The 56,924-nt window shown below is 72.0% G+C and carries 52 protein-coding genes (1 of these 52 running past the window's edge); 23 read left to right on the top strand and 29 right to left on the bottom strand.

Going from position 1 to position 56,924, the window contains the following annotated elements; translation table 11 throughout:
• Positions 1-795: the 5' portion of an NAD(P)H-quinone dehydrogenase gene (locus ACGFH9_RS07715; RefSeq protein WP_393216702.1), read on the bottom strand. The gene continues 609 nt to the left of window position 1, outside the view; 795 of the gene's 1,404 nt are visible here — the first part of the coding sequence; it begins with the start codon at positions 793-795; the stop codon falls past the left edge of the window.
• Between the two features lie 165 nt (positions 796-960).
• Between ACGFH9_RS07715 and ACGFH9_RS07710 the strand changes: the two genes are divergently transcribed.
• On the top strand, positions 961-1,416 hold the full coding sequence (locus ACGFH9_RS07710; RefSeq protein WP_357175024.1) for a gamma-glutamylcyclotransferase: 456 nt from the start codon (positions 961-963) through the stop codon (positions 1,414-1,416).
• 72 nt (positions 1,417-1,488) lie between these two features.
• On the opposite strand, the gene ACGFH9_RS07705 is transcribed toward ACGFH9_RS07710, so the two are convergent.
• The 3 genes from ACGFH9_RS07705 to ACGFH9_RS07695 form a co-directional block, all read right to left on the bottom strand.
• Positions 1,489-1,812: a GNAT family N-acetyltransferase gene (locus tag ACGFH9_RS07705; RefSeq protein ID WP_393216700.1), complete on the bottom strand. Its 324-nt coding sequence runs from the start codon at positions 1,810-1,812 to the stop codon at positions 1,489-1,491.
• Between the two features lie 305 nt (positions 1,813-2,117).
• Positions 2,118-3,089, bottom strand: a complete 972-nt coding sequence (locus ACGFH9_RS07700) for a hypothetical protein (RefSeq protein ID WP_393216698.1) — start codon at positions 3,087-3,089, stop codon at positions 2,118-2,120.
• Between the two features lie 4 nt (positions 3,090-3,093).
• Positions 3,094-3,726, bottom strand: a complete 633-nt coding sequence (locus ACGFH9_RS07695) for an MBL fold metallo-hydrolase (RefSeq protein WP_393216696.1) — start codon at positions 3,724-3,726, stop codon at positions 3,094-3,096.
• A 93-nt stretch (positions 3,727-3,819) separates the two neighbouring features.
• On the opposite strand from ACGFH9_RS07695, the gene ACGFH9_RS07690 reads away from it, so the two are divergent.
• A complete protein-coding gene (locus ACGFH9_RS07690; protein WP_393217009.1) occupies positions 3,820-4,776 on the top strand; it encodes a DUF4349 domain-containing protein in 957 nt (318 codons plus the stop codon).
• Here the strand turns inward: ACGFH9_RS07690 and ACGFH9_RS07685 are convergent.
• Positions 4,733-5,992 (bottom strand): amidohydrolase, encoded by a 1,260-nt coding sequence (locus ACGFH9_RS07685; RefSeq protein WP_393216694.1) that lies wholly within the window; start codon positions 5,990-5,992, stop codon positions 4,733-4,735. The genes ACGFH9_RS07690 and ACGFH9_RS07685 overlap by 44 nt on opposite strands.
• Before the next feature lie 440 nt (positions 5,993-6,432).
• Complete coding sequence (locus ACGFH9_RS07680; RefSeq protein ID WP_393216692.1) at positions 6,433-8,016, bottom strand: methylmalonyl-CoA mutase; 1,584 nt, start codon at positions 8,014-8,016, stop codon at positions 6,433-6,435.
• Between the two features lie 206 nt (positions 8,017-8,222).
• Between ACGFH9_RS07680 and ACGFH9_RS07675 the strand changes: the two genes are divergently transcribed.
• Both ACGFH9_RS07675 and ACGFH9_RS07670 read left to right on the top strand, forming a co-directional pair.
• Complete coding sequence (locus ACGFH9_RS07675) at positions 8,223-10,286, top strand: protein kinase (protein WP_393216690.1); 2,064 nt, start codon at positions 8,223-8,225, stop codon at positions 10,284-10,286.
• Between the two features lie 48 nt (positions 10,287-10,334).
• Positions 10,335-12,002 (top strand): phospho-sugar mutase, encoded by a 1,668-nt coding sequence (locus tag ACGFH9_RS07670; RefSeq protein ID WP_393216688.1) that lies wholly within the window; start codon positions 10,335-10,337, stop codon positions 12,000-12,002.
• A gap of 162 nt (positions 12,003-12,164) precedes the next feature.
• On the opposite strand, the gene ACGFH9_RS07665 is transcribed toward ACGFH9_RS07670, so the two are convergent.
• The gene (locus ACGFH9_RS07665) at positions 12,165-12,842 is read right to left on the bottom strand and encodes a GPP34 family phosphoprotein (protein ID WP_393216686.1); all 678 of its coding nucleotides are present in this window, start codon (positions 12,840-12,842) and stop codon (positions 12,165-12,167) included.
• 74 nt (positions 12,843-12,916) lie between these two features.
• Positions 12,917-13,549, bottom strand: coding sequence for a uracil phosphoribosyltransferase (upp, locus tag ACGFH9_RS07660; protein ID WP_355246059.1), 633 nt, complete (start codon positions 13,547-13,549; stop codon positions 12,917-12,919).
• 124 nt (positions 13,550-13,673) lie between these two features.
• On the opposite strand from upp, the gene deoC reads away from it, so the two are divergent.
• From deoC to ACGFH9_RS07610, 10 genes are all read left to right on the top strand, one after another.
• A complete protein-coding gene (gene deoC, locus ACGFH9_RS07655; protein WP_393216684.1) occupies positions 13,674-14,633 on the top strand; it encodes a deoxyribose-phosphate aldolase in 960 nt (319 codons plus the stop codon).
• Positions 14,634-14,639: 6 nt separating this feature from the next.
• Entirely contained in the window at positions 14,640-16,070 is a 1,431-nt protein-coding gene (locus ACGFH9_RS07650) for an aldehyde dehydrogenase family protein (RefSeq protein ID WP_393216682.1), read from the top strand.
• Positions 16,063-16,887, top strand: a complete 825-nt coding sequence (locus ACGFH9_RS07645) for an aldehyde dehydrogenase family protein (protein WP_393216680.1) — start codon at positions 16,063-16,065, stop codon at positions 16,885-16,887. The genes ACGFH9_RS07650 and ACGFH9_RS07645 overlap by 8 nt, the downstream gene beginning before the upstream one ends.
• A gap of 312 nt (positions 16,888-17,199) precedes the next feature.
• Positions 17,200-17,649: a BlaI/MecI/CopY family transcriptional regulator gene (locus ACGFH9_RS07640; RefSeq protein ID WP_393216678.1), complete on the top strand. Its 450-nt coding sequence runs from the start codon at positions 17,200-17,202 to the stop codon at positions 17,647-17,649.
• A 7-nt stretch (positions 17,650-17,656) separates the two neighbouring features.
• Positions 17,657-18,562: a M56 family metallopeptidase gene (locus ACGFH9_RS07635; RefSeq protein ID WP_393216676.1), complete on the top strand. Its 906-nt coding sequence runs from the start codon at positions 17,657-17,659 to the stop codon at positions 18,560-18,562.
• Between the two features lie 161 nt (positions 18,563-18,723).
• Positions 18,724-19,977, top strand: coding sequence for a cytochrome ubiquinol oxidase subunit I (locus ACGFH9_RS07630; protein WP_393216674.1), 1,254 nt, complete (start codon positions 18,724-18,726; stop codon positions 19,975-19,977).
• A gap of 12 nt (positions 19,978-19,989) precedes the next feature.
• Positions 19,990-20,997, top strand: coding sequence for a cytochrome d ubiquinol oxidase subunit II (locus tag ACGFH9_RS07625; RefSeq protein WP_393216672.1), 1,008 nt, complete (start codon positions 19,990-19,992; stop codon positions 20,995-20,997).
• Positions 20,994-22,670: a thiol reductant ABC exporter subunit CydD gene (gene cydD, locus ACGFH9_RS07620; RefSeq protein ID WP_393216670.1), complete on the top strand. Its 1,677-nt coding sequence runs from the start codon at positions 20,994-20,996 to the stop codon at positions 22,668-22,670. The genes ACGFH9_RS07625 and cydD overlap by 4 nt, the downstream gene beginning before the upstream one ends.
• Positions 22,667-24,466, top strand: coding sequence for a thiol reductant ABC exporter subunit CydC (gene cydC / locus ACGFH9_RS07615; protein WP_393216668.1), 1,800 nt, complete (start codon positions 22,667-22,669; stop codon positions 24,464-24,466). The genes cydD and cydC overlap by 4 nt, the downstream gene beginning before the upstream one ends.
• A gap of 68 nt (positions 24,467-24,534) precedes the next feature.
• Positions 24,535-25,209: a permease prefix domain 1-containing protein gene (locus tag ACGFH9_RS07610; RefSeq protein ID WP_355625702.1), complete on the top strand. Its 675-nt coding sequence runs from the start codon at positions 24,535-24,537 to the stop codon at positions 25,207-25,209.
• A 12-nt stretch (positions 25,210-25,221) separates the two neighbouring features.
• Here ACGFH9_RS07610 and ACGFH9_RS07605 read toward each other — a convergent pair whose 3' ends face one another.
• On the bottom strand, positions 25,222-25,563 hold the full coding sequence (locus ACGFH9_RS07605; RefSeq protein WP_355246094.1) for a helix-turn-helix transcriptional regulator: 342 nt from the start codon (positions 25,561-25,563) through the stop codon (positions 25,222-25,224).
• A gap of 159 nt (positions 25,564-25,722) precedes the next feature.
• Here ACGFH9_RS07605 and ACGFH9_RS07600 point away from each other — a divergent pair, with 159 nt between their 5' ends.
• On the top strand, positions 25,723-26,682 hold the full coding sequence (locus ACGFH9_RS07600; RefSeq protein WP_393216666.1) for a DNA primase: 960 nt from the start codon (positions 25,723-25,725) through the stop codon (positions 26,680-26,682).
• 39 nt (positions 26,683-26,721) lie between these two features.
• Complete coding sequence (locus ACGFH9_RS07595; protein WP_393217008.1) at positions 26,722-29,121, top strand: transposase; 2,400 nt, start codon at positions 26,722-26,724, stop codon at positions 29,119-29,121.
• Between the two features lie 303 nt (positions 29,122-29,424).
• On the opposite strand, the gene ACGFH9_RS07590 is transcribed toward ACGFH9_RS07595, so the two are convergent.
• The 4 genes from ACGFH9_RS07590 to ACGFH9_RS07575 form a co-directional block, all read right to left on the bottom strand.
• Positions 29,425-30,018 carry an ATP/GTP-binding protein gene (locus tag ACGFH9_RS07590; RefSeq protein ID WP_007455465.1) on the bottom strand — a complete coding sequence of 198 codons (594 nt, stop codon included), beginning with the start codon at positions 30,016-30,018 and terminating at the stop codon, positions 29,425-29,427.
• 1 nt (position 30,019) lies between these two features.
• Entirely contained in the window at positions 30,020-30,394 is a 375-nt protein-coding gene (locus ACGFH9_RS07585) for a DUF742 domain-containing protein (protein ID WP_124820399.1), read from the bottom strand.
• A 98-nt stretch (positions 30,395-30,492) separates the two neighbouring features.
• Positions 30,493-30,897: a roadblock/LC7 domain-containing protein gene (locus ACGFH9_RS07580; RefSeq protein WP_007455462.1), complete on the bottom strand. Its 405-nt coding sequence runs from the start codon at positions 30,895-30,897 to the stop codon at positions 30,493-30,495.
• Entirely contained in the window at positions 30,894-34,454 is a 3,561-nt protein-coding gene (locus ACGFH9_RS07575; protein ID WP_393216663.1) for a nitrate- and nitrite sensing domain-containing protein, read from the bottom strand. Before ACGFH9_RS07575 ends, ACGFH9_RS07580 begins: the two co-directional genes overlap by 4 nt.
• Before the next feature lie 502 nt (positions 34,455-34,956).
• On the opposite strand from ACGFH9_RS07575, the gene ACGFH9_RS07570 reads away from it, so the two are divergent.
• Positions 34,957-35,295 carry a hypothetical protein gene (locus ACGFH9_RS07570; RefSeq protein ID WP_355246104.1) on the top strand — a complete coding sequence of 113 codons (339 nt, stop codon included), beginning with the start codon at positions 34,957-34,959 and terminating at the stop codon, positions 35,293-35,295.
• 6 nt (positions 35,296-35,301) lie between these two features.
• Here the strand turns inward: ACGFH9_RS07570 and ACGFH9_RS07565 are convergent, their stop codons facing one another.
• Positions 35,302-36,375 carry an adenosine deaminase gene (locus tag ACGFH9_RS07565; protein ID WP_393216661.1) on the bottom strand — a complete coding sequence of 358 codons (1,074 nt, stop codon included), beginning with the start codon at positions 36,373-36,375 and terminating at the stop codon, positions 35,302-35,304.
• A gap of 45 nt (positions 36,376-36,420) precedes the next feature.
• On the bottom strand, positions 36,421-36,864 hold the full coding sequence (locus tag ACGFH9_RS07560) for a PPOX class F420-dependent oxidoreductase (RefSeq protein ID WP_393217007.1): 444 nt from the start codon (positions 36,862-36,864) through the stop codon (positions 36,421-36,423).
• A gap of 32 nt (positions 36,865-36,896) precedes the next feature.
• On the opposite strand from ACGFH9_RS07560, the gene ACGFH9_RS07555 reads away from it, so the two are divergent.
• The gene (locus ACGFH9_RS07555; protein ID WP_355246113.1) at positions 36,897-37,388 is read left to right on the top strand and encodes a MarR family transcriptional regulator; all 492 of its coding nucleotides are present in this window, start codon (positions 36,897-36,899) and stop codon (positions 37,386-37,388) included.
• 1 nt (position 37,389) lies between these two features.
• Positions 37,390-38,430 (top strand): putative RNA methyltransferase, encoded by a 1,041-nt coding sequence (locus tag ACGFH9_RS07550; protein ID WP_393216659.1) that lies wholly within the window; start codon positions 37,390-37,392, stop codon positions 38,428-38,430.
• A 2-nt stretch (positions 38,431-38,432) separates the two neighbouring features.
• Here ACGFH9_RS07550 and ACGFH9_RS07545 read toward each other — a convergent pair whose 3' ends face one another.
• The 3 genes from ACGFH9_RS07545 to ACGFH9_RS07535 form a co-directional block, all read right to left on the bottom strand.
• Complete coding sequence (locus tag ACGFH9_RS07545; RefSeq protein WP_393216657.1) at positions 38,433-39,113, bottom strand: DUF4272 domain-containing protein; 681 nt, start codon at positions 39,111-39,113, stop codon at positions 38,433-38,435.
• Positions 39,114-39,193: 80 nt separating this feature from the next.
• A complete protein-coding gene (locus ACGFH9_RS07540; protein ID WP_393216655.1) occupies positions 39,194-40,474 on the bottom strand; it encodes a thymidine phosphorylase in 1,281 nt (426 codons plus the stop codon).
• A gap of 55 nt (positions 40,475-40,529) precedes the next feature.
• Positions 40,530-41,234 carry a cytidine deaminase gene (locus tag ACGFH9_RS07535; RefSeq protein ID WP_393216653.1) on the bottom strand — a complete coding sequence of 235 codons (705 nt, stop codon included), beginning with the start codon at positions 41,232-41,234 and terminating at the stop codon, positions 40,530-40,532.
• Between the two features lie 174 nt (positions 41,235-41,408).
• On the opposite strand from ACGFH9_RS07535, the gene ACGFH9_RS07530 reads away from it, so the two are divergent.
• Positions 41,409-41,837 (top strand): peptidase inhibitor family I36 protein, encoded by a 429-nt coding sequence (locus ACGFH9_RS07530; RefSeq protein ID WP_393216651.1) that lies wholly within the window; start codon positions 41,409-41,411, stop codon positions 41,835-41,837.
• A gap of 62 nt (positions 41,838-41,899) precedes the next feature.
• Here the strand turns inward: ACGFH9_RS07530 and ACGFH9_RS07525 are convergent, their stop codons facing one another.
• From ACGFH9_RS07525 to ACGFH9_RS07505, 5 genes are all read right to left on the bottom strand, one after another.
• Complete coding sequence (locus ACGFH9_RS07525) at positions 41,900-43,177, bottom strand: ABC transporter permease (RefSeq protein WP_355625507.1); 1,278 nt, start codon at positions 43,175-43,177, stop codon at positions 41,900-41,902.
• A 3-nt stretch (positions 43,178-43,180) separates the two neighbouring features.
• Entirely contained in the window at positions 43,181-44,536 is a 1,356-nt protein-coding gene (locus tag ACGFH9_RS07520) for an ABC transporter permease (protein WP_393216649.1), read from the bottom strand.
• Positions 44,533-46,044 (bottom strand): ABC transporter ATP-binding protein, encoded by a 1,512-nt coding sequence (locus ACGFH9_RS07515; RefSeq protein WP_393217006.1) that lies wholly within the window; start codon positions 46,042-46,044, stop codon positions 44,533-44,535. Before ACGFH9_RS07515 ends, ACGFH9_RS07520 begins: the two co-directional genes overlap by 4 nt.
• Positions 46,045-46,294: 250 nt before the next feature.
• On the bottom strand, positions 46,295-47,362 hold the full coding sequence (locus ACGFH9_RS07510) for a BMP family ABC transporter substrate-binding protein (RefSeq protein WP_355246199.1): 1,068 nt from the start codon (positions 47,360-47,362) through the stop codon (positions 46,295-46,297).
• Positions 47,363-47,640: 278 nt separating this feature from the next.
• The gene (locus ACGFH9_RS07505; RefSeq protein ID WP_355246136.1) at positions 47,641-47,988 is read right to left on the bottom strand and encodes a hypothetical protein; all 348 of its coding nucleotides are present in this window, start codon (positions 47,986-47,988) and stop codon (positions 47,641-47,643) included.
• 180 nt (positions 47,989-48,168) lie between these two features.
• On the opposite strand from ACGFH9_RS07505, the gene ACGFH9_RS07500 reads away from it, so the two are divergent.
• Complete coding sequence (locus ACGFH9_RS07500; RefSeq protein WP_393216647.1) at positions 48,169-49,215, top strand: LacI family DNA-binding transcriptional regulator; 1,047 nt, start codon at positions 48,169-48,171, stop codon at positions 49,213-49,215.
• 251 nt (positions 49,216-49,466) lie between these two features.
• On the opposite strand, the gene ACGFH9_RS07495 is transcribed toward ACGFH9_RS07500, so the two are convergent.
• The 6 genes from ACGFH9_RS07495 to ACGFH9_RS07470 form a co-directional block, all read right to left on the bottom strand.
• Positions 49,467-49,904, bottom strand: a complete 438-nt coding sequence (locus ACGFH9_RS07495) for a hypothetical protein (RefSeq protein ID WP_355246142.1) — start codon at positions 49,902-49,904, stop codon at positions 49,467-49,469.
• 107 nt (positions 49,905-50,011) lie between these two features.
• Complete coding sequence (locus ACGFH9_RS07490; RefSeq protein ID WP_393216645.1) at positions 50,012-50,401, bottom strand: GntR family transcriptional regulator; 390 nt, start codon at positions 50,399-50,401, stop codon at positions 50,012-50,014.
• Entirely contained in the window at positions 50,398-51,321 is a 924-nt protein-coding gene (locus tag ACGFH9_RS07485; protein WP_393216643.1) for a YhjD/YihY/BrkB family envelope integrity protein, read from the bottom strand. The genes ACGFH9_RS07490 and ACGFH9_RS07485 overlap by 4 nt, the downstream gene beginning before the upstream one ends.
• Before the next feature lie 79 nt (positions 51,322-51,400).
• The gene (locus ACGFH9_RS07480) at positions 51,401-51,982 is read right to left on the bottom strand and encodes a 2'-5' RNA ligase family protein (protein ID WP_393216641.1); all 582 of its coding nucleotides are present in this window, start codon (positions 51,980-51,982) and stop codon (positions 51,401-51,403) included.
• A 14-nt stretch (positions 51,983-51,996) separates the two neighbouring features.
• Entirely contained in the window at positions 51,997-53,022 is a 1,026-nt protein-coding gene (gene trpS, locus ACGFH9_RS07475) for a tryptophan--tRNA ligase (RefSeq protein ID WP_393216639.1), read from the bottom strand.
• A gap of 33 nt (positions 53,023-53,055) precedes the next feature.
• Positions 53,056-54,096: a hemolysin family protein gene (locus ACGFH9_RS07470; RefSeq protein WP_393217005.1), complete on the bottom strand. Its 1,041-nt coding sequence runs from the start codon at positions 54,094-54,096 to the stop codon at positions 53,056-53,058.
• Between the two features lie 335 nt (positions 54,097-54,431).
• Between ACGFH9_RS07470 and galE the strand changes: the two genes are divergently transcribed.
• Both galE and galK read left to right on the top strand, forming a co-directional pair.
• The gene (gene galE, locus ACGFH9_RS07465) at positions 54,432-55,361 is read left to right on the top strand and encodes a UDP-glucose 4-epimerase GalE (protein WP_393217004.1); all 930 of its coding nucleotides are present in this window, start codon (positions 54,432-54,434) and stop codon (positions 55,359-55,361) included.
• A gap of 55 nt (positions 55,362-55,416) precedes the next feature.
• Positions 55,417-56,586, top strand: coding sequence for a galactokinase (gene galK, locus ACGFH9_RS07460; RefSeq protein ID WP_393216637.1), 1,170 nt, complete (start codon positions 55,417-55,419; stop codon positions 56,584-56,586).
• Positions 56,587-56,924 lie beyond the last annotated feature (338 nt).

Raw genomic sequence — 56,924 nt, 5'->3', positions numbered from 1 at the left:
GCCGGTGACCTTGCGGCCGTCGGACAGCTCCACCTCGACCCCGTCCGCGGTACGCCGCACCGCGTCGGCCCGGGAGTTGTTGAGGATGTTCATGCCCCGGTTGCGGAACACCCGCTCGATGGCCGAGGCCGCGTCGGCGTCCTCGTGCGGCATCACCCGGTCGCGGCTGGAGACCAGGGTGACCTCCACCCCCATCGCGAGGTACGCGCTGGCGAACTCCGCGCCGGTCACACCCGAGCCGACCACGATCAGGTGCTCCGGCAGCTCCGGCAGGTCGTACACCTGACGCCAGGTCAGGATGCGCTCACCGTCAGGTACGGCGGTGGGCAACTGCCGGGGCGTCGAGCCGGTGGCCACCAGCACGGTGGACGCGGCGATCGAGTACTCCTCGCCGCCGTCGGCGGGCGTGATGACGACCAGGTGGGTGTGCCCGAGCGCGTCCTCGCCGAGCCGGGCGGTGCCGGCCACGAAGGTGACCCCCGCCTTGAGCAGCTTGGCGTGGATGTCGGCGGACTGCGCCAGCGCCAGCCGCTTCACCCGCGCGTGCACCGCCTGGGCGTCGACGGTCACCGCCTCCAGGCCGTCCGAGTGCACGCCGAACTCCTCGGTGTCCCGATAGCCGGTGACCACCTGAGAGCTGGCGATGAAGGTCTTCGACGGCACGCAGTCGGAGAGCACGCAGGCCCCGCCCGCGCCGTCGGCCTCGACCACGGTGACATCGGCGTCCAGTTGGGCGGCGACCAGTGCCGCCTCGTACCCGGCCGGCCCACCGCCGATGATCACGATCCGGCTCACAGTGCCATCCTTTCGCTCGCGACTGCGGGGCTCCGCTGCGCTGCACTCCTCGCGCTCACCACGTTCGCCCTTCGTTGGTGCTCACAGTGACTTTCTTCTCCCGAGCGCATCCGACACGCACAGTCGTATTCTCCCCCACCCATTCGTCGGGCTATCGTCATCGCCGTGGGTCATCACGCCGCCTACGGCTCAAACCTCGATCCGTCCCGAATGCGGGCCTACTGCCCGCACTCGCCGATGGTCGGCACCGGCTGGCTGGAGGGTTGGCGGCTGACCTTCGCCGGGGAGGACGTGATCGGCTGGGAGGGTGCGGTGAGCACCGTCGTCGAGTCCCCCGGCGACCGGGTGTTCGTGGCGATCTACGACATCCACCCGTACGACGCGGCCCAGCTCGACGAGATCGAGGGTGTGACCGCCGGCACGTACCGCAAGCTGCACGTGCGGGTCTCCACCCTCGACGGCGACGTCACCGCGTGGATCTACGTGTTCGACGGGTACGAGGGCGGCCTGCCGACGTCGTGGTACCTGTCCGAGATCGCGAACGCCGCCGAGAAGGCGGGCGCGCCGGACGACTACGTCACCGAGCTGCGGTCCCGCCCCACCGGCACCGCGTCCCCGTAGCGCGTATCGCACCCCCCCAGTCTGCAACCGTCTCCGGCTCCGACGCCCGCCGGGCCCGGCCGGGGTCGCCAATCACACACCGACGGCCGGGACGACCCGCTCGTACATGTCGCTCCACCAGGTCTCCCGCAGGCCCACCGACCGGTAGAGCGACAGCGGTGCGGTCGGGTTGGTGAGGTCCACGCCGAGGCCGGCGGACTGCCGACCCTTGTCGGCGTAGCGGGCGAACGCGCGGCGCAGCAGCGCCCCGCCCACCCCACGCCGGCGGTACGCGGGCAGCACCGACAAACTCTTCACCCAGCCCTGCTGCTGGTCGAGCGCCTGGTCCGAGGACTGCAACCCGCCGGCGAGCACCCCGTCCACCTCGGCGACGAACCACTCGTCCCAGGCGGTCACGTCGCCGATCCGGGCTCGCCACCGCTCGTACGACAGCGGCTCGTGGTCCGTCGCCGAGCGCGCCCGCCCGACCGCCGATGTAGAAGGCCCAGCCGGAAATGCCGAGCAGACGCGCCCGACGCAGCGTGCTCGGACACCTGCTGAACCCGTCGCCGAGGTCGAGGACGACGGGTTTGCTGGCGGCGGCGATCTGCTCCGGCGTCATCCGGCCGCCATCTGCGGGCCGCCCCACCGCACAGCGGTGGCACTCCGCCCGGGGACAGCCGGCCCCGAACGGCACACCCGCTCGTCGTCATCCATCGATGTCAGTCTGCCGCCCCACCGCCCGCGTCCGCATCCCCCTCTTCGGCCGCCAACGCCTCCACGGCGGCCTCGACCTCGCCCGCCCGCCGACGGGCCACGGTGACCGCCCGCTCGGCCGCGCGTCGGGCCAGCTTGGCCCGGCTCAGGTCCTGCTCCGCCACCGCGCGCCGGCGCTCCAGCTCGGCCAGCTCGGTCTCGATACCGTCGAGTACGCCGATGCCGTCGCGCTCCTGCCCGGCGGCCTCGGTCAACTCGTCCTCGGCCCGCTGCTGGTCGGCCCGGGCACGCTCCAGCTCGCGGTCGAGCGCGCGACGGCGGCGGGCACGCTCGGCTCGGGCCGCCCGCTGTGCCGCCCGTTCGGCCTGCACGGCACGCTCTCCGGCCCGGTCGGTACGGCGAGTCGGCTCCGGACTCTCCCGCTGGACGACCGGGCGACCGGCCGGTGGCTCCTCCTCGTCGCCGGTGACGAGCCGCAACTGTGGTCGGGGCACCTCACCGAAGCCGGCGTAGGTGGCCGAGCGGAGCAGACGCCCCGCCCGTACCTGCTCGGCGACATCGGCGTCGGAGAGCGCCGCGTTCAGGGTCGCCTCCACCTCGGCCAGTGGCAGCCGGCCGGCGGGCGGCGCCTCGGGCTCGGCCGCGGCGAGCGTGCGGATCTCGGCGACCAGGGCCGCGACCACCGCCCGGCGCTGGGCCGACAGTTCCCGCAGCCGCGAACCGCGCAGCTCCCGCTGGGCAGCCCGTAGCGCGTCGGCCAGACCGACCAGGTCGGCGACCAGCTCGGGACGTTCGATGGCGAGCAGGTTGACCAGCCAGGCGGCGACGGTGGGACGGCGCAGTCGGGCCAGTTGCCGGGCCGTGGTCGGATCACCGGCCCGCCGGGCCTCGGCCACCGCGGCGTCCCGGGCGGCCACGAACCGGTCCGGTGGCGTGCGGTAGAGCTGCCGCACCAGCTCCACGGAGGGGCCGGGCATCGCGTCAGACGTCCACCCGGGTACCGGGCTCCAGACGCTGGTACTCGGTGCCGGACATCGCCGCGTACTGGCGGTTCAGCACACCCAACCCGTTGGTGTTGAGCAGGGCGTCGTGCAGGGCGTACGCGCGGCGCGGGGCGACCGCCCGGATGAAGTCGAGCACCTCGGAGAACTTCGACCAGGGGGCGTGGATCGGCGCGAAGAGCGTGTCGACGGGCGTCTCCTCCGGTACGACGAGGGAGTCGCCGGGGTGGTAGACCACGTCGTTGATCAGGTAGCCGAGGTTGTCGATCACCGGGAGGTCCGGGTGGATGACCGCGTGCCGCCCGCCGTACGCGCGGACCGCGACACCGGCGGCGGTGAACGACTCGCCGGACTCGACGGGGCACAGCGCCTCCGCCGCGTCGCCCAGCGTGTCGGCGAGCGAAGCGGGCCCGTAGATCGGGAACGGCCGCCGGTCGAGTTGGAGACGCACCGCGGCCGGGTCGAGGTGGTCCGGGTGCTCGTGGGTGACGAGCACCGCGTCCGCACCGTCCAGCGCCGTTCCGGGATCGCTGAAGACTCCGGGATCGACCACGAGCACTCCCCCGTCGTGTTCCACCCGGAGACAGGAGTGGGCGTACTTGGTGAGCCGCATCGTGACTCCTCGACTATCGAATCGTGATGTCCTCAGCGCAGTCTGCCGGAACCAGGCGGCGGGCGCGTCACGTCCGAGCTATCGCCACTGAAGCTGACGACGATGGGAGCGGGGATGGACGGACGGAGAGGACGCCGCCGCGGCGGCGCGGTACTGGCGGCAGGCGCACTCGTGGCGGCGTTGGCCCTCGCGGGGTGCAGCGCCGGCGACAGCGGATCGGCGGACTCGGCGGGCACGGCGGCCGAGGCCCCTCAGGGCGCACTTGACAAGGGCAGCGGCGCGGAAGCGGCGGGGACGGCCGGGGCCGGTGCTCCGGATCTGCGGGTCGACCAGCGGGCGATCATCTACACCGGATCGATGCGGGTGCAGGTGACCGATGTGGACGCGGCGGCCCGTGAGGTCAGCGCGCTGGTCACCCGGGCCGGTGGTTTCGTCGGCGGCGACCAGCGACGCAGCGCCGAGGCCGACGCGGTGGCCGAGCTGCAGTTGCGGGTGCCGGCGGCCAGGTTCTCGGGCGTGGTGGAGGAGGTCGCGAAACTCGGTCGGCAGCAGAGCCGGGAGATCAACACTCGGGACGTCACGGAGGAGACCGTCGACCTGGAGGCCCGGATCATCACGCAGCGGGCGCGCGTGGACAGCGCACGACGGCTGCTCGCCCGCGCCAACTCGATCGCCGACCTCGTGTCGCTGGAGAACGAGTTGGGTCGCCGGGAGGCGGACCTGGCCTCGTTGGAAGCCAAGAAGCGGCGGCTGGCCGACCTGACCGCGCTGTCCACGATCACGGTGGCGCTGGCCGGGCCGGCCGCGAAGACCAGCGGGGAGAAGAACGAGACCGGTTTCCTGGTCGGGCTCAAGGGCGGATGGAAGGCGTTCGCCACCTCGATGACCGTCCTGCTCACCGTCCTGGGCGCGCTGCTGCCCTGGTTGGTGGCGGTCGGCGTACCGCTGGCGGTCGTGCTGCTGGTGCTGCGCCGGCGACGGAGGTCGCCGGCGCAGACCGCCGAGGTCAGCGCGCCGCAGCCAGTGCCCGCAGCGCGGTCTGCACCATGACGCGTACGCCGGCCGGGATGGCCCGCTCGTCCACGTCGAAGGACGCGCGGTGCAGGTCGACGTTGGGTCCGATACGTCCCACGCCGAGGCGGGCGAGGGCGCCGGGGACGTACTCCAGGTACCAGGAGAAGTCCTCGCCGCCCATGCTCTGCGGCGTCTCGGCGATCCCTTCCGGGCCGAGCGCGGCACCGGTGGCGGCGGTCAGCACCTGGATCGCCCGGGAGTCGTTGCTCACCGGCGGACGGCCACGCAGGTATTCGAGGTCGACCGTGGCGCCGGTCGGGGCGATCACGTCCCGCACCACCTGAGCCACGATCTTGGGCGCCTTCTCCCAGGTGTCGCGGTCCATGACGCGCAGCGTGCCCGAGGCGGACGCCTCGGAGGGGATGACGTTGTAACGGGTGCCGGCCGAGGCGTGGCCGAACACCAGCAGCAGCCCGCTGTTGGCCGGCACCCGCCGGCTGACCAGGGCCGGCACCTCGGTGACCAGCCGGCCGAGGGCGTCGACCAGGTCGACGGTCAGGTGCGGGCGGGCGGTGTGCCCGCCCGGCCCGGAGAGCCGGACGGTGACGTTGTCGGCGGCCGCCGTGATCGGGCCGACCCGCAGGCCGACCTGGCCCACCGGCAGGTTCGGGTCGCAGTGCAGCGCGAAGATCTGCACGACGTCGTCCAGGCCGCCGGCCTCGATGACCTCCAGCGAGCCGCAGGGCAGGATCTCCTCGGCCGGCTGGAAGATGAGCCGGACCCGGCCGTCCAACTCGCCGAGGTCGGCGAGCTGGGCGAGCAGCATGCCGACGCCGAGCAGGATCGTGGTGTGCACGTCGTGGCCGCAGGCGTGGCAGACGCCCTCGACGGTGGAGCGGTACGGCACGTCCTTGGGGTCGTCGAGCGGCAGGGCGTCGATGTCGGCGCGGAGCGCGACGATCGGGCCGTCCGGACGGCCGTTGACGTCACAGATGACGCCGTTGCCCTTGGGCAGCAGCCGCGGGTGCAGACCCGCCAGGGAGAGTTCCCGCGCGATCAGGGCCGCCGTCTCGAACTCCGTACCCGACAGCTCGGGGTGCGAGTGAAGGTGACGGCGCGTGGCGATGAGGCCGGGTACCCGAAGGGCGAGCAGGTGGTCCAGGTCGCGGGGCAGGGGCTGGGATCCGGGCGGGGCCTCCAGCCAGGACGACGCCAGCTGGCCGCCCGTGGGCAGCGTCAACGCACTCGTCACGTCGAATTCTCGATCACTAGAGATGGATGGATCATCGGGGACAGCAGACAGCCTAGACCTCGGACGGTGACGCTGCGCAACCTCGTTACGGTGATGATCGGCTCGCGTAGCGTCACGTATGCCCTGCTGAGGGCGCTCATCGAGGTGCGGGATCGCAGGTAGATCGCGTTCGAACGCCGTCATCCGCCCCCTCACCTCCTACAACGCGTAACCGGCCCGAGTGTCCATGAGTCGAAGGCGACGCATGGATCTTCACCGCGAATTGTCGCATTAGTCGGGGTGATGAACTGACACTCCGACAATAAGACGACCACGCTCCGCAGCGGGCCGGACAAGGACGCTCACATACGCGCGCGCAGCCCGACCGCACACCGTGTGCGTTGCGGCGCACCCGGTCGGCGTACCCCCGGAGCCGGGTCGGCACACCCGGGCGGTAGCGGTCAGAACCGGTCGGTGGGCCGGTACTGGCCCCACACCTCCCGCAGGGTCCCGCAGACCTCGCCCACCGTGGCCCGGGCCCGCAGCGCCTCCCGCATCGGGTACAGCACGTTGTCCGAGCCGTCGGCGGCGGCCCGCAGGTCGGCCAGTGTCCGCGTCACCGCGTCGGCGTCCCGCCCGGCGCGCAGCCGGGCCAGCTTCTCGGCCTGCACCGCCTCGATCGTCGGGTCGACCCGCAACGGCTCGTACGGCTCCTCCTCGTCGACCGTGAACCGGTTGAGCCCCACCACCACCCGCTCACTGGAGTCGATCTCCTGGGCGATCCGGTACGCGGACTGCTCGATCTCCCGCTTCTGGAACCCGGCCTCGATGGCGTCGACCGCCGAGCCGTGGTCGGCCACGCGCTCCATCAACTCCACGGCGGCGGCCTCGATCTCGGCGGTCATCGCCTCCACCACGTACGAGCCGGCGAACGGGTCGACCGTGGCGGTCAGGTCCGTCTCGTACGCCAACACCTGCTGGGTGCGCAGCGCGAGCCGGGCGGCCTTCTCGGTGGGCAGCGCGATCGCCTCGTCGAAGCTGTTGGTGTGCAGGGACTGCGTGCCGCCGAGCACCGCGGCCAGACCCTGCACCGCCACCCGGACCAGGTTCACCTCCGGCTGCTGGGCGGTGAGCTGCACGCCTGCGGTCTGGGTGTGGAAGCGCAGCATCATCGACTTCGGATTGTTGGCGCCGAAGTCGTCACGCATGAGCCGGGCCCAGATCCGCCGGGCGGCGCGGAACTTCGCCACCTCCTCCAGCAGTGTGGTGCGGGCCACGAAGAAGAACGACAGCCGGGGCGCGAAGTCGTCCACCGCGAGCCCCGCGGCCAACGCCGCCCGGACGTACTCGACGCCGTTGGCCAGGGTGAACGCGATCTCCTGCGCGGGCGTCGCGCCGGCCTCGGCCATGTGGTAGCCGGAGATGGAGATGGTGTTCCACTTCGGCACCTCCTTGCGGCAGTACGCGAACGTGTCGGCGACGAGGCGCAGCGACGGCTTCGGCGGGAAGATGTACGTCCCCCGGGCGATGTACTCCTTGAGGATGTCGTTCTGGATGGTGCCGTTGAGCGCGGCGCCGGGTACCCCGTTCTCCTCCGCGACGAGTTGGTACAGCAGCAGCAGCACCGAACCGGGCGCGTTGATGGTCATCGAGGTGGAGACCCTGTCCAACGGGATGTCGGCGAAGAGCAGCCGCATGTCCTCGATGGAGTCGATGGCGACCCCGACCTTGCCGACCTCGCCGTGTGCGATCGGGTCGTCCGAGTCGTACCCCATCTGGGTCGGCAGGTCGAAGGCGACCGAGAGACCGGTCGTGCCGGCCCGCAACAGTTGGTGGTACCGCGCGTTGGACTCGGTGGCGGTGCCGAAGCCGGCGTACTGGCGCATGGTCCACGGACGGGAGGTGTACATCGTGGGGTAGACCCCCCGGGTGTACGGGAAGTCGCCCGGACCGCCCAGCCGGGAGTCCAGGTCCTCCGGAAGGTCGGCCGCCGTGTAGACGCCCTTGATCGGGAAACCGGACTCGCTTGACCGCGGTTCGCTCATCCCCGGATGGTAGGACGCCCTGGCCCGAGGTCGGGTGAGGGATACCGCACAGAGCGTCCCGACCGGTCGACGGGAGGTGAACGCACGGGCACGATCTGTGGACTTCGGTAAACGTCCGCCGCGTCGGCTTTCGCATCGGGCGTCGGAACCAGCAAGATAGGGGGGTTGTGTCCCAGCCCCCCTCGATTTCCCCCGGTGGCTTTTCTGTGACTCAGATCCCGACGTGGAGCGGCGGACAGGTAAGTCCCGCCAGCGGACGAGCAGCGCCCGGCACCACCATCGGTGGCCGGTACTCGCTGCGGTCCGCGGTGGGCAACGGCGGCATGGGCACGGTGTGGCGCGCCACAGACACCCTGTTGCGCCGCGACGTGGCGGTGAAGGAGGTCGTCCTTCCCCCGGGCCTGGCGCCCAGTGACCGCGACGCCATGTACGAGCGGACGCTGCGCGAGGCCCGCGCCGCCGCCGCCATCCAGCACCCCGCCGTGGTGCAGGTGTACGACGTGGTCACCGAGGCCGGTCGGCCGTGGATCGTCATGGAGCTGTTGGACGCCCGCAGCCTCGCCGACATGGTCATCGAGGACGGTCCGGTCGCCCCCCGCGCGGTCGCCAAGATCGGCATCGCGCTGCTCGGCGCGCTGGAGGTCGCCCACGCCATCGGCGTGCTGCACCGGGACGTCAAGCCGGCCAACGTGCTGATCTGCTCCGACGGGCGCTGCGTGCTGACCGACTTCGGTGTCGCCCGGATGCCCACCGACGTGCAGCTCACCACCCCCGGCATGGTGCTCGGCTCCCCGCACTTCATCTCGCCCGAGCGGGCCATGGGCCAGGAGTTCGGCCCGCCGAGCGACCTCTTCTCGCTGGGTGTGACGCTCTACACGGCCGTCGAGGGGCGTCCGCCGTTCGACAAGGGCGACCCGATCGAGACCATGCACGCCGTCGTCGAGGACCCGCCGGCACCGCCGCAGCGCAGCGGTCCGCTGACCCGGGTGCTGATGGGCCTGCTGGAGAAGGACCCGGCCCGCCGGCTGGACGTGCACACCTCCAGGGGCATGCTGCGTGAGCTGCTCGCCGGCCCGCTGGGCAGCACCGCCACCGCCGTGCACTCGGTCACCGACCCGTACGCGGTGGTGCCGGTGCAGCAGCGTCCGGCTCCCGTCCACCAGCCGGCCCAGCCGGAGTCGAAGTCGGACAACCAGATCGGTGGCCGGGCCATGCTCGCGCCGGACGAGTCGCTGACCGACCGGTTGGCCGCGCTGCGCCGGGGCGAGCGTCCCCAGCCGGCCGACGCGAGTGCCGCCGCGGCCCTCGACGAGACCAGCGCCGACGCGCTCGCCGGCCCGTTGCACACGCCCACCGGCGCGATGTCCACCTCGGGTCGCCCCGCCGCGGGGCGCACCTACGGAGGCAGCGCGGACGCCACCCAGCGGGTGGACGCCGGGGCGCACCCCGACGCCACGCAGCGGGTCACCTACGGCAACCGGCCCGACGCCACCCAGCAGGTCAACTACGGCACACCGGAGGCCACCCAGCGCATCGGCGGCACCTACGGCGGCGGCAACCAGTGGTCGGTTCCGGGCACCGGTCAGCCCTGGACGACGACGCCGGCCCCGGCCGGTGGTGGCGGCAGCGCCCTGGACAAGGTCCGCGCGACCGGCGGCCAGTTCGTCACCACGGTCAAGGGCTGGCCGCGCAAGGTCCAGCTCGCCGCGGCAGGTGGCCTGGCCGTGGTACTGCTGATCAGCATCGTGGCGCTCTCCAGCGGTGACGACCCGGCGCCGAGCACCCCGCAGGCGCAGCCGACCCCGTCCGCACCGGCGGGCCCGGCCGTCGAGATGCAGGAGCACTCGGCCCGCGGCGTCCAGGTGATGGTGCCCAAGGGTTGGAAGAAGGCCACCGGCGGCTCGTACACCGACTACATCGACCCGGAGGACGACGGTCGCAAGATCCGGATCCTCACCGAGAAGTGGACCGGGACGCCCACCCGCTGGGCGGAGAGCGCGCAGAACTTCCTCCGCACCAAGAGCACCAACTGCAAGAAGCCGTACGAGCAGGTGTCCATCGCCGAGCAGCAGTTGGCGGGCAGCCCGGGCGTCGAATTCGAGTACACCTGCGGCTCCGGTGGCGAGATGCGCCACGGGGTGTGGCGCGCGGTCGTCAAGGACGGCAAGTCGTACTCGTTCTACCTCTCCGCCACCGAGGACGTGTTCGCCGAGAGCAAGCCGATCTTCGACGAGATGGTGAAGACGTTCCAGCTCACCGGAGACGGCTGAGCCGGAGGGAACCGACAGCGGTGATCCGCCGCCGTGCTATCAAGGGGCATGGCGGCGGACACCACTGACATCGACGACATTCGCGAGCAAGCTCGGCGCTGGTTGGCCGACGACCCCGATCCGGCGAGCCGGGACGAGCTGACGGCGGTTCTCGACGGGCTGCCGGCGAGCGCCCCGGAGCTGGCCGACCGGTTCGCCGGCCCACTGACCTTCGGCACGGCCGGCCTGCGCGGTCCGCTGCGCGCCGGCCCGAACGGGATGAACCTCGCCGTGGTCACGCAGGCCGCCGCCGGCCTGGTCACGTGGCTCGCGGCCCAGGGTGGGAACGGCCCGCTGGTGATCGGGTACGACGCCCGGCGCGGCTCCCGTCAGTTCGCCGAGCGCACCGCCCAGGTGGCGACCGGAGCGGGCCGTCCGGCACTGCTGCTGCCCCGACCGCTGCCCACGCCGGTGCTCGCGTACGCGGTACGCCAACTGGGCGCGGTGGCCGGCGTGATGGTCACCGCCAGCCACAACCCGCCGCAGGACAACGGCTACAAGGTCTACCTCGGCGCGGAACTGGGCGGTGAGCTGGGCGCCGGGGCGCAGATCGTGCCGCCGGCCGACGCCGGAATCGAGGCCGCCATCCGTGCGGTCGGCCCGTTGACGCGGGTGCCGTTGGGCCGGGCCGGCGAGGTGCTCGGTGACGACCTCGTCGCCGCGTACGTCGAGCGGGCCACCGCCGTGATCGACCCGGACGGTCCACGGGACCTGTCGGTGGCGTACACCCCGCTGCACGGGGTGGGTGCGGCGGTGCTGACCGCGGCGTTCGCGCGGGCCGGTTTCCCGATCCCCGGAGTGGTACCCGACCAGGCGGAGCCCGACCCGGCGTTCCCGACCGTCTCGTTCCCCAACCCGGAGGAGCCGGGGGCGGTGGACCGGTTGATCGCGCTGGCCGACTCCACCGGCGCGGACCTCGCCATCGCCAACGACCCGGACGCCGACCGCTGCGCGGTGGTCGTCCGGGACGACCGGCACGGCTGGCGGATGCTGCGCGGCGACGAGGTGGGCGTGCTGCTCGCCGATCACCTGATGCGGCGCGGGGTGACCGGGCTCTACGCCACCACCATCGTCTCGTCGTCGCTGCTGCGGGCGATGTGCGCGGCCCGGGGCCTGCCCTACGACGAGACGCTGACGGGCTTCAAGTGGATCATGCGGGCCGGCGGCGGAAGCGCGCCGCTGGTCTTCGGCTACGAGGAGGCGCTCGGTTACTGCGTGGCCCCGGAGCACGTCCGGGACAAGGACGGCATCACCGCCGCGCTGACCGTGGCGGAGTTGGCCGCCGGCCTCAAGGCGCAGGGTCGTACGCTGGCCGATCGGCTGGACGAGCTGGCCGCCGAGTTCGGCGTACACCACACGGACCAGCTCTCCGTGCGGGTGGACGACCTGCGGGAGATCACCGACGCGATGGCCCGGGTCCGGGCGGCCACCCCGACCACGCTGCTCGATCAGCCGGTCGACAGTGTCCGGGACCTGCTGCCCGAGTCGGACGTGGTGATCCTGCGTACCGCGACGGCTCGGGTGGTCATTCGCCCCTCCGGGACCGAACCGAAGCTCAAGGCGTACCTCGAGGTGGTGGAGCCGGTGTCCGACGGCGATGTCGCCGCCGCCCGGAGCCGGGCCAGCGCGGCGGTGGCGCTGCTGCGCGCCGAGATCGCTGCCGCCCTCGGCATCTGACCGCGACCGAACCCGCCCCCACCCCCACCCACCCGTCGCGGGTCCTTTGCTCTGCTTCAGCGGAGGCGACACTTGGCGGCTGCTTGTGTTGCGCGGGTTGAAGCAGAGCAAAGGACGTCAGGGTGGGGCTGGCCCCGACCCGGTGGGTGTGCAGCGGCAGGGTCAGGCGCGCTTGCCGAGCGCCGCGTCGACCGCCGCGGCCAGCGTGGCGACGACCAGGCCGACCGACGGGCGGACGACCGAGTCGTCGGTGCTCACCTGGCCGGAGAAGCCCGCGCCGGTGGCGATCTCCTCCAGCCGCCGGCGGGCGGTGGCGGCCTCGTCGCCGCTCACACCCAGCGCGGACTCCATCCGCAGCACCACGACCAGGGTGGCGAGGGCGGCGGTGCGCTCGTCCGGGGCCGCCGCGCCGGCCAGCGCGTCGGCCAGCCGCTGGCGGGTGTCCGCCTCGACGGAGCTGTCCACCACCGGATAGCGGTGCACGTGGATGAAGCCCAGTTCGGTCTCGTCGACGTCGCGGACGACTCCCTGGGTGCACAGGTCACCGAGGATCTTGTCGCGCAGACCGTGCCGCAGGCGCTGCACCCAGGACGCCGGGGTGTGCGGGGTGTCGGCGGCGATCCGGGCAAGCACCTCGTCGGTGATCGGCTCGCCGGTGGGCGTCGGATCGACCACGGCCAGCGACCCGTCGGCGTACGCGATCCGGCCAGCCAGAGCCAGCTCGACCAGCACCGCGGCGGCCATCCCCAGGTCCAGGCTGATCCGCGGCATGGTCGCCTTGCCGGTCGAGTCGTCGTAGGCAAGGAGCAGCAGCTCCTCGGCGAGCGCAACACCAGTCATGGCCCGAGACGGTAGCGGGTCCGCGCACCACCGCGCGCGGACCCGCCGTCACCCGGCACCGACCGGGTGGATGATCAGAACCGGGGCATGCCGCCGAACTGGCGGTCACCGGCGTCCCCGAGCCCGGGAACGATGAACATGCGGTCGTTGAGGCCCTCGTCGATCGAGGCCGTGACCAGGCGCAACGGCAGGCCGGAGCGTTCCAGCCGCTCGATGCCGACCGGCGCGGCGAGCACGCAGAGCACGGTGATGTCGGTGCAGCCCCGGTCGGCCAGCAGCCGACACGAGTGCTCCAACGAGCCACCGGTGGCGAGCATCGGGTCGAGGACCAGCACCGGCAGGCCGGCGAGTTCCCGGGGCAACGACTCCATGTAGGCGCGCGGCTCGTAGGTCTCCTCGTCGCGGGCCAGGCCGACGAAGCCCATCGAGGACTCGGGCAGGAGGCCGAGCGCGGCGTCCGCCATGCCCAGGCCGGCGCGCAGCACCGGCACCAGCAGCGGCGGGTTCGCCAGCCGGGTGCCCTCGGTGCCGGTGACCGGCGTCTGCACCGGGTACCGCTCGACGGGGAAGGTGCGCGCCGCCTCGTACACCAGCATGGTTGTCAGTTCGTGCAGCGCCGCCCGAAACGTCGAGGAATCGGTGCGCGCGTCCCGCATGGCGGTCAGCCGGGACTGGGCCAGCGGGTGGTCAATGACGTGTACGTCCACGATCGCTCAACCTACCGGGCCGTCCCGCGTACCGGTGGGGGTGCGGGCGGACCGGCGACGTCGCTCACGCAACCGCCCGCCGTGACCAAGATCACTCAGCGGTTCCGTGCGTAGACTTCTCGGCATGACGGCGACAACGACGTCGGCCCGGTCGGACCTCTCCGAGCTGGGACGATCCGAGACCGCTCTGCGGACCTTCCTGCACGGCCTACCCGGCGTGGACCAGGTCGGCGCGGAGCAGCGGGCGGCACAGCTCGGCACCCGCTCCATCAAGACCACCGCCAAGGCGCAGGCGATCGATCTGGCGATCCGCATGGTCGACCTGACCACCCTCGAGGGCGCGGACACCCCCGGCAAGGTGCGCGCGCTGGCCGCGAAGGCGCTGCGCCCGGACCCGGCCGACCTGTCGTGCCCGCACGTCGGAGCGGTCTGCGTCTACCCGGCGATGGTCCCGTACGTCGCCGAGGTGCTGCGCGGTAGCGGTGTGCACCTGGCCAGCGTGGCGACCGCGTTCCCGTCCGGTCAGGCGCCGTTGGAGATCAAGCTCGCCGACGTCCGGGCCGCCGTCGAGGCCGGTGCCGACGAGATCGACATGGTGATCAACCGGGGCGCCTTCCTGGCCGGGCGTTACCAGGAGGTCTACGACGAGATCGTGGCCACCAAGGAGGCCTCCGGGGACGCCCACCTCAAGGTGATCCTGGAGACCGGCGAGCTGGCCACCTACGACAACGTGCGCCGGGCCTCCTGGCTGGCCATGCTGGCCGGCGGCGACTTCATCAAGACCTCCACCGGCAAGGTCCCGGTCGCGGCGACGCTGCCGGTGACCCTGGTCATGCTGGAGGCTGTCCGGGACTTCCGCGAGGCGACCGGACGGCAGGTGGGCGTGAAGCCCGCCGGCGGCATCAAGACCACCAAGGACGCGATCAAGTACCTGGTGATGGTCAACGAGACCGTGGGCCCGGACTGGCTCGACCCGGACTGGTTCCGCTTTGGCGCGTCCAGCCTGCTCAACGACCTACTCATGCAGCGCACCAAGCTGACGACCGGCACCTACTCCGGTCCCGACTACTTCACCCTGGACTGATAGCCGATGTTCGAATACGCCCCCGCCCCCGAGTCCCGCTCGGTGGTGGACCTCAAGCCCTCGTACGGGCTGTTCATCGACGGCACGTTCGTCGACCCGACCGACGGCGGCAGCTTCAAGTCGATCAACCCCGCCTCCGAGGAGGTGCTGGCCGAGGTCGCCGAGGCCGGCGCCCAGGACGTGGAGCGCGCGGTTCGCGCCGCCCGCAAGGCGTACGACAAGGTCTGGGGTCCGATGCCCGGCCGCGACCGGGCGAAGTACCTGTACCGGATCGCCCGGCTCATCCAGGAGCGCTCCCGCGAGCTGGCCGTGCTGGAGTCGCTGGACAACGGCAAGCCGATCAAGGAGTCGCGCGACGTCGACCTGCCGCTGGTCGCCGCGCACTTCTTCTACTACGCGGGCTGGGCCGACAAGCTCGGTCACGCCGGCTTCGGGCCGAACCCGCAGCCGATCGGAGTGGCCGCGCAGGTCATCCCGTGGAACTTTCCGCTGCTGATGCTGGCCTGGAAGATCGCCCCGGCGCTCGCGGCGGGCAACACCGTGGTGCTCAAGCCCGCCGAGACCACCCCGCTGACCGCCCTGCTGTTCGCCGAGATCTGCCAGCAGGCCGACCTGCCGGCCGGTGTGGTCAACATCCTCACCGGCGCCGGTGACACCGGCCGCGCCCTGGTCGAGCACCCCGGCGTGGACAAGGTCGCCTTCACGGGTTCGACCGAGGTGGGCCGGGCCATCGCCCGGTCCGTCGCCGGCACCCGCAAGAAGCTCACCCTGGAACTGGGCGGCAAGGCCGCCAACATCGTCTTCGACGACGCGCCCATCGACCAGGCCGTCGAGGGCATCGTCAACGGCATCTTCTTCAACCAGGGACACGTCTGCTGCGCCGGCTCCCGCCTGCTCGTGCAGGAGAACGTGGCCGACCGCGTGCTGGAATCGCTCAAGCGGCGGATGGCCCAGCTCCGCATCGGTGACCCGCTGGACAAGAACACCGACGTCGGCGCCATCAACTCGGCCGCCCAGCTGGAGCGCATCCGCGAGCTGTCCGACGCCGGCTCGGCCGAGGGCGCCGAACGCTGGTCGGCCCCGTGCGAGCTGCCCGACCGGGGCTTCTGGTTCGCGCCCACCATCTTCACCGGCGTCACCCAGGCACACCGCATCGCCCGCGAGGAGATCTTCGGGCCGGTGCTGTCGGTGCTCACCTTCCGCACACCCGCCGAGGCCGTGGAGAAGGCCAACAACACGCCGTACGGGCTGTCGGCCGGGATCTGGACCGACAAGGGTTCCCGGATCCTGTGGATGGCTGACCGGCTGCGCGCCGGCGTGGTCTGGGCCAACACGTTCAACAAGTTCGACCCCACCTCGCCGTTCGGCGGCTACAAGGAGTCGGGCTACGGTCGCGAGGGCGGCCGGCACGGGCTGGAGGGGTACCTCAATGTCTGAGCGGGTCGCGGTACGCAAGACGTACAAGCTCTTCATCGGCGGGAAGTTCCCGCGCAGCGAGTCGGGACGGTCGTATCTCGTGCAGTCCTCGAATGTGTCACTGGCCTCCCGCAAGGACGCCCGGGACGCGGTGGTCGCCGCCCGCGCCGCCGTGAAGGGCTGGGCCGGCGCGACCGCGTACAACCGGGGTCAGATCCTCTACCGGGCCGCCGAGATGCTGGAGGGCCGCCGCGAGCAGTTCGTCGCCCTGGGCATCGGAGGCGACGAGGTGGACGCGGCGGTGGACCGCTGGGTCTGGTACGCCGGCTGGGCCGACAAGCTCGCCCAGGTGTACGGCGGCGCCAACCCGGTCGCCGGCCCGTACTTCAACATCTCCGCCCCGGAGCCGACCGGCGTGGTCGCGGTGGTCGCCCCGGAGCGCCCGGCGCTGCTGGGCCTGGTCAGCGTGATCGCCCCGGCGATCGTCACCGGCAACACGGTGGTGGTTGCCGCTTCCCCGTCGGAACCGTTGGCGGCGGTGACACTGGCCGAGGTGCTGGCGACGTCCGACCTGCCCGGCGGTGTGGTCAACGTCCTCACCGGCGCGATCACCGAGACCGCACCGACGCTGGCGTCGCACCTGGACGTCAACGCGATCGACCTGACCGGCGTGACCGATGCCTCGCTCGCCACCGAGCTGGAGGTCAAGGCGGCTGAGAACCTCAAGCGGGTGCTCCGGCCCGCTCCGGGTCAGACGGACTGGACCGCCGACCCGGGCGTGACCCGCATGACCGCGCTGCTGGAGACGAAGACGGTGTGGCACCCCAAGGGGGTGTGATCTTCTCCTCGGCCTTGGGGGTTTTCCGGGGGAGCCCGCCCACTCCGGGCGGTCAGGCTTGATCCCTTCGTGGGCGGGCTCCCCCGGAAAACCTGACGTGGGCCGGGTCCGTCGGGTGGGTCAGCTTGCGGGTTCCGCCCGACGTTGAGTTGTCGGGTGGGCGGAGTGGGCGAGATTTGCGCAAGTTCGGGGATGTTGCTGCCTTGGGGGCGTCTGAGGCGGCAACATCCCTGTTCTTGTGGGGATCTTGCGGTGCCTTCCGGCGCTCGGCCTGGCCGGTGGGTGGTCTACTACCGGAGGTAGGATTGGGCGGTGACTCGGTTGGGCGATCTTGAGCGTGCGGTGATGGACGTGCTGTGGGACGTGGTCCCGGGCACCTCGGACGGTGTGACCGTGCGCGAGGTGGCCGACGCGCTCGACGGCCGCGAGCTGGCGTACACGACGGTGATGACCGTGCTCGACCGGCTCGCCGGCAAGGGCATGGTGCAGCGGGAGCGGGAGGGACGCGCCTGGCGCTACCGGCCGGCGGCCAGCCGCGAGGCGCACATCGCCCAGCTCATGCTCGACGCCCTCGACCTGGGCGGCAGTCGGGACGCGGCGCTGGTGCGCTTCGCCCGCTCGGTGACCGGCACCGAGGCCGAGGTGCTACGGGCCGCCCTGGGCAGCGAGGCCGGGCTCACCAGCCCCTCCAGCGGTGGCCTGACCGACCGCGTGGACGGGCCGACGGGCCGACGGGCTGCCGACGAGACAGCGGAGCGGTAGGCGCGCCATGGCGTACGCCGTCCACTTCGCCGCCACCATGCTGGCCTGCTACCTGACTGCCCAGGTGCTGGCCCGCTCCACCTGGACGTGGCGCAGCCCTCGGGTGGCGATCGTCTGCTGGCAGGCGGTCGGTCTGGCGTTGGGCCTGTCCGCGATGGGCCTGCCGATGGCGCTCGGGCTGAGCGCGTACGACCTGCCGACCGGAAGCGCGCTGCTCGCCCTGGCCTCCGATCTCGCGCACGGCACCCTGCCCATCGGGGAGACCGCCTTCCACCTGGCCGGTGTCGGGGTGGGCTTCGGCATCGGAGCGGTGCTCGGCACCACGACCGTCCGCAGCATCCACGGCACCATCCGCGCCCAGCGCCGGCACCGGGACCTGCTCACCCTGGTGGCCCGGGACGACCCGGCCGCGCCGGGGGCGCTCGTCCTGGACCATCCGAGCGCCGCCGCGTACTGCCTGCCCGGGGTGAAGCCGCAGGTGGTGGTCAGCGCGGGCACGCTGAGTCTGCTGGATCGGGCCGAACTGGCGGCCGTTCTCTCACACGAGCGCGCCCACGCCCACGAGCGGCACGATCTCGTGCTGCTGCCGTTCACCGCCCTCTGCCGGGCGCTGCCCTGGTTCGGCTGGGTCCGCGACGCGCACGAGCGGGTCGCCCTGCTGGTCGAGATGCGTGCCGACGACAAGGCGCGCGAGCTGCACGCCGAGGCGCCGTTGGCGGGCGCGCTGCGCCGGTTCGCCGCCGCCGGGCACCGGGTCACACCGGCGGGCGCGCTGGGTCTGGGCGACCGCGATCTCGACGTACGCGTACAGCGCCTGCTGGTCGCCGAGCGGCCTCCCCGCGCCCTCGGTGCCACGGCCCTCGCGGTCGCCGCCACCCTGGTCGCCCTCCCGGTCACCCTCTTCCTGAGCTGATCCCCCGCGCGCCTCCGCCTGCGCGGGTCACGCCCGAAGCCCACTTCTACTACGCCCCGTCGTAAGATTTACTACGACGGGGCGTAGTAGTATTAACATGTAGCCAGGCTACGTGTAGGGTTGCTACGACAAGGGAGCCAACAGCCACGAAAGAGCCGGCCATGGACACGCTGCTCCTCGCTCGCCTCCAGTTCGCCACCACGACGTCGATCCACTTCCTGTTCGTGGTCGTCACCCTCGGGCTCGTCACCCTGCTGGTCGGCATGCAGACCGCCTGGGTGCTCACCGGCAATCCGAAGTGGGAGCGGCTGACCCGGTTCTGGGGCCAGCTCTACGTGATCAACTACGTGCTCGGCATCGCCACCGGCATCGTGATGGAGTTCCAGTTCGGGCTGAACTGGAGTGGCCTGTCGCGCTACGTCGGCAATGTCTTCGGCGCACCGCTGGCGATCGAGACGCTCGTGGCGTTCTTCCTGGAGTCCACGTTCCTCGGCATGTGGATCTTCGGCTGGCACCGCCTCGGCAAGGGCGTCCACCTGACGCTGCTCTGGGGCGTGGCGCTCACCGCGTACGCCTCGGCTTTCTGGATCATGGTGGCCAACTCCTGGTTGCAACACCCGGTCGGGTACGAGGTCCACGACGGCATCGCCCACCTCACCGACTTCGGCGCGCTGCTCACCAACCCCAGTCTCGGCATGGCGTTCGGGCACGTGGTCTCCGCGGCGCTCCTGGTCGGCGGGATGCTGATGGCGGCGGTCAGCGCGTGGCACCTGATCCGGCGTACGCCCGACTTCGCGCTCTTTCGCACCTCGTTGCGGATCGGCCTGGTCACCGCCGCGCTGGCGATCAGCCTGGTGCAGGGCTTCGGCTTCGCCCAGTTCGGGCCGGTCGGGGCGGTACAACCGACCAAGTTCGGCGGGGACAGCCCCGAGGCGCAGGCGCTGATCGGCGAGTGGACGACGCGGTTCGGCCCCGGCGACTACACCCCGCCGGTACTGGCCAGCGTCGGGCTCGGCTTCATGATCCTGATCGGCTTCACGCTCGGCTGCGTCTGGTTCCTGCTGCCCCTGCTCTTTCGCGACTGGATCATCCGGCTGCGCTTCCCGCTCTGGCTGATCCTGCTCGGCGCACCGCTGCCGTTCGTCGCGGTGATCCTCGGCTGGATCGCCCGGGAGGTCGGCCGCCAGCCCTGGGTGGCGTACGGGCTGCTCCCCACCGAGCAGGCCGTCTCCGGAGTCGGCGCGCCGGTGATGCTCACCTCGCTGATCGGCTTCAGCCTGCTGCTCGGCACCCTCGCCGTCACCAACTGGGTGCTGCTCGCCCGTCACGCGGGCCGCGGGGCCGTCGACCCGGCCCTCGGCCGCCCGCCGGCACCACCCACCGAACCGGCCCAGCCGGAACCCGTGCTCGCCTGAGGAGACTCACCCGTGGACCTCGTCTGGTACGCCCTGCTCGGCCTCTTCTTCGCCTGCTACCTGGTGCTCGCCGGCTACGACTACGGCGTCGGGTTGCTGCTCGCCCGGGGCGGCACCCCGGCCGGGCGGCGGGCCGCGCTCACCGCCCTCGGCCCGTTCTTCCTCGGCAACGAGGTCTGGCTGGTCGCCGCCGTGGGCATCCTGTTCGGCGCGTTCCCGGTGCTGGAGGGCGAACTGCTCGCCGGCTGCTACCCGGCGGTCGCCGGCGCGCTGGTCGGCGTCATCCTGGTCACCGCTGGCGTGCAACTGCGCAGCCGGCCGAGCGACGAACGGGTCCGCGCCCGCTGGGACCGGGTCATCGTCGTCGGCAGCGCGCTCGCCGCGCTGGGCTGGGGAGTGGTGCTCGCCGCGCTGTTGCAGGGCGTACCCCGTCAGGCCGACGGGCACGTCGCGGGGATCGCGCACCTGGCCACCCCGTTCGCCGCGGCCGCCGGGCTGGCCATGCTCGCCCTGGTCGCGGTGCACGGTGCGGCCTTCCTCACGCTGCGACTGCCGGCCGATGCCGCCGCCGTGGCCGGCCGCACGGCCCGCCGGCTGGTGCCGGTGGCACTCTGCGCGGTCGCCCTGGCCACCGTCGCGGGCCTGCTCTCCTCCCGGGTACGCGACGCCGTCCAGCGACCGGCGGTGGCCGTACTCCTGCCGGTGTTGCTGGTGGCGGCGCTGCTGGCGGCCCGGGCGGCGCTGGCGCTGCGGCGGCCGGGGTGGGCGCTGATCGCCACCGGCGCGGCCCTCGCGCTGCCGGTGGCGCTGGTCGGCGCGGCCCTGTGGCCCTACGTGCTGGTGTCCACGGCCGACCCGGAGGCCTCGCTGCGAGTGGCCGACGCCGCCGCCAGCGCGCCGACGCTGCGGCTGCTCGGCTGGGTGGCGCTGCCGCTGCTGCCGGCCCTACTAGGCTTCCAGGCGATGTGCTGGTGGGTTTTCCGGGGACGGACCGACGGCGGGGCACCGGTGTACTGGTGAACCGCCGTCCCTTCGACCCGCGTCTCCTGCGTCGGGTCCCCGCGGCCCGGCGCGATCTCGCCGTGCTCGCGATCCTCGGCGTGCTCGCCGCCGCGTTGATCGTCGCGCAGGCCACGGCGTTGGCGACGGTGCTCGCGAGCGCCTTCGACGGGCGCCTGAACCGGCCGGCGTTGGCGGGTCTCGTGCTCGCGGTCGCCGCCCGGTCGGCGCTGGTCTGGGCGCAGGGCACGGTGTCCGCGCGGGTCGCCGCCACGGTCAAGGCCACGTTGCGGGCCGACCTGCTCGGGGCGGTGGGCCGGCACGGGCCGGGCTGGGTGGCGGGCCAGCGGGCCGGCGAGTTGGCCACCCTGGCCGGCCGTGGGCTGGACGCGTTGGACGCGTACTTCACCGGATACCTGCCGCAGTTGGTGCTCAGCGTGACGGTGCCGGTGGCGGTGCTGGCGCGGATCGTCCTCGCCGACTGGAGTTCGGCGTTGATCATCGCGTTGACGCTGCCGCTGATCCCGGTCTTCGGGGCGCTGTTGGGCTGGCAGGCGCAGGCCGCCACCGAACGGCAGTGGCGGCGGCTCTCCCTGCTGGGCGGACACTTCCTGGACATGGTCGCCGGGCTGCCGACCCTGCGGGCGTTCGGGCGGGCCCGGGCACAGACCGAGGTGGTGCGCCGGATGGCCGACGGGCACCGGGCCGCCACCATGAAGACGTTGCGGATCGCGTTCCTCTCCGCGCTGGTGCTGGAGCTGGTCGCCACCCTCTCGGTGGCGCTGGTCGCGGTGCCGGTCGGCATCCGGCTGCTCGGCGGCGGGTTGGCGCTGCACACCGCGCTGCTGGTGCTGCTGCTCACGCCGGAGGCGTACCTGCCGCTGCGGGCCGCCGGCAGCCGCTTCCACGCCAGCATGGAGGGGCTGACGGCGCTGGACGAGGCGCTCACCGTCTCAGCCGCCCCCGGCAACCCCCGCTCCGCCGAGGCCGCGGCCGTCCCCGACGGGCGCGGTGAGATCCACCTCGAGGCGGTGACCGTGGCGTACGAGCGGACCACCGCGCTGCGCGACGTGACACTGACCATCCGACCCGGCGAGCGGATCGCCGTGATCGGGCCCAGCGGCGCCGGCAAGAGCACCCTGCTCGGTCTGCTGCTCGGCTTCGTGACGCCGACCGCCGGTCGGGTCACCGTCGACGGGGTCGACCTCGCCACCGTCGACCTGGACGCCTGGCGTCGACACGTCGCCTGGGTGCCGCAGCGCGCCCACCTGTTCGCCGCCACGCTGACCGACAACATCCGCCTCGGCGCACCGGACACCCCGCCCCGGGCCGTCGCCACCGCGGTGCGCGACGCGGCCCTGGACGACGTGGTCGCCGGCCTGCCCGCCGGGTTGGACACACTGCTCGGCGAGCGCGGCCACGGCCTCTCCAGCGGCCAGCGGCAGCGGGTGGCGCTGGCCCGGGCGTTCCTGCGGGACGCGCCGGTCGTGCTGCTCGACGAGCCCACCGCGCGGCTGGACACGGCCAGTGAGGCCGTGGTGCTCGACGCCACCCGCCGGCTGGTCGCGGGACGCACCGCGCTGCTTGTCGCGCACCGGCCGGCGCTGCTGGCCGACGCCGACCGCATCCTGCGGGTCGAGGACGGCAGGGTCACCGAGCTGACGCCCGTACCGACCGGGGAGGCGACCCGATGAGCAGCACGCGGGAGCCGGTGACCGTCGGGCCGGACGCCGACGCGCCACCGACCGGGAGGATCGCCGCCGAGCGTGCCGTGCTGCGGCTGGCCCGCCCGTACCTGGGTCGCCTGGCCGGCGCCGGGCTGCTCGCCGCCGCCACCGAGCTCGCCGGGCTCGCCCTGATGGCCACCGCGACGTGGTTGCTGATGAGCGCCGCCGGTCAGCCGCCCCTGGACCGGCTCACCGTGGCGATCGTCGCCGTCCGCGCCCTCGCCATCAGCCGGGGCGTCTTCCGCTACAGCGAACGGCTCGCCGGGCACGACGCCGTCCTTCGCATGATCACCGACGTACGCGCCCGGGTCTTCGGCACCCTCGCGGCCCGTCGACACTCCCCACACCGCTCGGGGGACGTCCTGAGCCGGCTGGTCTCCGACGTCGAGGCGGTCCAGGACCTGCTGCTGCGGGTCCTGGTGCCGGGCGCGGCGGCGGCCCTGGTCGGTGTGCTGGCGGTGATCGGGGCGACGCTTATCTCACCGCCGGCAGCCGGTGTGCTCGCCGTCGGGCTGGTCGTCGCCGGTGTGGCGCTGCCGGCGCTGGCCACCGTGGTCACCCGGCGCAGCGCGGCCGAGGTGGCGCCCCTGCGCGGCGCGTTGGCCACCGACGCCGTCGACCTCACCCACGGTGCCGCCGACCTGGCGGCGTTCGGGGCGACCGACGCCGCACTGCGCGCCGCCGTGCAGCGGGCCGACCGGTTGGCGCGCCTGGAACGCCGGTTGGCGGCCACGGGCTTCGCGGTGGACGCGGTCGGGGTGTTGGTCGCCGGCCTGACCGCCGCCGCCGTGGTGCTGGTCGCGCTGGCCGCCGACGTACGGGGCGTTCTCGTCGGGGTGCTGGCCGTCGGCACCCTGGCCGCCGTGGAGGTGGCGCTGGCCCTGGTCTCGGCCGCCCGGCAGTGGACCCAGTTGCGGCCCGGCCTGACCCGGGTCGCCGCCCTCCTCGACGCCGACACGCCCACGGTCACGTCCGCTCCGCCGGTGACCGACCCGGCCGGCCCGCACGACCTGCGTTTCGTCGAGGTGAGCGTCCGATACCGGGCCGGTGCCGCACCGGCGCTGGACCGGATGAACCTGGACCTGCCCGCGGGCCGCCGCATCGCCGTCGTCGGCCCGAGCGGTGCCGGCAAGAGCACCCTGGCCGCGGTGCTCACCGGGGCGGTCCAGCCCACCACCGGCCACGTCACCCTTGCCGGCCACGACCTGTCCGCGTACGGCGAGGAGACGCTGCCCTCCGTCGTCGGTGGGCTACTCGCCGAGGCGTACGTCTTCCACGCCACAGTCCGGGAGAACCTGCTGCTCGGACGGGCCGGGGCGAGCGAGGACGAGCTGACCGGTGCGGTGACGGCCGCCGGCCTGTTGGACTGGGTACGCGCCCAGCCGGCCGGTTGGGACACGCTGGTCGGCGAGGAGGGTGGGCAGCTCTCCGGTGGCCAGCGGCAGCGGCTCGCGCTCGCCCGGGCACTGCTCGCCGCACCGCCGGTGCTCGTGCTCGACGAGCCCACCGAGGGGCTGGACCCGGCCGCCGCCGACGCGGTACTCGCCTCCGCTCTCGCCGCCACCCCCGTCGGGCACACGGTCCTTTTGATCAGTCACCGGCTCAGTGGGCTGGCCGACCTCGACGAGATCGTCGTCCTCGACGGTGGTCGGGTGATCCAGCGCGGCCGGCACGCCGAGTTGGTCGCCGTCCCCGGCTGGTACCGGAACCAGTGGCTTCTCCAGGCGGCCGCCGAGCGGGGGTACCTGGCGCTGGCCCCCTGAGGCGTTTCGGGGACGGACCAGGGATCTCCCCGACGTGGGTGCTGTTGCGCCCGTGGCAGGGTGGTGCCATGCGGCACGCGGAGGACTTCCTGGTCGACGAGCACCTGCGGGAGCTGGAGTCTCGGTTGCAGGGTCCGGCACGGCTGAAGTCCGACCTGTTGACCGAGGCGCGCCACGACCTGCTGGACGCCGTCGACGCGTACCGCGAGAGTGGTCTGCCGCCCACCGAGGCGCAGCGCCGGGCGGTGGCCGAGTTCGGCTCGGCGGCGCAGGTGTTGCCCTCCTGGCAGGCGGAGCTGGCGGTGGCCGCCCTGCGCGGCCTCTCCCTGCGGATGCTGGCCGTGGCCGGGGTCCTGGTCGCGGCCGGCGACCTCACGTGGCGCGGGTCGAGCTGGAGCGCCGGCCCACAACCGCCCGCGGCCTACCGGCTGCTGTCCGCCACTGTCGACTGGATCTGGGCCGGCGGGCTGCTGCTCGCGGTGACCGGCCTGCTGGTGATCTGGGCGGGCGCGCGGTCGCCGCGACCCCACCTGGCGGTGGCGCAGCGAGCGGTGGGCATCGGTCTGACCGGCGCGCTGGCCCTCGGCATGGCGGCCGGTGGCGCCCTCTTCGTGTGGTCGATCGACATGTGGGACGCGGCGCTGACCTGGCCGCCGATGATCGTCGGCATGGTGGTGGTGAGTGCGGCGAACTTCTCGCTGACGCGCGCGGCGCGCGGCTGGGTTCGGGCCACCGCGCGCTGACCCGATCGCCGCTCAGGCGGGGGTGACGGGCGGGCTGCCGGGGTCGAGGAACCGACCGACCGTCACCCGGAACTCCTGCCATCCGGCCCGCTCCGCGGCCAGTGCGCGGCGGCCGGGATCGGTGAGCTGGTACGTCCGCCGCTCGCGACCGTTGACGGTGCTCCAGGTGCTCGCCACGTGCCCGGCGCGCTCCAGCCGGCGCAGCGCCGGATAGATCGTGCCGGTGGGCAGGTCGAGACTGCCGTCACTGCGTGTCCGCAGGGATTCGATGATGGCGTAGCCGTGCAGCGCGCCCTGTTCGAGGACGGCGAGCAGAAGGGCGTCGAGGTGACCGTGCAGCGACTGGGCCTTCATGTGTAGCTACGCTACTTGTCAGGGGGCCGGTCCGCCACCATCGCGCACCCGCAGGTACGAGAGGTTCCTCCGCCGGCCACCGGGGTGCGGGCTCCGGGCTTCCCGGGTCGCCGACTAGGGTATGTGCCCAGAGTCACTCGCCGGTCGAGACCCCGGCGGGTGGGCAACCCGAAGCACACGGAGGTCAGCGTGGCCCGCCAGTCGCCCCAACGGCCCGACGCCGACGAGCCCGAGCTCGACGACACCACCGGCCCGGCCGAGCCAGACGAGGCCGACGAGGCCGACGACACCCCCCGCGCGGCGGCCGACCGGTCGCTCTGGGAAGAGCTGCGGATCGACCCGGTGGAGATCGCCCTACCGGCGGGCACAGGCTTCACGCTGCGGGCGTACCGGCCGGCCGGATCGCTGACCCCGACCGACGTGACCGAGCGCGACCAGGACGACCCGTTCCTCGCCCGCCGGCAGGTCATCGAGGAGGAGGACGACGAGACCGTCGTCATCCTCGACGAGGAGCTGGCCGAGGAGTTCGCCGACAGCGACGAGGAAGAGCCGTCGCGCCGGCGCCGCGACGCCGATGCAGACGCGACCGACGAGGACGCCGACGCGACCGACGAGGACGAGGACGCCACCGACGAGGAGGTGCCGGTCTTCCTCAGCCACCGGGGCAAGCTGCTGCTGTTCAAGACCCCCGAGTCGCTGGTCACTTTCGTCCGTTCCGGCGCGCCCAACGATCTGTCCCAACTGGACAGCTGGAATGAATTGTCCGAACGGGTGGAGCCAGCCGACATCGTGCCGCTCGACGAGGACACGTACGAGCTCGACCTCGTCGTGGAGAACCTGCGGGGCGGCCACGACACCTGGGATTCGACCCTGCTGATCGAGGCCGGCGAGGTCGCCCGCGACGTGTCGTACGCGTTGCGCCTGCCTGCGGTCCTGGACATGCTCTCCGCCGGCTCCAGCCTCGACAACCTCGACGAGGCGCTGCGCGCCACGGTCAACGGTGGCATCGGCGCTTTCATGGGCCGGCGACGCCTGAAGAAGATCGGGGCACAAACCGCGAGTTTGGGTTGGCGCACCATTGTCGGCAAGATCTCTGCGGTGGTGGACTGGCGCGACTGACCCGTACCGGGGAGCATCAGTTGCTGGCAGTAGGAAGACCTGTCCCGGGAGGAGGACGACGCCGTGGCGCTCGTGCGCGTGTACTGCGGTCTGGCCTCGGCGGATTCGGCTGACCGACCGGCCTCGGCCGGTTCGACGCTGACGTCCGCTGTGGTCGACGACGCAGGCCGTCTGCTGCATGTCTGCGAGATCGGCGACGACGCGGCTGGCTACGCCCAGCTCGTCGCGCTGCTCGTGGAGCGGTCGGGCGGGCCGAGCGGTGCGGCCATCGCCGCCGACAGCGACGACCACACGGTCACCTCGCTGTTGAGCGCGGCGGGTCGACCCCTCGCGATCGCCGACGACGACTCGGTGGACGACTTCGCCGAGCGCTTCGCCGACGACGACTCGCTGGAGGAGATGCAGTCACCCCCGGCCGAGCGCAGGGCCGTCGGTCTGGCCCGCGCGTTGCAGGCCGGTGCTCTCTCCGCCGTCACGCTGCCGGCGCCCCGGGACCTCGCCGGCTACAAGCAGGTGCTCGCCGCCCACGCCGCCCTGGCCAGCGGGCGGCACTCCGCCGCCGTGGCGCTGCGCGAGGTGCTGCGGGAGCTCTACCCGGCGGCGCTGCGCGCATACCCGGACCCGGCCGAGCCGGTGTCGCTGGCCGTCCTGGACGCGCTGCCCGAGCCGGGCATGCTCGGTGGCACCATCGCCCGTGGCCGCGAGGTGTCCGTCGCCGCGGACGCCATCGCCGCGCACCTGGCGGCGGACGGTGTCGCCGACGCCGAAGAGATCAACGAAGCGGTCACCGCGCTGCGGGTCGCCATCTCGGAGACGCCCCGTCGCGCCGCCGTCAACCGGGCGCTCACCTCCGCCGTGGCCGAGACGGTCCGGCAGGCCGTCGCCTCCGTACGAGCCTGCGACGCCGGCTGCGAGGCGCTGGTCAGCGCGCTCGGCGCGCGCGTCAGCACCCCTGCCCCGGCCCCCGGCCGCCGGGCCGCCGCCCGTCGCGGCGAAGCGGTCGGCGAGCTGACCGGCCTCGCCGGCACCGCCGCCGGCCTGCGCTCCGTCCGACCGGCCCCGGCCGCCGCCGAGCCCACGCCCGTCGCTGGTCGGCGCAGCCGGCCGGAGCCGGCACCGGGCAGCGCCCCCCTGGCGTCGCCTCGACCGCTCGGGCCGCCACCGGTAGCCCCCGCTCCGATCACCCCGCCACCGGTCGCGCCCGCGCCTGTCGCACCGGCCGCGATGGCCGGTCCGCTGGTGTCCCCGCCGCCCGGACGCGGCGAACCGCTGCCGAGCCGGATCGACGGCCCGACCAACCGGCCGGTCTCGTCGCCGCCACCCCCGCCCCCGGGCATCACCCCGATCGCGCCGGCCCAGCGCGGCGCGGTGCCGCCGGCCGAGGCGGGCGAGCCGTTCCGGCCGACGCTGACCACCGCCGCCATCAACAGCGCTCGGGCCGAGCGGCAGCGTACGGTCATCCCGCCCCGCCCGAAGACCAACGGCGAGCGGCAGAGCCACCCGCAGCGGCCGTCGGTCGAGGATCCGCCCACCGGCGGCTTCAGCGTCACCGACCTCAGCATCCCGGTGCCCGCTCCCCGGCCGGAGCAGGAGTCCGCGCCTCCGGGCTCCCGGGCGAACTGGCCCCTGGTCAACAACCCGGAGGACCCGGCCGACAGCTCGCCGAACAACCCGGTCGCCTACCCGTACGGCGGCAACCGCGGCGTCGAGGCTCCGACCGAACCGGGCCGGGCCGACGGGCGGGTCACGCCGCCCTGGCTGGCCGACGACCTGCCCCAGGAGCCCCCCATGCTGCGGCTGGTCGAGCCGCCGCCGCTGGCGGACCGGGCGCTGCGGGAAGGTCTCAACCCACCCTCGGCGGAGTCCCGTCTGGACACTCCCCCACTGCGGCTGGTCGACCGCGAGCAGGCTGCCCGCAACGGCCGTCCCGCGCCCCGCGTCGAGCGGGCCGTCGAGCACCGGCCGTCGCCCCCGGTCGAGCACCGGCCGCCGCCGGTCGCCGACGAGGGAGACGGTGATCTGCTGATCTTCGCGCAGGCCAAGTCCGCCTGGTTCGTGGGCCACAGCGAGGAAGAGTCCGATCTGGACTGGTCGACCACGGCCGACACCGGTTGGCAGGCCGCCGAGCAGGCCGCCCGCCCCGCGGTCGGCGCCGAGACCAACGCCGGTCTGCCGAAGCGCGTCCCGCAGGCCAACCTGGTCCCGGGCTCCCCGCTGCGCGAGGAGCGTCCGCTGCGGATAGTGCGTGACGCGGCGAGCCTCGCGGAGAACACCACGGGCTACTTCCGTGGCTGGCGGCGTGGCCAGGAGATCGGCGGGTTCGCGGTGGGCGGCCGTCCGGGCCGCGAGGCCGCCGGCGGGTGGGACTTCAGCCGCGACCACGGGGACCGCGACGACGACCGCGAGTACGAGTACCGATCCGCCGGTTACCAGTCCTGACCGTCACCCGCATCTGAGTCGTTTTCGCGCCCTCCGTCTGGCAGACGGAGGGCGCGAAACGTTTGCGAACGTTCCCGGACCCATTGAACGCGCTGCCCGCGACCAGCAGACAGGACGCTGGTCGGCGCTGGGCGAGACGCGGGCCGCGAGGGCTGGGGTGATTGCGGGCCAGCGGGGACGGGACCGCTCCTGGGGCGCCTCAGCGGGCGGACGGGGGTATGCAAGCGGCCCCGCCGCCGCTGCCTGGAAAGCACTCGACGCCCGGTGGCGGCCAAGGCCACCACCGGGCGCGGAAGCTCCCGGTCAGGCCGGGGCGACGGCGCGCGTACGGCGCATGGTGAGCACGTACTCGACCAGCGAGATCAGCACGTGCTTCGTCGACTCCCGGTTACGGGCGTCGCAGGCCACCACCGGCACGTCGCTCGAGATCGCCAAGGCGTCCCGGACGTCCTGCGGGTCGTGGTACTGCATCCCGTCGAAGCAGTTGATGGCCACCAGGTACGGCAGCCGTCGGTGCTCGAAGAAGTCGATCGCCGCGAAGCAGTCGGCCAGCCGGCGAGTGTCCACCAGCACGACCGCACCGATCGCACCCCGCACCAGTTCGTCCCACATGAACCAGAATCGGGTCTGACCCGGCGTACCGAACAGGTACAGGATCAGATCACGGTCGATCGAGATCCGGCCGAAGTCCATGGCCACCGTGGTCGTCGTCTTGCCCGGCACCTGCCGGGTGTCGTCGACGCCCACGCCGGCCGAGGTCATGATGGCCTCGGTGGTCAGCGGCGTGATCTCCGAGACCGAGCCGACCAGCGTCGTCTTGCCGACGCCGAATCCACCGGCGATAACGATCTTCGCCGACGTCACGCGCCCACTCGGGTTCGGTGGGCGGTGCGACATGTCAGAGCCTGCGAAGTCCACTCAGCACCCTCTCCAGCAGTTCAGTGCCCACCGCGTCATCGGAGTCGTCCAGGATGGTCGGCTCGTGGACCGCGACCAGGCCGTCCGTCGCCATGTCGGCGATGAGCACCCGGGCCACACCGAGCGGCAGCTGCATCCGCGCCGCAATCTCGGCGAGCGATTGCACGCGTCCGTCACACAGCGCGGCGATGTACTGGTGTTCACGGCCACCACCGTTGCCATTGGCAGCGGTGCGGCCGCGCACCGTCGTCTCGACGAGCGCCTCCAGCGCGATGTCGAGCCGGGGACGGGTTCGACCACGGGTCACGGCGTATGGACGGACCAACGCTCCGGTCGGCTCGTCACGATCGGCCATGTCGCCGCTCACCTCCTTCGCACCCCGTACCGGCTCCCACCGGTGGAACTCGTCGTTCTTGTCGTTTCAGTTGCGCCGACCGCACGATCGGCGAGGCGTCAGCCCAGCATGCCCGCGGCCGCACGCGGCTGCGGGGTCAGGGCGTCGCCCACCCGGTCGACCAGTAGCGCCATCTCGTAGCCGACCTGCCCGACGTCGGAGCTGCGGGCCGCCAGCACGGCGAAGGACGAGCCGTCCGAGATGGACATCAGGAACAGGAAGCCATTGTCCATCTCCACGACGGTCTGCAACACCGCGCCTCCCTCGAAGCAGCGGGCCGCACCCTGGGTCAGGCTGACCAGACCGGACGCGATCGCGGCGAGCTGGTCTGCCCTGTCCCGCGGCAGGTCCCGTGACGACGCGAGGAGCAGGCCGTCCGCCGAGACGGCGACCGCGTGTGCGACACCCGGCACCCGGTCGGCGAAGTTGGCCAGCAGCCAACCAAGATCCTGCGTAGTTGTCATCCTTCTTGCTCCTTCTGCCCGCTCCCGGCCGCTGGGCCTGAGCCAGACTGCGAGGATTGCTGCCCTCCCGGAGTCTCCTCCGGGCTGGTCGGGTTGTCCGAGGTGCTACGCCCTCGCTGCACGCCCCGGTGGTAGGCGGAGAGCAGGCCACGGACCGCCTCCGGGGAACGTCGCTGGACCGAGGTGGCGGGCTTCTCCACCGCGCCCGGCACCAGCTGCGCCATCGGCTTGCGCTTGGGCAGGCCGGTCGTGGTGGTCTCGTTCACCGGCGCCGCGGTGGCCGCGGCCGAGGCCGCACGCCAGCCGTCGTCGGCGGCGGTCTGCCAGCCGTTGCTCTGCGATTGGGGCCGACGGTTCGGCAGGCCCTCGGCGAGGCCGGGGCGTGGGCCCCCGTTCGCTGTCGACCCGTTGTCCCGCGGCGCTCCTCCGGCCGTCGGAGTGTCTGCCATCGGTGTGTTACCTGTCGTCCCGGGTGGTGTCTTGTGGGCTGCCCGACCGCTGGCATCGACCGCGGCGAACTGCTGGGTCGCGTCCCCGCCGTTGGCCGACGGCGCGGCAGCGGTCACGGTCTCCTCCGACCCCGGACGACGGGTACGGAACCAGGCGGACTCGAGCTCCCGGAAGATCGGCAGCTCCATGGTCTCGTCCGCGTACCGCTGGCGGTTCTGGGCCTGCGGCTGCCGCGGCGCGGGACGGGCCGGTGCCGGCGCTGCCTGGGCCTGCGGGGCCGACGGCGCCTGAGGCTGCGGCGCGGGGGCCAATGGCTGGACCGCGGTGGTCGGCTGTTCGCCGGGTCGCGGCACCCGGGGCAGTTCCGTCGTCATGTCCAGTGCGGCGGCGAGCCGCTCGGGAACAGGCGGGGTCTGCGCGTCCCGCTCGCCACCGGGGACCGGCGGCCAGGCCGGCGGCGCCGGAGCGCTGGGTGCCGGAGCGGGCGGGGCGGACCGGGGGGTGAAGCCGCTGAACGACTGGCTGGAGGCCGGCGGCGCCGAGTACGGCTGACCGGAGGCCGGAGCGGCGGACACCGGCGGGTTGCCGTACGGCGCACCCGAGTACGGCTGACCGGAGTACGGCTGGCCGGACGCCGGCGAGGCGGAGACCGGCGCGCCGGAGTAGGGCTGGGCGGAGTAGGGCTGGGCGGAGACCGGCGGTGCGGAGTACGGGTGCGCCTCCGGGCTGCTGGGAAGCTGCCGCGGGATGTTCGGCTGCTGGCCGCCGTTCGGCTCGTCACCGGCCCGACGCTGCGGCAGCGGGTCGATGGTCTGCCCGTTGGCGCTCCGGGGGGTGAACCCGTCGCCCGCGTTGACGCCGTTCGTCGCGCTCGCACCGGTCAGGTCCGACCAGGCGGGCATCGACCGGTACGCGCCCGTGTTGGCGGGCGTACCGGCACCGTTGCGCGACGCCGGATCGAACGGCCGACCACCGAGGGTGACCTGGTTGCCGGACTCGCCGGGGCGTGACCCGTTGCCCAGCGCGGGCAGCGCGCCGAGGACCGGCGACGGCCCAGCGGACTGCGGGCCGCCGGCGGCGGGAAGGGCCGGCGGCTGCTGCACCCGGCCGGAGAGCGCCCGCGGCACCAGCACCGAGGTCGGCAGGGTGACGTCGGCGACCGTGCCACGGTCGGCGCCGGGGCGCAGCTCGACACGAACGCCGTGCCGCGACGCCAGGCGGGCGACCACGACCAGGCCCATCATCCGGGAGACCGCCACGTCCACCTGCGGCGGCGTCGCGAGCTTGTCGTTGAGCTCGTGCAGCTGCTCGCGGCTGATGCCGATGCCGCGGTCCTCCACGTAGAGCGAGGCGCGGTCACCGACCCGGCGGGCCTCGACCATGACCTGCGAGTCCGGCGGGGAGAACGCGGTGGCGTTGTCGAACAGCTCGGCGACGAGGTGCACCAGGTCGTTGACCGCGTGCGCGGCGACCTCGATGTCCCGGTCGATGACACCGAACTCGATGCGGGTGTAGTGCTCGACCTCGGACTGCGCCGCGCGCAGCACGTCGATGAGCGCCGCCGGCTCGCGCTGCACGCGGGTGGAGTCGGCACCCGCGAGAACGAGCAGGTTCTCGTCGTTGCGGCGCATCCGGGTGGCCAGGTGGTCGAGCTGGAACAGCTCGGCCAGCCGGTCCGGGTCCTCCTCGCCGCGCTCCAGCCGGTCGAGGTGCCCGATGAGGCGGTCGACCAGGATCTGCGAACGACGGGCCAGGTTGACGAACATGGTCGCGACGGAGGCACGCAGCGCCGCCTGCTCGGCGGCCGTGCGGACGGCCTCCAGGTGGACGGCGTTGAACGCCTCGGTCACCTGACCGAACTCGTCCTTGCTGCGGACCGGCAGCGGCTCGGCGATCTGGTTGGCCAACTGCACCGGGGAGAGCTGCCCGACGACCTGCGGGTCACGCAGTCGGGCCACCGCCTGCGGCAGGCCGTACTGGGCGACGGAGAGCGCGCCCTGACGCAGCTCACGCAGCGAGCGAGCCATCGAGCGGGCGACCAGGTACGCGAAGAGGATGGCCAGCAGCAGCATGCTGAGCAGCAGGCCGGTCTCCAGGAACACCTGACGCTGGACGTCCGAACGCAGGTTGTCGGCCTCGGCCACCACGTCGCCGTCAAGCTTGGTCTCCACGGAGCGGATCAGCTTGGCGTTGGCCGTCATGGCCGCGTCCCACTGGTCCGGACCGAAGGGAGCGCCGCGCATGTCGCCGGTGGTGTTGCCGTCGATCCAGCCGGTGTATTTCTGCGCCTCACGGCGGTCACCACCGGCGACCGTCTGGTCGTGGAACTTCGCCTCGTCCGGGCTGGCGACCGCCTTGAAGCTCTGCAGCGCCTGCTGCTGGCCGGTGCCGCTGGCGATGTAGTCGGTGCGCAGTGCCGGAGTCAGCCGCTGCCCGCCCTGCACCCCGAGGGCCCGGTGGACGACGACCCGGCGGACGGCGAGGAACTCCTTCTCGCGCGCCACGGCCGCGGCGGCCCGCATCCGGTCGCTCAGGTCGCTGTTGCCGGCGAGCTGGGTGGCCGAGTCACGGATGGCGAGCAGGTCGTTGATGAGACCCTCGTACGCCTGGACGGCCTCGGCGAGCTTGAGCTTGCCGGCGAACACCTGACTGCGGACGCCCGGCAGGTCCTTGAGGTTCTGGTCGATGCCGTCGAGCAGGCCTTCGAGGCTGCCCGGCAGGTCCTCGACGTCGCCCCGCTGCTGCCGGTACGGACCGGTCGCCTGGTCGACCCGGGAGTTCACCCGGTTGTAGGCCTCCTGGTACTGCGCCTTCGGCTGGGTACCCGTCGCCTGGAGCAGCAGCACGGCGGTGGTCCGCTCGTCCTGCAGGGTGTCGATCAGGTCACCCGAATAGCTCGACAGGTTGGCCAGGTCGCCGGCCCGGTTGGCATTGTTGAGCGAGTCCAGGTGGTCGACGAGACCACTGGTGCCCACAACGACCGTGGCGATGGTCGGCACGATCATGATGAGACCGAGCTTGGACCAGATCGGCATGTCCCGGAGTCGACTGGCCGGCCGGCGCAGTCGCGACAGGAAGGAGCCCGCCGTCTTTGGCCGTTTGCTCACGTCACCGCCCTCGCGATTACAGCTTGAACGCGTTGCCCCGGGCAACGCCCAGCGACCGACCCGGCGGGTCGGACCCCCGAGATTCCATCACGACGCCCGGCAAGAAGAAAGCCCAGGTTGTCACCGGCTCAAGGTGTGATGAGATGTTGATGCGATTTGATAGCAGTCTGTCTGGCCGGAGTAACTGAAGGTAATGGAAAATCCCCACCGCGTCGTCCTGCTCGCCGGCCCCTCAGGCTCCGGAAAGTCGTACATTGCGCAGCAAACCGGCCTGCCGGTGCTGTGCCTGGACGACTTCTACAAAGACGGCGATGACCCTACGTTGCCGCGACGAAACGGCCAGGTCGATTGGGAATCTCCGCAGTCCTGGGACGCCTCGACCGCCGTCGAAACGATTGCGCGACTTGCCCGCGAGGGCCGCGCCGATGTGCCGGTTTATGCGATCGGCGCGGATCGACGGGTAGCCACCCGGCCATTTGACGTCGACGGATCGCCACTTTTCGTGGCCGAAGGGATTTTCGCCGCCGAGATCGTCCAGGAGTGTCGCCGTCGAGGGCTGCTCGCCGGGGCGTACGCGCTGCGTCGTCCACGGGGGGCGACGTTCCTGCGCCGGCTGGCCCGCGACCTGGCCGAGCAGCGCAAGGCACCCCGGGTGCTGGTCCGGCGCGGGGTGGCGCTGCTGCGGGCGGAGCCCGCGGTGCTGCGCCGCCAGACGGGTCTGGGCGCCGAGGCGGCCCGGGCCCGGGAGGTGCTGCGCCGGGTGGCCGGCCTGCTCGCCGGCCACCACTCCCACGCCCGGGAAGGCCACTCCCACGGCCGGACCGGCCACCCGCACGGCTGACGGAGGTCAGGCCAGCAGCTTGGCGTACGCCGGCTTGATCACCTCGTCGATGATCCGCAGTCGCTCGTCGAACGGGATGAAGGCGCTCTTCATCGCGTTGATGGTGAACCACTGCAGCTCGCGCCAGCCGTAGCCGAACGTCTCCACCAGCAGCGACATCTCCCGGGACATGGACGTGCCGCTCATCAGCCGGTTGTCGGTGTTGACGGTGGCCCGGAACCGCAGGTCCCGCAGCAGACCGATCGGGTGCTCGGCGATCGAGGCCACCGCACCGGTCTGCACGTTCGACGACGGGCACAGTTCCAGCGGAATCCGCTTGTCCCGGACGTACGCGGCCAGCCGACCGAGCGCGCCGTCCGGGGTGATGTCGTCCACGATCCGTACGCCGTGACCGAGCCGGTCCGCACCGCACCACTGGATCGCCTGCCAGATCGACGGCAGGCCGAACGCCTCACCGGCGTGGATGGTGAAGTGGAAGTTCTCCCGCTGCAGGTATTCGAAGGCGTCCAGGTGGCGGGTGGGCGGGAACCCCGCCTCGGCGCCGGCGATGTCGAAGCCGACCACCCCGGCGTCGCGGTGCCGCACGGCCAGCTCGGCGATCTCCTGCGAGCGGGCGGCGTGCCGCATGGCGGTGAGCAGCGTGCCCACCCGGATGGTCAGACCCGCCTCGACGGCCTGGGCGGTTCCCTCGGCGAACCCGGCCAGCACGGCCTCGACCACCTCGTCCAGGCTCAGGTCCCGTTCCAGGTGTTGCTCGGGAGCGAAGCGCACCTCGGCGTAGACGACCCCGTCGGCGGCCAGGTCCAGCGCGCACTCACGCGCCACCCGGCGCAGCGCCGGCCCGGTCTGCATGACCGCGACGGTGTGCGCGAACGTCTCCAGGTAACGCTCCAGCGACCCCGAGTCGGCGGCCTCCACGAACCAGCGTCCGAGCGCGTCGGGGTCGGTGGTGGGCAGCTCGTGCCCCACCTCCGCCGCCAGCTCGACGATCGTCGCCGGACGCAGCCCGCCGTCGAGGTGATCGTGCAGCAGCGCCTTCGGGACCTTGACGATGTCCTCGTACCGGATAGTTGCGACCATGCTCAGACCCTAGTCAGCCTGCTGGGGCCGACCACGCCAGCCCGCTCATCCTGGCCAGCCGTAGACACGGTCGACGGCGAGCCGCAGGACCACCCGCCCGTCGGCGACCATCGCGGCGCGGTAGTCCGCCCAGTCCGGGTGGTCGCCGCGGATTCCCCGGTAGACCTCGACCAGCTCGTCGACCGCCGCGTCGTCGGTTGCCGCTGCCGGCTCGGTGAGGGTGACGGTTCCCTCGGCGACCGCGTACGCGCCGCCGTCCGGCGTTGTCACGTGGAAGCTGGCCCGAGGGTCGCGGCGCAGGTTGCGCACCTTCGCCCGGTCGCCCGTGGTGGAGCAGCGGATCAACGCGGGTTCGGCCAGGTGGTCGAGGTTGGACAGTTGGGGTCGGCCGTCGCGGCGCAGGGTGACGAGCACGCCTCGTCCGCGGGCGCCGAAGAGGTCCCACAGCTTATTGGTTGACGTGTCATCGACCGTAGGAGGCGATTCGATGACATGTCAACAAAGACGCTAGGCTGAACGGCATGGAAGCGACCCGGTGGCTGGACGAACGCCAGGACCACGCCTGGCGGGGCTACCGCCGGATGCGTCGCCTGCTCGACCTGGAACTGGCCCGGGAGCTGACCGAGGACGCCGGCCTGTCCGAGCCGGACTACGACGTGCTCTCCGACCTCTCCGAGACGCCGCAGGGCCGGCTGCGCCTCAGCGAACTGGCGGACCGGATGCTCTGGTCCCGAAGTCGACTCTCCCACCACCTGACCCGAATGCAGCAGCGCGGCCTCGTTGCCCGGGAGGAGTGCCCGGACGACGCTCGCGGCGCGATCGTCGTACTCACCCGAGCGGGTCGGAACGCCATCGAGGCCGCCGCCCCCGGCCACGTGGCCGCCGTCCGTCAGCACTTCCTCGACCTGCTCACCCCGGCCGAGGTCGAGGCGCTCGGCGCGTTCACGCACCGGGTCGTCGACCACCTCGCGCAGAGCCGCGCGCCCCGCCCCCGACGGGGCCCGGAGGCCTGACGTGGACCCGCGCATCCTCGACCGGCTGAGCTGCCCGGTCTGCGGCGAGACCCTTGCCGAGACGACCGCCGGCACCGCCCGGGCACTGCGCTGTCCGCGCGGGCACACCTTCGACATCGCGCGTCAGGGCTACGTGAACCTGCTCACCGGTCGGGCGCCACACGTCGGCGACAGCGCCGAGATGGTCGCCGCACGCGCCGACTTCCTGGCCGCCGGGCACTACGACGTCATCTCGGCCGCGCTCGCCGCCGCCGCGACCGAGGCCGTCGCGCGCCTGCGCGCGACTCCCGCGCCGCCGACCGCCGCCGCTCCGCCCGCCCCCACCTCGGCCGCCGCCGCTCCGCCCGCCCTTTGCTCTGCTTCCACCGACGCAACACTTTCCGCACCGCACTGTCGCGTGGAGGGAAGCAGAGCAAAGGACGCAACCACAGGGGTACGGCCCGAACAGCCGGCGGCGGGCTCTGACGCGTACCCCCTGGTGGTGGACGCCGGCGCGGGCACGGGCCGCTACCTCGGCGCGGTGCTGGCGGCGCTGCCGGACGCCGTGGGTCTGGCCCTGGACGTCTCCAAGCCGGCGCTGCGTCGCGCGGCGCGGGCGCACCCCCGGGCGGCGGCGGCGGTCGCTGACACCTGGCAGCGACTACCACTGGCCGACGGCGCTGCGGCCGTGTTGCTGAACGTGTTCGCTCCGCGCAACGGCCCGGAATTCCACCGGGTGCTCGACCGTGCCGGCACGCTGCTGGTGGTGACTCCCGCCGCCGACCACCTCACCGAGCTGGTGGACGCGCTGCGCCTGCTGCGGGTGGACCCGGACAAGGCCGACCGGGTGGCCGGTTCGCTGGGTGGTCACTTCACGCCGGTCAGCTCGACCGAGCACCGCGCGGAGCTTGCCCTGACCCGGCCGGAGATCGGCACGCTGGTCGGGATGGGTCCGAGTGCCTGGCACACCGACCCGGCGGCGCTCGCCGACCGGCTGGCCGCGCTGCCCGAGCCGGTCCGGGTGTCCGTGGCGGTCCGGCTGGACGCCTACCGACCCCGCTGACCTCAGGTCGAGAGGTCGACCTCTTCCCAGCCGGGGGGCTCGTCGTGGTAGGGCCCGCGCAGGATCACCGCCCATTCCAGCGCCCAGCGCCGCTGCCCGATCGCGTTGGCGTCCACCATCCCCGGCAGGGGGCGGCCGCTGCGCTCGGTCTCCAGGTACGCCCAGTCCAGGCAGTAGTGCAGATCGAGCAGGGCCGCCGCGTCGGCCGGATGCTGCGGCGCGGCGAGGATGCGGGACTGCCAGAGCCCGAAGGTCTCCCCCTCGGCGATGTGCGGCAGCCGCTCGACCAGCCGCTCGTCCACGGACAGGGTCGGGTCGAGCTGCTTGCTCAACCCGAGCACCCAGGTCAGCGCGAAGAGCGCGTCGTGGTGCAGCACGAACGAACGGTGGTCACCCTTGCCGCCCATCACGAACTGCCACTCCGGCGGGGTGACCATCTCGACCAGGTGCGAGCCGAGCAGCCAGCTCATCGCGGCCTGCGGAGGCATCCCGAAGCAGCGGGCCAGGATGAGGTGCAGCACGGCGATGCGCGCCTCGATCTCGGGCCGGGGGCGCAACTCGATCTCGTCACCCGGTTCCCACACGAGCGGAAACTGGGCCGGCGGCAGCGGCAGGCCGAGCCGGGACAGCTCGTCCAGGCTCGCCTCACGCACCTCGCGAGGGTCGGGGGCAGGTACGGTCACGGGGCAACTTCCTGTCTGCACGCGACGCCTTTGGCCTGCGACAATAGCGCTCCCAGGTGACCGGCACCACGCCGCCCCGGTCAGCCGATCCGCTCGATGACCAGGGGCCCCACGGTCGGCGCGCTCGGTGCAATGTGCACCGCGCGAGTTGCCTCCGCCAGGGCCGCCGAAATCCGGGCCGGATCCTCGGCCCGGAGCTCGTAGAGAGGGTCGCCAGCCCGCACCGCGTCACCCGGCCGCTTGTGCAACACCACACCGGCCGGCGCGCTCACCGGGTCCTCCTTGCGGGCCCGGCCCGCGCCGAGCCGCCAGGCCGCAAGTCCCATGGCGTACGCGTCGACGGCCGCCACGTATCCGTCCTCGTCGGCCCGGACCACCTCGACCTCGGCGGCGGTCGGCATCGGCGCGTCCGGGTCGCCGCCCTGCGCCCGGATCATCGCCCGCCAGGAGTCCATCGCCCGGCCGTCGCGCAGGGCCGCCCCGGGGTCGACGTCCGGCAGGCCGGCGGCGTCGAGCATCTCGCGGGCCAGCGCGAGCGTCAGCTCCACCACGTCGGCGGGCCCGCCTCCGGCCAGCACCTCGAGCGACTCGGTCACCTCGACCGCGTTGCCGATGGTCAGGCCGAGCGGAGTGGACATGTCGGTGAGCAGGGCGACCGTCCGTACGCCGTGCGCGCCACCCAGCTCCACCATCGTGCGGGCCAACTCGCGGGCCTGGTCGACGGACTTCATGAAGGCGCCCGAGCCGACCTTGACGTCGAGGACCAGCGCGCCGGTGCCCTCGGCGATCTTCTTGCTCATGATCGAGCTGGCGATCAGCGGGATCGCCTCCACGGTGCCGGTCACGTCGCGCAGCGCGTACAGCTTGCGGTCGGCGGGAGCGAGCCCCGCACCGGCCGCGCAGATCACCGCGCCGACCTCGCCGAGCTGGCTGATGAACTCGTCGTTGCTCAGCCCCGCCCGCCAGCCCGGAATGGACTCCAGCTTGTCCAGCGTGCCACCGGTGTGCCCGAGACCGCGCCCGCTGAGCTGCGGAACGGCGGCACCGCAGGCGGCAACCAGCGGCGTGAGCGGCAGGGTGATCTTGTCGCCGACACCGCCGGTGGAGTGCTTGTCGACGGTGGGACGCCGTACCGCCGAGAGGTCCAGCCGCTCACCGCTGGCGATCATCGCGGCGGTCCACCGGGCGATCTCCGCCCCGGTCATGCCGTTGAGCAGGATCGCCATGGCCAACGCCGACATCTGCTCGTCGGCGACGACCCCCCGGGTGTACGCGTCCATCACCCAGTCGATCTGCGCGTCCGACAGCACACCCCCGTCCCGCTTGACCCGAATAACGTCAACAGCAGCGAACCCACTCATGAAAGATTTTTCCTCGTCTGTTGCAGATCCCAACCCGCGGCCCCCGCCCCCAAGCTCAACCCCACCGAACCGGGATCTCCAACGGTGGCTCCCCCTCACCGGCCCAGAAGATCGTGCCCGTCTCGTCCACCACGACGACGCGCGGTGTCCGGGCCAGCCCCCAGGTGATCGCCTCGGCGGGGTCGTCCCAGCTCGGCGCCTCCTCCAGCACTCCGGTCTCGGCGCCCGCGTCGTCCCCGGCCGACCGCTCCCAGTACGCCGTCCAGACCTGCTGCCCCGCGGACATGTCCGGGTGCACGAAGACGGTGCCGCGGCCGCGCCAGGCGGCCAGCCGCTCCGGGACCACCGGTACCGGAGTCTCGCCGGTCACCGCCTCCAGGTCCTGCACGCCGAAGGCGTGCGGCAGCAGCTCGGCCATCCGCAGCGGGCGGGTCTTCGTCTCGACCAGGCACTCCGGGCCACCGTTCTCCCAGAGCAGTTGCCGGCACCGGCCGCACGGCATCAACGGCTCACCGGTGGCGTCGACGCAGGAGAGCGCGACGAGGCGACCGCCACCGGTGGCGTGCAGGCTGGACACCACTCCGCACTCGGCGCACAGCGTCACCCCGTACGCGGCGTTCTCCACGTTGCAGCCGACCACCACGCGACCGTCGTCGACAAGCGCGGCAGCCCCGACAGGGAACGTCGAGTACGGCGCGTACGCGTGCCGCATCGCCTCGGTGGCGGCGGCGCGAAGTCGTACCCAGTCGATCTCGGTCATCCCATCATTCTGCCGAAGCAACGCAGGTCAGACGCGGCCAGGGTGCCGGTCGGCAGGGCTGCGCGGCGCATACAGACCACCTCGAATGCCACGATTACCGCATCAAGTGGCTGTCAAGAGCGTGAAGGTATCGTTCAGCAGCGAAACGTACGAACGATCATGAAGGGATCTGTTGTGCGAATCGCAAAACGAGTCGGGGCTACGCTGACCGCGTTCGGACTGGCCCTCGGTGGAGTCACCATAGCCACAACCACGAGCGCCCAGGCCAGCGCGAGTCAATGCAAGTCGGGCCAGGTCTGCCTGTTCGAGGGCGCGAACTTCAGTGGCGGCGTCTTCCGGGTGAACGGATGCGACACCGACCTCGGCGACAACACTTTCGACAACGGCAACCGGGTGGTGGACCACACCTCGTCCATCATCAACAAGAGCGGTAGTGCCGTCTTCGCCTACGAGTTCCCCGACCCCTACCGCAACAAGGGGTACGAGCTCGGCGTAGCGGGAGGCAATTCCCTCTCGAACCTGAGCAACGTCCAGGTGCTCGACTACCGCACCGGCACATTCAAGAACGTGAACTTCGACGACAACGCGTCCGCCGTCTGCTAGACAGCGCACACGCGAAGGCGGCGGTCGACCGGATCCCGGTCGACCGCCGCCTTCGCGTGTTGTCAGCCCTTGATGTAGGGCTTGCCGTCCGCCGCCGGTGCCCGGACCCGGCCGACCAGGCCGGCGACCGCCAGGATCGTCGCCAGGTAGGGCAGCATGGCCAGGAACTGGCTCGGGATCACGCTGTTGATGGCACCCAGGTAGGTGGCGAGCTGGTCGGCGAAGCCGAAGAAGAGCGCGGCGAGCAGCGCCCCGGTCGGGTTCCACCGTCCGAAGATCAGCGCGGCCAGCGCGATGAAGCCCTTGCCGCCGATCATGTTCTTGGTGAACGAGTAGAGCGCCAGCGTGTACGACGCGCCGCCGATACCGGCGACCACGCCGGCCAGCAGCACGTTGCGGTAGCGCACCCGCAGCACCTTGACGCCGAGCGTGTCGGCGGCGATCGGGTGCTCGCCCACCGACCGGGTCCGCAGCCCCCACCGGGTACGGAACAGCCCGATGTGGATCACCAGCACCAGCAACAGGCCGAGGTAGAGGAAGATGTTGCCGCGGAACAGCGCCGGCCCGAGCACCGGGATGTCCTTGAGGAGCGGGATCTCCCAGTTGCTGAAGCGCGGCGCGCTGTTGTACTTCTCCGCGTCGGTCTGCATCAGCCGCTCGTAGAGGAAGCCGGTGACACCGACCGCCAGCAGGTTCAGCACGATGCCCATGACGACCTGATCCACCAGGTAGCGGATGGCGAAGACGGCCAGCAGCAGCGAGATGAGCGCGCCACCGATGGCGGCGGCGACCAGACCCACCCAGACGTTGCCGGAGATGCTGCCGAACAGTGCGCCGCTGAACGCACCCATCAGCAACTGCCCCTCGATGGCCACGTTGACCACGCCCGAGCGTTCACAGAGCACGCCGGCGAGCGCACCGAAGATCAGCGGCAGAGCCAGGATGAACGTGCCTCGGATGATGTTGACCAGCGGCATGAAGTTCTGCCCGGTCGGCGCGGCGGAGACCTGCCAGCAGAGGAAGGAGAGCACGAAGGCGACCAGCCCGACGCCGAGCACCGGCAGGAACCAGCGCTTCGGCACGCCGGCGAGCAGAGCCGCGCCGGCGGCGATCGTGATGATCCCGAACAGGATCGCGCCGATCGTGCCGTTGATCTCCAGCGCGGCGCCGGCCGCGTCGTCGCTGAGCGTGAAACGGGCCTGCTGGCCGGTGGCGAGCGCTCCGAACAGCACCGCCGCCAGCAGGCCGAGCGCCGTCAGCGTGAGGCCGACCTTGCGGGTCCGGGTCCAGAAACCCTCGTCGACTCCGACCGCGACGTCGGGGACAGCCATGGTGGACATCGGTTACCAGCCCTTCGCCAGGCTCGTCTGCAACCGGGCGGCCCGTGCGGCCCGGAGCTGGAAGATCGCCTTCACCAGGGCGGGTGCGGCGATGAAGATGACGATCAGCGCCTGGAGCACGGTCACCAGCTCCAGCGAGATGCCGGAGTACGACTGCATCCGGTTGCCGCCGGCCTGGAGCGCGCCGAACAGCAGCGCGGCGAGCAGCACCCCCCACGGCTTCACCCGGCCCAGCAGCGCCACCAGGATGCCGTCGAAGCCGATCTGGGCCACCACCAGCGGCGTCAGGGCGCTGGCGGTGGAGCCGAGCACCATGTTCGAACCGCCGAGCCCGGCCAGGACCCCGGAGAAGACCATGATCAGGATGTACGTCCGGGTGACGCTGATGCCGGCCGTCCGCGCGGCGTCCGGGTTGGCGCCGACCGCGCGCAGCTCGAAGCCGAGCGTGGACCGGTTGAGCAGCCAGGCGACCGCCCAGGTGGCCAGCACGGCGAGCAGGATGCCCGCGTGCACCCGCAGGTTGTCACCGAGCAGTCGGGGCAGTTGGGCGGACGTGTCCACCCCCTTGCTGATCGCGTCGGTCCGCGTCGGGTCCTGCACGCCGTTCTGCACGATGAGCCAGGTCAGGAAGTACGTGGCGACGTAGTTGAGCATGATCGTGTTGATCACCTCGTGGGCACCGGCACGAGCCTTGAGGATGCCCGGGATGAAGCCCCAGATCGCCCCGCCCAGCGCGCCGGCGAGCACCGCCACGAGCAGGTGCAGACCGGGCGGCAGCGGCAGCAGGAAGCCGGCCAGCGCGGCCAGGATCACGCCGATGGTGGCCTGACCCTGCGCGCCGATGTTGAACAGGCCACCGCGGAAGGCCAGCGCCACCGCCAGGCCGGTGAAGACCAGGGGCGCGGCGTACGTCAGCGTCTCGGAGATCGGCGCGAGTACGGCCTGCCAGCCGTTGCTGCCGTTCACCCACCCGGAGAACGCCTCGGGGTCGAAGATCGAGCCCTTGAACAGGTTGGCGTACGCCTCGCTCACCAACGTCCAGCTCGAACTGAACGCGTCCGAGGGGCGGGCGGTGATGTAGGTGTAGGTGTGCAGCACGTCCGGGTCGGAGACGACCATCAGCACCGCGCCGACGACGATCGCCAGCACCAGCGACAACAGGGTCACCGTGAAGGTGTTGGCCGCCCAGAGGTTGTCCAGGAAGAGCCGGCCCAGGGAGGGCTTCGGCTCCGGCGTCTTCTCCGTGGTGGTGGTGGTGCCGGCCCGCTCGGTGTTGCCGAGGGCGTTCTGCGCCGCCTGCGCCTCGCTCGCCGGCTCCTTGTCCGGGGAGCCCGACTGCGGATTGGGGTTGGTGGTCATGCCTCGTCCTCGCTCGCGGGGCTGTCGGCAGACGCCGGACCCCCGTCGGCTGTGCCGGCCGCGTCCGGGCGGATGCCGGCCATCAGCAGACCGATCTCCTCACGCGGGGTGTCCGAGTCGACGATGCCGATGATCCGTCCGCGGTACATGACCGCGATCCGGTCGGCCAGCCCGACCACCTCGTCAAGCTCACTGGACACCACCATGACGGCCGTGCCGATGTCTCGCTCGTGGATGATCTGGCTGTGGATGAACTCGATCGACCCGACGTCCACGCCACGGGTGGGTTGGGCGGCGATGAAGAGCTTCAGCGGCCGGGACAGCTCCCGTGCCACGATCACCTTCTGCTGGTTGCCGCCGGAGAGGGTGCCCACCGCCGCGTCCGCCGATGAGGTGCGGACGTCGAACTGCTCGATCCGCTCGCGGGCCGAGGACGCGATGGCGTCCGGCTTGAGGGCGAGCCCGGTGCCGAACGGTGGCCGGTCGTAGATGTCCAGCACCAGGTTCTCGGCGACGCTGAACTCCTTGACCAGGCCGTCCACGCTGCGGTCCTCGGGCACGTAGCCGACGCCGGCGCGGAGGACTCTCTTGGTCGTCCACCCGTTGATCTGGTCACCGCCCAGGCTGACCGTGCCGGCGAGCACCGGACGCAGGCCCATGATCGCCTCGATCAGCTCCGTCTGGCCGTTGCCCTGCACGCCCGCCACGCCGAGCACCTCACCCGCGCGCACGGTCAGGTCCACGCCGTCGACAGCCCGGACCTGCCGGTCGTCGTCGACGACCAGCCCGGCAACCTCCAGCACCGGCTCGCCCGGCGTGGCCGTCGACTTGTCGACCGTGAGCCGCACGCTGCGGCCGACCATCAGCGCGGCCAGCTCGTCCCGGCTGGTCTCCGGCGAGGCCGTGCCGACCGTCCTACCGCGCCGGATCACCGTGATCCGGTCGGCGATCGCCTTGACCTCGCCCAGCTTGTGGGTGATGAAGACGATCGACTTGCCGGCCGCCTTCAGCGACCGCATGACCGTCAACAGCTCCTCGGTCTCCTGCGGCGTGAGCACGGCGGTCGGCTCGTCCAGGATGAGCAGGTCCACGTCGCGGGTGAGCGCCTTGACGATCTCCACACGTTGCTGGATGCCGACCGGCAGGTCCTCGATCACCGCGTCCGGGTCGACCCGCAGGTTGTAGCGCTCGGACACCTCGGTGACCTCGCGCCGGGCCCGTCGCCGGTCCAGGAAGCCGGCGATGCCGCCCCGGACCTGCTCGGCCCCGAGCATGATGTTCTCGGCCACGGTGAAGACCGGCACCAGCATGAAGTGCTGGTGCACCATGCCGATTCCAGCCCCGATGGCATCGGACGGGCCCTTCAGCTTCAGCGGCGTGCCGTCGACCAGGATCTCGCCCTCGTCGGGCTGGTATAGCCCGTAGAGCACGTTCATCAGGGTCGACTTGCCCGCGCCGTTCTCGCCGAGCAGGGCGTGGATCTCTCCAGGCTCCACCGTCAGATCGATGTGGTCGTTGGCGACCAGATCACCGAACCGCTTGGTGATGCCGCGCAGTTCGAGTCTCAGCGCAACCTCCTGGAGTGCGAGCGATGGTGCAGCCTAGCTGCCGTCGACCGGCCCGGAGCGGCCTGGCCGACGCGGTGCGCGATCGGCCGCTCCGACCCACGCGGTCACCCACGGGGCCGAAGCGGCCGATCGGTCGTACCTGTCCCCCACCGACCCCTCCGATGATCTCACCGGGGAGGCCGGGCCGACGTCACTTGGTCGGCTGGGCCTTCGAGGTGACGGTGATGGTGCCGGCGGCGATGTCCGCCTTGATCTTCTCGACCTCGGTCTTCAGCTCGGCCGGGACCTTGCCGTCGAAGTCGTGGTACGGGGCGATCGAGACACCGGTGTTGGCCAGGGTGCCGACGAAGCCCGGCTCGGCCTGCAGCTTCTCGCCACCGGCCGCCTTGAGCACGGCCTCCTTGACGGCCTCCGGGATGTTCTTGACGACCGTCGTGACGATCGCGGCGCAGTCCGGCGTGCTCTCGCAGCCGTCGACGTCCACCCAGATGGTGCTGTACTTGCCGCCGGAGGCCTTGGCCGCCGAGGTGGTGCCGAGGCCGGCGCCGCCGGCGACCGGCATGATGATGTCCGCACCCTGGGCGACCAGCGCGTCGGAGACCTTCTTGCCCTCGTCCTGCTTGTCGAAGGCGTTGGTGAAGGAGCCCTTCTGGGTCTCCTTGTTCCAGCCCAGCGCCTGGACGTTCTTGCCCTTGGTGGTGTTGTAGTACTTCACACCGTCGACGAAGCCGTCCATGAAGATCGTCACCGGCGGGATCGGCAGGCCGCCGTAGGTGCCGACCTTGCCGCTCTTGCTCATGCCGGCGGCGAGGTAGCCGGCCTGGAACGCGGCCTGGGCGGTGTCAAACTGCATCGGGTAGACGTTGGCGTCACCCGGCTTGGCGTCGACGATGCCGAACTGCTGGTTCGGGTTCGCCTTGGCGATCTTCGAGGTGGACTCGGCCATCAGGCCGCCGACCGCCAGGATGAAGTCGCACTTCTGGTTGACGAACTGCGTCAGGTTCGGCTCGTAGTCCGCCTGCGCCTTCGACGCGACGTACTTGATGTCGATGTTGTCGTTGGCGGCCTTGGCCGCCTGCAGGCCCTTCCAGGCCGAGGTGTTGAACGACTTGTCGTCGATGCCGCCGACGTCGGTCACCATGCAGGCGCTGTACTTCTTGGCGCCACTGCCGGCGTTCTTGTCATCATCGGGGGCCTCGCCACACGCGGCGGCGCTGAGCACGAGCCCACCTACCGCGAAGATCGAGGCGATCCGCATCCCACGCACCGAGCGCAAGACGTCTCCTTCCCATTGCACACCGCGCCTAGTGCGGTGGCAGCCCATCAGCCGACCTGCGGGTGTGCCGCCGGCTGTCCCACGTTACGGACGGGAGCGTACGCCCGCGCCCACCCACCGGCCGACAATCGTGCACGACTGTTGAGCGCCTGTTACCCGGGTGTAACCCTTGCGTGGGGCACATCACTCTTCGTGCTGCTAACCGAGCGCCGAGGCGTCGTGGATGTCCGGTTTCCGGCAAGCGGTCACCTCTTCGGACGCTACCGCCAAAAGACCGCCACTGCCGCGTTGACCAGGGTCAGGCCGACAATCGCGAGGAAGTGACCGCGATTGACCACGTCCCGCTTCCGGGAGAAGAAGACCATGACGAAGATCAGCAGCGCGATCACCAACTTCGTCACAAGTTTTGCCGGGTCCGGCTCGGCGTCGCCGCCGCCGCGCAGGGGCGCGGAGAGCCCGAGCCCGGTCAGCAACTGGATCACGGCACCCCAGAGCATGGCGGCGTTGATCCGCAGTTTCCCGCTGACGTACTGGGCAATCGAACCACCGAGCAGCAGAGCGAAGCCGATCAGGTGGACGTAGAGGAGGATGAGTCGGAGTGCTTCCACGTCACTCATCCTCCCCTATCAACGACATTTTGTAGTAGTGGGGTCGCCGGTTCCGCGGTCCAGGCTCTACCGTCCGGCACGGGTCGAACGACCCCGCGCACCGCCGAAGCAAGAGGTTGCAGACAACGGAAGGGCTTGCAGGGCGCTCCGCAAGAACTTGCCGGTGGGCACAGTGCCGCCATGCGCGCTCGACTGTCCGACATCGCCCAGCAGGCCGAAGTCAGCGAGGCCACGGTGTCGCGGGTGCTCAACGACCGCCCCGGCGTGGCGGCGGAGACCCGGCAGGCGGTTCTCACCGCCCTCGACGTGCTCGGCTACGAGCGACCGGCGCGACTGCGCAAGCGCAGCGCCGGCCTGGTCGGCCTGGTGGTGCCGGAGCTGGACAACCCGATCTTCCCGGCGTTCGCGCAGGTCATCGAGTCGACGCTGGCGCAGAGCGGGTTCACCCCGGTGCTCTGCACCCAGACCGCCGGCGGCGTGACCGAGGACGAGTACGTGGAGATGCTGCTGGACCGGCAGGTCTCCGGGATCGTCTTCGCCTCCGGCCTGCACGCCGACACCGCCGCCAACCACGACCGCTACCGGGCGCTCATCGCCCGGCCGCTTCCGGTCGTAATGATCAACGGGTACGTCCCCGACGTCGCCGCCCCCTTCGTCTCCTGCGACGACCGGGAGGCCGCCGACCTGGCGGTGGCCCACCTCGTCGCGCTCGGGCACCGACGGATCGGCCTGATCACCGGCCCGGACCGCTTCGTGCCGGTGCGGCGCAGGGTCGCCGGCTGGCGAGCGGCGATGACCCGGCTGGCCGGCGTCGCCGAGGCCGATCTCGGCCCGCTGGCCGAGCTGACGCTGTTCGGTGTGGAAGGTGGCGAGGCGGCGGCCGGCCGGCTGCTCGACCGTGGTGTCACCAACCTGGTCTGTGGCTCCGACCTCATGGCGCTCGGCGCGGTGCGGGCGGCCCAACAGCGCGGCCTGACCGTGCCGGGCGACCTCTCCGTGGTCGGCTACGACGACTCGCTGCTGATGGCCTTCACCGACCCACCGCTGACCACCGTGCGGCAACCGGTCACCGCGATGGCGGTAGCCGCGGTCCGGGCACTGGTGGACGAGATCAACGGGCACGGCGCCCCGCACTCGGAGTACCTGTTCCGCCCCGAGCTGGTCGTACGCGGCTCCACGGCGGTCGCCCCGGCGGCCGTACGTCTTCCGTACGCCAGGTCCGCCTGACTCTCACCGGCGCCGGCGGCGTGTCGCGCCGAGCCGGCGAGCGCGCGCCGCGCACCGATCACCCGCTGCCGGTCGACCCGGTCACCTGGTTGGAACGGCGCTGAGCGGGTAACCCAATCCCGACCTGGTCGTCCGTCGTGCCCCGCGCCAACGGGCGACTGGGCTGCCGGCCCCTTGTGGTGGGGGGTGAGGTGCACCGGCGTCACGCGGAGCGAACTCCGCGCGGCGCCGGTGTTCGTCTGCCGCCCGCGTCACTTGGCGGTGAGCAGCGCCGCGATCCGGGTGAAGCCAGCGCGCACCTCGGCCTCGTTCGGCGGTTCGGCGGGTTCGCCGTGACCCGCCTCGTCGGCTGCGGCGTCCAACTCCTCGTCGATCACGTCCTCGAAGTCGCCGTACAGGTCAGCCCCCTCGACCTGCCGGGCCTCGTCCTCGGCGGCCACCTGCGCGGCGGCGATCTCGCTGCGGATCTCGTCGGCCGACAGCGCCGGCAGCAGCGGTTCCACGACGGCCATCAACTGCTCCTCGGCCACCACCGCCTCGGCCAACGCCAGCGCGTGCGGCCGTTCGTACGGCCCGCACACCACCGGCTCCCACTCGTCCAGGTCCCCGAGCGGCCCGAAGGTGATGATCCACGGCAGGCCGAGCATCGGCGAGTCGGCCGGTAGGTCCAGTGTCATGAGTGCGCCCACGGGCTCATCATGGTCCGCGAACGTGAGCGCCGGTGCCGTTCTGTTCAGTTACCGCCCGTCCGGCGTCCGATCGGCACCCGTTCAGCGCGGGCTTCGTCGTCCTCGGCTCAGTCCTGCCGGGTGGCGTCGACGGCGGCGCGGACGAGAGCGACAGCGCGGTCAGGGGGTACGCCCAACCGCCGCGCCTCGGCGGCGTACTCGACGGCGACCCGGTGCAGCCGGTCGACGGCGTCGTCCCGGCCGGGGGCGACGAAGGTGCCGTTGCGTCCCCTGGTCTCCAGCAGCCCGGCCGCCTCCAGCTCCCGGTACGCCCGCGCCACCGTGTTCGCGGCCAGGCGCAGGTCGGCGGCGAGCTGCCGAACGGTGGGCAGGCGACTACCCACCGGCAACCGGCCGTCGCCGACCAACTCGGCGAGCTGCACGCGCACCTGCTCGTACGGGGGCACCGGCGAGTCCTGGTCGACCGTGATCAGCACGTCGGGCATCTCCGCCGTCATCCCGCACCCCCCGGAGCACCGGGATCGGTGTTCTCGTCCACATCCACCGCCGGAGCGCCCTCGGCCAGGTCCACCACGCGTCCGCTCCGGCTGGTCGCGAGCAGCGCCGCCCCGAACAGCACCAGTTGGTTCAACAGATAGAGGTAGAGCAGCAGACCGACCGCGCCGGCCACCACGGTGTACGCCGGATTCCGCTCGGTACGCACCACGTAGTACCGCCCCACCGTGTTGAGCAGCGTGATGCCGACCGCCACCAGCAGCACCACCGGACGTAACCGGGACCGGCTCATCCGCAGTCGGGGCACCGCGAGCAGCAGCGCGGTGGCGAGGACCGCGTTGACCAGCACACTGAGGACGGCACTGATGGTGGTCAGGCCGACCGACCCGGTGCTGCGCAGCAGGAAGCGCAGCAGTGATTCCAACGCGTCCACCGCCGCCACCGAGAGGCCGAGCAGCACGAAGACGCCGATCATCACACCCAGGTCGACAAGCCGCCGGACGACGAGGTTGCCGGGCTGCTGGTTGAGCGCGTACATGAGCCGCTGGGAGGAGCGGATGGCCTCCACCCAGCCGATGCCGGTGAACACCAGGATGACCAGGCCGACCACCCCGACCGTGCCGCTGGAGTTGGCGATCTGCTGCGCGTCCAGGAACGGCAGGTTCTCCTTCAGGAACCCGGCCGCCGCCTCGCTGACCTCGTCGTTGTCCTCCAGGATGGCGCCGAAGATGGAGTACGCGACAAGAGCGAGAGCGAAGACGGCGAAGAAGCCGTAGTAGGCGATCGCTGCGGCGAGCCGCCCGGCCAACACCTCGGCGTAGAGCGCCCCGGCACGCCACACGTGGTCGAACAGGTTCGACCGGCTGCGCGCGGCACTCACCCAGCGGTCGACGCCCGCCTCGATCCGGCCGATCACGTTCACGCGATCATCCTCGCCGATCTCCCGCCGCCGTCCCGGCAACCAGTACAAGACCGCTCGCCGCCCGGCGCGTCGCCGAACGTCAGTCGCCGAGGCGGAAGTCCCGGCGCGGCTGCCACCGGGTCTGCCCACTGTGCGAGAACAGGGTGAACCCGTCGACCTCGAACATCGCGGAGAAGTCGGCCAGATCCTCGTACACCTTGTCCAACGCCTCCGGAGCGACGTCCTGGGCCACGGTGACGTGCGGATGGTACGGGAAGCGGGTCTGGCGGTGCAGTCCCGGCGCGGACGCGATGGCCGCGGCCAGCAGCTCGCATTCGCTGATGCCGGCGGCCACCGCCACGAACACCACCTGCGTCACCGGCCGGAACGTGCCCGTGCCCCGCAGGTGCAGCGTGAACGGCAGATGCGCGGCGGCCACTGCGGCCAGGTGCCGCTCGACGCCAGGCAGCACGTCGGTCGGGATCTCGGTCGGACCGAGCAGCGTCACGTGCGCGGGCACCGCGAGGGGATCACCCGCCTCGACCCGTCGCCGGGTGAGTTGCGCCCCCCACGGCTCCGGGATGTCCACCGCGATGCCGATCTGCACGGTGTCGCCGGTCGACGGCACCCCGCCACTGCGATCCACACCCCGTGCCACCACGTCGGCCACCGACTCGCCCACCTGTCCCCGCAGCGTTATTCGCCGCGCACCGGCGGGAAGAAGCCGATCCGCTCGTACGCGGACCGCAGGGTCGCGCCGGCTACGGACCGGGCCTTCTCCGCGCCGGCGGCCAGCAGCTTGTCCAGCTGGGCCGGGTCGTCGAGGTACGTACGCGTGCGCTCCTGGATCGGACGGACGAACTCCGCCACCACCTCGGCCAACTCCTTCTTGAGGTCGCCGTAGCCGCGACCGGCGAACGCCGACACGAGGTCGTCGATGCCACGCCCGCTGAGTGCCGAGTAGATGGTCAGCAGGTTGGACACGCCCGGCTTGGTCTCGGCGTCGAAGACGATCTCCCGACCGGTGTCGGTCACCGCGGAGCGGATCTTCTTGGCGGACCGGGCCGGGTCCTCCAGCAGGTCGATGATGCCCGCCGGCGAGGACGACGACTTGGACATCTTCGCCGTCGGGTCCTGCAGGTCGGTGATCTTCGCGGTGTCCTTCACGATGTGCGGCGCGGGCACGGTGAACGTCGCGCCGAACAGCGAGTTGAAGCGCTGGGCGAGGTCGCGGGACAGTTCCAGGTGTTGGCGCTGGTCCTCGCCGACCGGCACCGCGTTGGCCTGGTAGAGCAGGATGTCGGCGGCCTGCAGGACCGGGTAGGTGAACAGCCCGACGCTGGCCCGCTCGTTGCCCTGCTTCTGCGACTTGTCCTTGAACTGGGTCATCCGGCTGGCCTCGCCGAAGCCGGTGATGCAGCCGAGCACCCAGGCCAACTGCGGGTGCTCGGGCACCTGCGACTGCACGAACAGGGTGCTGCGGTCGGGGTCGATACCGACCGCGAAGAGCTGGGCGGCCGCCACCCTGGTCCGTTGACGCAGCACCGCGGGGTCGTGACCGGCGGTGATCGCGTGCAGGTCCACCACGCAGTAGAACGCGTCGTGGGTGTCCTGCAGGGCCACCCAGTGCCGCACGGCTCCCAGGTAGTTGCCGAGGTGGAACGAGTCGGCCGTCGGCTGGATGCCGGAGAAGACGCGGGGTCGCTCGGGAACGTCGGGCATGACGATAATTCTGTCAGCAAGCGAGCGGAGCCGTCATGACGGGCCGGCGCGTCGGCCCCGGCCCGCCGGTGTCGGGGCGCTGACCTCGCGTCGCCCGGCCGTACCCACCCGTCGACCCGACCCCACGGGGACGGCGCGCTGCTGCCCCGCGGCGCTCCCGTCCGCCTCGCGCAGAAGGCCGGTGGCGGGGTCACGTCGCTGTTCCGGCACCCGCACCGCCGTCACCGCGAGCCGGGCGACCCGGCGTCCGTCCAGGGCCAGCACCCGCAGCAACCAACCGACGGCCGGGGCCGCCGGATCTCCGCTCCCGCCGTCGGACGGCTCGGCGGGTACCGGAACCTCGTCCCCGGCCAACGGCAACCGACCCAGCACCGCCATCACGTACCCGCCGACCGTCTCGTACGGCCCGGCGGGCAGCACCACCCCGGTCCGCTCGGCGAAGTCGGCGAGGTTGCGTCGGCCGTCGACCACCGCGGGCAGGCCGGCGTGCCCCGAGTCGGGTGTCGCGTCGTACTCGTCGTGGATCTCCCCGACGAGTTCCTCGATGAGGTCCTCCAGGGTGACGATGCCGGCGGTCCCGCCGTACTCGTCGATCACCACCGCCAGGTGGTGGCCCTCCCGACGCATCTCGGTGAGCGCGGCCAGGACCCGCTTGCTCCCGGGCACCTGCTTGACCTCGCGGGTCAGCTCGCCGACGGTGCAACAGGGGTCGGCGTCCGGACGCAGCAGCACGTCCCGCAGGTGCACGAACCCGACCACGTCGTCATGGGTGCCGTCGGTGACCGGGTAGCGGGTGTGCGTCTCGGCCCGCACCAGCCGGGCGGCCTCGGCGATGGTCAGCCGGGCCGGCAGGAAGACCACCTCGGTGCGGGGCATCATCACCTCGCGGACGAGGCTCGCTCCCGCCACCAGCACCTCGTCGATGATCCGCCGCTCGTCCGGGTCGAGCACCGTGTTGGCCGCGACCAGATCCCGCAGCTCGGCCTCGGAGATGCGCTCCCGGCCGGCCGCCGGACCGGTGCCGAGCAGATTGGTGACGAGGCGGCTGGCACCGTCGGCGGTACGGACGAGCATCCGGGCGACGGCTCGGGCAAGCGGCCCGGGGTCGCGGCGGGACGCTCCCCGCACGCGTCGCCGGAGCCCGGAACGGGCCGCTTCCCGCATGACAGAGATGGTAGACACCGTGCGCCCGCCACACGGGAGATCACACGCAGTCACCGGGACATGTGCGGCTCTGTTTAAACATGAGAGATTATGATGGAATGGTGGGCGGCGCGATCCACACTGCTTTCCATCGCCGCCGTAGGGTGATCACCAAGGGCCACGTCCCGGCGGGCCAGGCAGGAGGCAACGACGTGAAACTGCTCGTCACCGGGGGTGCCGGCTTCATCGGCAGCGTGGTGACCCGGATGCTGCTCGACGCCGGCCACCAGGTCGTCGTCCTGGACGACCTGCGCACCGGTCACCGTGCGGCACTCGCACCGGACGCGACCCACGTCGAGGCGTCCATCCACGACGCCGCCCAGGTCCTCACCCCCGACGCCGGCTTCGACGGAGTGCTGCACTTCGCCGCCCTCATCGCCGCCGGCGAGTCGATGGTGAAGCCCGAGCTGTACTGGCAGAACAACACCGTCGGCACGCTCGCCCTGATCGACGCGGTCCGCGCGGCCGGGGTGCCCCGGATGGTCTTCTCCTCCACCGCCGCCGTCTACGGCAACCCCACCGAGCTGCCGATCACGGAGACCGCGGTCAAGGCGCCCACCAACACGTACGGCGCCACCAAGCTCGCCGTCGACATGGCGCTCACGTCCGAAGCCGACGCGCACGGGCTGGCCGCCGTCTCGCTGCGCTACTTCAACGTCGCCGGCGCGCACCTCGACGGCGACGTCGCACTCGGCGAACGTCACGACCCGGAGACGCACCTCATCCCGATCGCCCTCGATGTCGCCGCTGGTCGGCGCGAGAAGCTCCAACTCTTCGGCGACGACTACCCCACCGTGGACGGCACCTGCGTGCGCGACTACATCCACGTCGCCGACCTCGCCCGCGCACACCTGCTGGCACTGGACGCCGCGACCGCGGGTCAGCACCGCATCTACAACCTCGGCAACGGAACCGGCTTCACCAACCGCCAGGTGGTCGACGTGGTCCGCGAGGTGACCGGTCACCAGCTTCCGGTCGAGGTGGCGCCGCGCCGCGAGGGCGACCCCGCCGAGCTGGTCGCCTCCTCCGCGCTGGTCCGCGACGAGCTGGGTTGGGTGCCCCGCAAGCCCACGCTGCACGACATGGTCGGCGACGCCTGGGCCTTCTACCGCGCGCACGTCCTGGAGCAGTCGTGAGCGCGAGGAGTGAGCCGGGTTTGCGAGCCCCGCAGTCGCGAGCAGAGGAGGCACGATGACCGGCCCCACCGGTGACGTCGTCGAGCGGGCCACCGTCGGCTTCACCGATCAGTACGACGCTCCGGCCGCCGGTCTCTGGGCCGCACCCGGTCGGGTCAACCTGATCGGCGAGCACACCGACTACAACGACGGGTTCGTGCTGCCCTTCGCGCTGCCCATGCGTACCGTGGTCGCCGCCGACCGGCGGGACGACGAGCGCTGGACGGCCTGGTCCGAGCTCTCCGGCGAGACGATCGACTTCGACGCCGACGACGTGGCCGAGCCCGGCCGGGTGACCGGTTGGGGCGCGTACGTGGCCGGGGTGGTCTGGGCGCTGCGCGACGCCGGCCACGCGGTGCCCGGCGCCCGGCTGGCCATCGCCTCCGACGTGCCGCTGGGTTCCGGGCTCTCCTCGTCGGCCGCGATCGAGTCGGCCGTGCTCGCCGCCCTGCTCGACCTGGCGGGGCTGGAGCTGCCCGCCGAGCGACTGCCCCGGCTGGCGCAGCGGGCGGAGAACGTCTACGTGGGTGCGCCGACCGGCATCATGGACCAGTCCGCCGTGATCCGCTGCCGCGTCGGCCACGCGCTCTTCCTCGACTGCCGCGACGAGTCGGTCGAACACATCCCGTTCGACCTGGACGCCGCCGGGCTTGCCGTGCTGGTCATCGACAGCCGCGCGCCGCACCGGCACGCCGACGGCGAGTACGCGGCCCGCCGCCGATCCTGCGAAGCTGCCGCCGAGGCGCTGGGCGTTCCGGCGCTGCGCGACGTGACCGTCGACCAACTCGACGCCGCCCTGGCCCGGCTCGACGACACCGAGACCCGACGCCGGGTCCGGCACGTGGTCACCGAGGACCAGCGCGTGCTGGACACCGTCGCGCTGCTGCGCGCCGGCCGGGTGCGGGACATCGGCCCGCTGCTCACCGCCTCGCACGTCTCGATGCGCGACGACTTCGAGATCACCGTGCCGGAGATCGACACAGCTGTCGAGGCGGCGCTGTCGGCCGGCGCGCTGGGGGCACGGATGACCGGCGGCGGGTTCGGCGGCTGCGTCCTCGCCCTGGTGGAGAACGACCGCGCCGACGCGGTGTCCGACGCCGTCCGGGCCGCCTACGCCGAGCGCAACTACACCGCCCCCACCACGGTCCCGGTCCTCCCCGCCCCCGGCGCCACCCGCCTGCGCTGACCCCCGCCGGCGCTCCCCGGGCGCTCCCCGGCGTCCCCGGCGTTCATCCCGGTTGATCAAGAGGTCTGCGTCAGAATCCGGGCTCGGATTGACGCAAACCTCTTGATCACCGGCGAGCTCGGGGATGGAAGCGGGATGATCGTGCTTGTTCATGGAAGTAGTTGCCTTCCCGTTCGGGGAGGCCACTACTTCATGGATCGAGCGCGAGCAGGCGCGCGGCGCGAGCAGGCGCGCGGCGCGGGTTAGGCCGTGTGTCAAGGTCCTCGGTCGAGCCGAGGGGCGGACGGCGGACACCACGATGAGGGTGATGCCTGTGAGTCATCTTGATGACCCACAGG

It is taken from the genome of Micromonospora sp. NPDC049102, from assembly GCF_043197485.1.
Lineage (GTDB): Bacteria > Actinomycetota > Actinomycetes > Mycobacteriales > Micromonosporaceae > Micromonospora.
The sequence above is the reverse complement of the archived record's forward strand: the minus strand, read 5'-3'. Positions and strand labels throughout refer to the sequence as shown.

Bases quoted from the DNA above. Each gene is read 5' to 3' on its own strand.
- ACGFH9_RS07700 (WP_393216698.1), bottom strand. From the start codon at position 3,089: ATGCCCGGCCCCTCCGTGGAGCTGGTGCGGCAGCTCTACCGCACGCCA.
- ACGFH9_RS07695 (WP_393216696.1), bottom strand. From the start codon at position 3,726: ATGCGGCTCACCAAGTACGCCCACTCCTGTCTCCGGGTGGAACACGAC.
- ACGFH9_RS07680 (WP_393216692.1), bottom strand. From the start codon at position 8,016: ATGAGCGAACCGCGGTCAAGCGAGTCCGGTTTCCCGATCAAGGGCGTC.
- ACGFH9_RS07670 (WP_393216688.1), top strand. From the start codon at position 10,335: ATGGCGGCGGACACCACTGACATCGACGACATTCGCGAGCAAGCTCGG.
- ACGFH9_RS07665 (WP_393216686.1), bottom strand. From the start codon at position 12,842: ATGACTGGTGTTGCGCTCGCCGAGGAGCTGCTGCTCCTTGCCTACGAC.
- deoC (WP_393216684.1), top strand. From the start codon at position 13,674: ATGACGGCGACAACGACGTCGGCCCGGTCGGACCTCTCCGAGCTGGGA.
- ACGFH9_RS07650 (WP_393216682.1), top strand. From the start codon at position 14,640: ATGTTCGAATACGCCCCCGCCCCCGAGTCCCGCTCGGTGGTGGACCTC.
- ACGFH9_RS07645 (WP_393216680.1), top strand. From the start codon at position 16,063: ATGTCTGAGCGGGTCGCGGTACGCAAGACGTACAAGCTCTTCATCGGC.
- ACGFH9_RS07635 (WP_393216676.1), top strand. From the start codon at position 17,657: ATGGCGTACGCCGTCCACTTCGCCGCCACCATGCTGGCCTGCTACCTG.
- ACGFH9_RS07630 (WP_393216674.1), top strand. From the start codon at position 18,724: ATGGACACGCTGCTCCTCGCTCGCCTCCAGTTCGCCACCACGACGTCG.
- cydC (WP_393216668.1), top strand. From the start codon at position 22,667: ATGAGCAGCACGCGGGAGCCGGTGACCGTCGGGCCGGACGCCGACGCG.
- ACGFH9_RS07610 (WP_355625702.1), top strand. From the start codon at position 24,535: ATGCGGCACGCGGAGGACTTCCTGGTCGACGAGCACCTGCGGGAGCTG.
- ACGFH9_RS07605 (WP_355246094.1), bottom strand. From the start codon at position 25,563: ATGAAGGCCCAGTCGCTGCACGGTCACCTCGACGCCCTTCTGCTCGCC.
- ACGFH9_RS07590 (WP_007455465.1), bottom strand. From the start codon at position 30,018: ATGTCGCACCGCCCACCGAACCCGAGTGGGCGCGTGACGTCGGCGAAG.
- ACGFH9_RS07585 (WP_124820399.1), bottom strand. From the start codon at position 30,394: ATGGCCGATCGTGACGAGCCGACCGGAGCGTTGGTCCGTCCATACGCC.
- ACGFH9_RS07580 (WP_007455462.1), bottom strand. From the start codon at position 30,897: ATGACAACTACGCAGGATCTTGGTTGGCTGCTGGCCAACTTCGCCGAC.
- ACGFH9_RS07565 (WP_393216661.1), bottom strand. From the start codon at position 36,375: ATGGTCGCAACTATCCGGTACGAGGACATCGTCAAGGTCCCGAAGGCG.
- ACGFH9_RS07555 (WP_355246113.1), top strand. From the start codon at position 36,897: ATGGAAGCGACCCGGTGGCTGGACGAACGCCAGGACCACGCCTGGCGG.
- ACGFH9_RS07540 (WP_393216655.1), bottom strand. From the start codon at position 40,474: ATGAGTGGGTTCGCTGCTGTTGACGTTATTCGGGTCAAGCGGGACGGG.
- ACGFH9_RS07535 (WP_393216653.1), bottom strand. From the start codon at position 41,234: ATGACCGAGATCGACTGGGTACGACTTCGCGCCGCCGCCACCGAGGCG.
- ACGFH9_RS07525 (WP_355625507.1), bottom strand. From the start codon at position 43,177: ATGTCCACCATGGCTGTCCCCGACGTCGCGGTCGGAGTCGACGAGGGT.
- ACGFH9_RS07520 (WP_393216649.1), bottom strand. From the start codon at position 44,536: ATGACCACCAACCCCAATCCGCAGTCGGGCTCCCCGGACAAGGAGCCG.
- ACGFH9_RS07510 (WP_355246199.1), bottom strand. From the start codon at position 47,362: ATGCGGATCGCCTCGATCTTCGCGGTAGGTGGGCTCGTGCTCAGCGCC.
- ACGFH9_RS07500 (WP_393216647.1), top strand. From the start codon at position 48,169: ATGCGCGCTCGACTGTCCGACATCGCCCAGCAGGCCGAAGTCAGCGAG.
- ACGFH9_RS07490 (WP_393216645.1), bottom strand. From the start codon at position 50,401: ATGACGGCGGAGATGCCCGACGTGCTGATCACGGTCGACCAGGACTCG.
- trpS (WP_393216639.1), bottom strand. From the start codon at position 53,022: ATGCCCGACGTTCCCGAGCGACCCCGCGTCTTCTCCGGCATCCAGCCG.
- ACGFH9_RS07470 (WP_393217005.1), bottom strand. From the start codon at position 54,096: ATGCTCGTCCGTACCGCCGACGGTGCCAGCCGCCTCGTCACCAATCTG.
- galE (WP_393217004.1), top strand. From the start codon at position 54,432: ATGCTGCTCGACGCCGGCCACCAGGTCGTCGTCCTGGACGACCTGCGC.
- galK (WP_393216637.1), top strand. From the start codon at position 55,417: ATGACCGGCCCCACCGGTGACGTCGTCGAGCGGGCCACCGTCGGCTTC.